Origin of the sequence: Streptomyces sp. CB01635, from assembly GCF_002803065.1 — a bacterium.
Lineage (GTDB): Bacteria > Actinomycetota > Actinomycetes > Streptomycetales > Streptomycetaceae > Streptomyces.
This window is the reverse complement of record NZ_NNBL01000002.1, coordinates 795476-852045: the sequence shown is the minus strand read 5'-3', so window position 1 is coordinate 852045 and position 56570 is coordinate 795476. Positions and strand designations below refer to the sequence as shown.

55 protein-coding genes and 1 riboswitch (1 of these 56 cut by a window edge) are annotated in these 56570 nt (G+C 72.0%); of the genes, 31 read left to right on the top strand and 24 right to left on the bottom strand.

What is annotated here, in order from left to right:
• The 3 genes from CG723_RS07945 to tyrS all read left to right on the top strand — a co-directional run.
• A protein-coding gene (locus CG723_RS07945; protein ID WP_100592520.1) for a TldD/PmbA family protein crosses the window boundary here: on the top strand, positions 1-116 show its 3' portion. 1408 nt of this gene lie to the left of the window's left edge; 116 of the gene's 1524 nt are visible here — the last part of the coding sequence; its start codon lies beyond the left edge, outside the window; the stop codon is at positions 114-116.
• 82 nt (positions 117-198) lie between these two features.
• Positions 199-1593, top strand: coding sequence for a metallopeptidase TldD-related protein (locus CG723_RS07940; RefSeq protein ID WP_100592519.1), 1395 nt, complete (start codon positions 199-201; stop codon positions 1591-1593).
• 52 nt (positions 1594-1645) lie between these two features.
• Positions 1646-2914, top strand: coding sequence for a tyrosine--tRNA ligase (gene tyrS, locus CG723_RS07935; RefSeq protein WP_100592518.1), 1269 nt, complete (start codon positions 1646-1648; stop codon positions 2912-2914).
• Positions 2915-2984: 70 nt separating this feature from the next.
• Here the strand turns inward: tyrS and CG723_RS07930 are convergent, their stop codons facing one another.
• Complete coding sequence (locus CG723_RS07930; RefSeq protein WP_100592517.1) at positions 2985-3260, bottom strand: GlsB/YeaQ/YmgE family stress response membrane protein; 276 nt, start codon at positions 3258-3260, stop codon at positions 2985-2987.
• A gap of 215 nt (positions 3261-3475) precedes the next feature.
• On the opposite strand from CG723_RS07930, the gene CG723_RS07925 reads away from it, so the two are divergent.
• Both CG723_RS07925 and CG723_RS07920 read left to right on the top strand, forming a co-directional pair.
• Positions 3476-3862 (top strand): DUF3099 domain-containing protein, encoded by a 387-nt coding sequence (locus CG723_RS07925; RefSeq protein ID WP_100592516.1) that lies wholly within the window; start codon positions 3476-3478, stop codon positions 3860-3862.
• Positions 3863-4058: 196 nt separating this feature from the next.
• Positions 4059-4280: a hypothetical protein gene (locus CG723_RS07920; protein WP_100592515.1), complete on the top strand. Its 222-nt coding sequence runs from the start codon at positions 4059-4061 to the stop codon at positions 4278-4280.
• Positions 4281-4290: 10 nt separating this feature from the next.
• Here CG723_RS07920 and moaA read toward each other — a convergent pair whose 3' ends face one another.
• The 3 genes from moaA to CG723_RS07905 all read right to left on the bottom strand — a co-directional run bounded on the left by moaA (position 4291) and on the right by CG723_RS07905 (position 7418).
• Positions 4291-5280, bottom strand: a complete 990-nt coding sequence (gene moaA, locus CG723_RS07915; RefSeq protein WP_100592514.1) for a GTP 3',8-cyclase MoaA — start codon at positions 5278-5280, stop codon at positions 4291-4293.
• A 144-nt stretch (positions 5281-5424) separates the two neighbouring features.
• Positions 5425-7053: a solute symporter family protein gene (locus CG723_RS07910; RefSeq protein ID WP_100592513.1), complete on the bottom strand. Its 1629-nt coding sequence runs from the start codon at positions 7051-7053 to the stop codon at positions 5425-5427.
• Complete coding sequence (locus CG723_RS07905) at positions 7050-7418, bottom strand: DUF485 domain-containing protein (protein ID WP_100592512.1); 369 nt, start codon at positions 7416-7418, stop codon at positions 7050-7052. The genes CG723_RS07910 and CG723_RS07905 overlap by 4 nt, the downstream gene beginning before the upstream one ends.
• Before the next feature lie 335 nt (positions 7419-7753).
• On the opposite strand from CG723_RS07905, the gene CG723_RS07900 reads away from it, so the two are divergent.
• The 4 genes from CG723_RS07900 to CG723_RS07885 all read left to right on the top strand — a co-directional run bounded on the left by CG723_RS07900 (position 7754) and on the right by CG723_RS07885 (position 13556).
• The gene (locus CG723_RS07900; RefSeq protein ID WP_100592511.1) at positions 7754-9295 is read left to right on the top strand and encodes a S8 family peptidase; all 1542 of its coding nucleotides are present in this window, start codon (positions 7754-7756) and stop codon (positions 9293-9295) included.
• Between the two features lie 103 nt (positions 9296-9398).
• Entirely contained in the window at positions 9399-10946 is a 1548-nt protein-coding gene (locus CG723_RS07895) for a S8 family serine peptidase (protein WP_100592510.1), read from the top strand.
• A gap of 87 nt (positions 10947-11033) precedes the next feature.
• Positions 11034-12440, top strand: a complete 1407-nt coding sequence (locus CG723_RS07890) for a CoA transferase (RefSeq protein WP_100592509.1) — start codon at positions 11034-11036, stop codon at positions 12438-12440.
• A gap of 84 nt (positions 12441-12524) precedes the next feature.
• On the top strand, positions 12525-13556 hold the full coding sequence (locus CG723_RS07885) for a CopD family protein (protein ID WP_442802529.1): 1032 nt from the start codon (positions 12525-12527) through the stop codon (positions 13554-13556).
• Between the two features lie 18 nt (positions 13557-13574).
• On the opposite strand, the gene CG723_RS07880 is transcribed toward CG723_RS07885, so the two are convergent.
• The 8 genes from CG723_RS07880 to CG723_RS07845 form a co-directional block, all read right to left on the bottom strand.
• The gene (locus CG723_RS07880) at positions 13575-14618 is read right to left on the bottom strand and encodes a zinc-dependent alcohol dehydrogenase family protein (RefSeq protein WP_100592508.1); all 1044 of its coding nucleotides are present in this window, start codon (positions 14616-14618) and stop codon (positions 13575-13577) included.
• Between the two features lie 58 nt (positions 14619-14676).
• On the bottom strand, positions 14677-15402 hold the full coding sequence (locus CG723_RS07875) for a lysoplasmalogenase (RefSeq protein WP_100592507.1): 726 nt from the start codon (positions 15400-15402) through the stop codon (positions 14677-14679).
• Complete coding sequence (locus CG723_RS07870) at positions 15399-16301, bottom strand: sterol desaturase family protein (protein ID WP_100592506.1); 903 nt, start codon at positions 16299-16301, stop codon at positions 15399-15401. The genes CG723_RS07875 and CG723_RS07870 overlap by 4 nt, the downstream gene beginning before the upstream one ends.
• Positions 16302-16425: 124 nt before the next feature.
• The gene (locus tag CG723_RS07865; protein ID WP_199841684.1) at positions 16426-17148 is read right to left on the bottom strand and encodes a VIT1/CCC1 transporter family protein; all 723 of its coding nucleotides are present in this window, start codon (positions 17146-17148) and stop codon (positions 16426-16428) included.
• Positions 17149-17169: 21 nt separating this feature from the next.
• Positions 17170-18396, bottom strand: coding sequence for an amidohydrolase family protein (locus CG723_RS07860; protein ID WP_100592505.1), 1227 nt, complete (start codon positions 18394-18396; stop codon positions 17170-17172).
• Positions 18393-19676 carry an amidohydrolase family protein gene (locus CG723_RS07855; protein ID WP_100592504.1) on the bottom strand — a complete coding sequence of 428 codons (1284 nt, stop codon included), beginning with the start codon at positions 19674-19676 and terminating at the stop codon, positions 18393-18395. Before CG723_RS07855 ends, CG723_RS07860 begins: the two co-directional genes overlap by 4 nt.
• A gap of 10 nt (positions 19677-19686) precedes the next feature.
• Positions 19687-20571 (bottom strand): SDR family NAD(P)-dependent oxidoreductase, encoded by an 885-nt coding sequence (locus tag CG723_RS07850; RefSeq protein ID WP_100592503.1) that lies wholly within the window; start codon positions 20569-20571, stop codon positions 19687-19689.
• Entirely contained in the window at positions 20571-21368 is a 798-nt protein-coding gene (locus CG723_RS07845) for an acetoacetate decarboxylase family protein (protein ID WP_100592502.1), read from the bottom strand. Before CG723_RS07845 ends, CG723_RS07850 begins: the two co-directional genes overlap by 1 nt.
• 83 nt (positions 21369-21451) lie before the next feature.
• On the opposite strand from CG723_RS07845, the gene CG723_RS07840 reads away from it, so the two are divergent.
• From CG723_RS07840 to CG723_RS07815, 6 genes are all read left to right on the top strand, one after another.
• Complete coding sequence (locus tag CG723_RS07840; RefSeq protein WP_234374182.1) at positions 21452-22081, top strand: TetR/AcrR family transcriptional regulator; 630 nt, start codon at positions 21452-21454, stop codon at positions 22079-22081.
• 61 nt (positions 22082-22142) lie between these two features.
• Positions 22143-23138, top strand: a complete 996-nt coding sequence (locus tag CG723_RS07835; protein WP_100592500.1) for a DEDDh family exonuclease — start codon at positions 22143-22145, stop codon at positions 23136-23138.
• 63 nt (positions 23139-23201) lie between these two features.
• The gene (locus CG723_RS07830) at positions 23202-23435 is read left to right on the top strand and encodes a hypothetical protein (protein ID WP_100592621.1); all 234 of its coding nucleotides are present in this window, start codon (positions 23202-23204) and stop codon (positions 23433-23435) included.
• Between the two features lie 55 nt (positions 23436-23490).
• Positions 23491-24285, top strand: a complete 795-nt coding sequence (locus CG723_RS07825; protein WP_100592499.1) for an SURF1 family cytochrome oxidase biogenesis protein — start codon at positions 23491-23493, stop codon at positions 24283-24285.
• An 88-nt stretch (positions 24286-24373) separates the two neighbouring features.
• Positions 24374-26158 (top strand): glycoside hydrolase family 15 protein, encoded by a 1785-nt coding sequence (locus CG723_RS07820; protein ID WP_100592498.1) that lies wholly within the window; start codon positions 24374-24376, stop codon positions 26156-26158.
• A 5-nt stretch (positions 26159-26163) separates the two neighbouring features.
• Positions 26164-26919, top strand: a complete 756-nt coding sequence (locus tag CG723_RS07815; RefSeq protein ID WP_100592497.1) for an SDR family oxidoreductase — start codon at positions 26164-26166, stop codon at positions 26917-26919.
• A gap of 52 nt (positions 26920-26971) precedes the next feature.
• On the opposite strand, the gene amaP is transcribed toward CG723_RS07815, so the two are convergent.
• From amaP to CG723_RS07790, 5 genes are read right to left on the bottom strand one after another with little or no spacing between them, the layout of a single operon-like run.
• Positions 26972-27559: an alkaline shock response membrane anchor protein AmaP gene (amaP, locus tag CG723_RS07810; RefSeq protein WP_100592496.1), complete on the bottom strand. Its 588-nt coding sequence runs from the start codon at positions 27557-27559 to the stop codon at positions 26972-26974.
• Complete coding sequence (locus CG723_RS07805; protein WP_100592495.1) at positions 27556-28218, bottom strand: DUF6286 domain-containing protein; 663 nt, start codon at positions 28216-28218, stop codon at positions 27556-27558. Before CG723_RS07805 ends, amaP begins: the two co-directional genes overlap by 4 nt.
• Positions 28215-28559 (bottom strand): Asp23/Gls24 family envelope stress response protein, encoded by a 345-nt coding sequence (locus CG723_RS07800; RefSeq protein ID WP_100592494.1) that lies wholly within the window; start codon positions 28557-28559, stop codon positions 28215-28217. Before CG723_RS07800 ends, CG723_RS07805 begins: the two co-directional genes overlap by 4 nt.
• A 3-nt stretch (positions 28560-28562) precedes the next feature.
• Positions 28563-28748, bottom strand: a complete 186-nt coding sequence (locus tag CG723_RS07795; protein ID WP_100592493.1) for a hypothetical protein — start codon at positions 28746-28748, stop codon at positions 28563-28565.
• 39 nt (positions 28749-28787) lie between these two features.
• Entirely contained in the window at positions 28788-29249 is a 462-nt protein-coding gene (locus CG723_RS07790; RefSeq protein WP_100592492.1) for an Asp23/Gls24 family envelope stress response protein, read from the bottom strand.
• A gap of 117 nt (positions 29250-29366) precedes the next feature.
• On the opposite strand from CG723_RS07790, the gene CG723_RS07785 reads away from it, so the two are divergent.
• A complete protein-coding gene (locus CG723_RS07785) occupies positions 29367-30101 on the top strand; it encodes an Asp23/Gls24 family envelope stress response protein (RefSeq protein WP_100592491.1) in 735 nt (244 codons plus the stop codon).
• 33 nt (positions 30102-30134) lie between these two features.
• On the opposite strand, the gene CG723_RS07780 is transcribed toward CG723_RS07785, so the two are convergent.
• The 3 genes from CG723_RS07780 to CG723_RS07770 form a co-directional block, all read right to left on the bottom strand.
• Positions 30135-30947 (bottom strand): enoyl-CoA hydratase/isomerase family protein, encoded by an 813-nt coding sequence (locus CG723_RS07780; protein WP_100592490.1) that lies wholly within the window; start codon positions 30945-30947, stop codon positions 30135-30137.
• 129 nt (positions 30948-31076) lie between these two features.
• Complete coding sequence (locus CG723_RS07775) at positions 31077-31301, bottom strand: helix-turn-helix domain-containing protein (RefSeq protein ID WP_189492003.1); 225 nt, start codon at positions 31299-31301, stop codon at positions 31077-31079.
• 406 nt (positions 31302-31707) lie between these two features.
• On the bottom strand, positions 31708-33306 hold the full coding sequence (locus CG723_RS07770) for an ABC-F family ATP-binding cassette domain-containing protein (protein WP_100592489.1): 1599 nt from the start codon (positions 33304-33306) through the stop codon (positions 31708-31710).
• Between the two features lie 223 nt (positions 33307-33529).
• Between CG723_RS07770 and ypfJ the strand changes: the two genes are divergently transcribed.
• Both ypfJ and CG723_RS07760 read left to right on the top strand, forming a co-directional pair.
• Positions 33530-34408, top strand: coding sequence for a KPN_02809 family neutral zinc metallopeptidase (gene ypfJ / locus CG723_RS07765; RefSeq protein WP_100592488.1), 879 nt, complete (start codon positions 33530-33532; stop codon positions 34406-34408).
• A gap of 100 nt (positions 34409-34508) precedes the next feature.
• Entirely contained in the window at positions 34509-34925 is a 417-nt protein-coding gene (locus tag CG723_RS07760) for a VOC family protein (protein ID WP_442802532.1), read from the top strand.
• Between the two features lie 16 nt (positions 34926-34941).
• On the opposite strand, the gene CG723_RS07755 is transcribed toward CG723_RS07760, so the two are convergent.
• From CG723_RS07755 to CG723_RS07745, 3 genes are all read right to left on the bottom strand, one after another.
• Positions 34942-36357, bottom strand: coding sequence for a hypothetical protein (locus tag CG723_RS07755; RefSeq protein WP_199841683.1), 1416 nt, complete (start codon positions 36355-36357; stop codon positions 34942-34944).
• 157 nt (positions 36358-36514) lie between these two features.
• Complete coding sequence (locus CG723_RS07750; RefSeq protein ID WP_100592486.1) at positions 36515-37642, bottom strand: alpha/beta hydrolase; 1128 nt, start codon at positions 37640-37642, stop codon at positions 36515-36517.
• Positions 37643-37711: 69 nt separating this feature from the next.
• Positions 37712-38389, bottom strand: a complete 678-nt coding sequence (locus CG723_RS07745) for a class II aldolase/adducin family protein (RefSeq protein ID WP_100592485.1) — start codon at positions 38387-38389, stop codon at positions 37712-37714.
• A gap of 203 nt (positions 38390-38592) precedes the next feature.
• Here CG723_RS07745 and CG723_RS07740 point away from each other — a divergent pair, with 203 nt between their 5' ends.
• The 10 genes from CG723_RS07740 to cobI all read left to right on the top strand — a co-directional run bounded on the left by CG723_RS07740 (position 38593) and on the right by cobI (position 52467).
• On the top strand, positions 38593-39336 hold the full coding sequence (locus CG723_RS07740; RefSeq protein WP_100592484.1) for a lysozyme: 744 nt from the start codon (positions 38593-38595) through the stop codon (positions 39334-39336).
• Positions 39337-39525: 189 nt separating this feature from the next.
• Positions 39526-40800 (top strand): inorganic phosphate transporter, encoded by a 1275-nt coding sequence (locus CG723_RS07735; protein WP_100592483.1) that lies wholly within the window; start codon positions 39526-39528, stop codon positions 40798-40800.
• 15 nt (positions 40801-40815) lie between these two features.
• Positions 40816-41037: a hypothetical protein gene (locus CG723_RS07730; RefSeq protein ID WP_100592482.1), complete on the top strand. Its 222-nt coding sequence runs from the start codon at positions 40816-40818 to the stop codon at positions 41035-41037.
• Positions 41038-41147: 110 nt separating this feature from the next.
• Positions 41148-41289: riboswitch (cobalamin riboswitch) on the top strand.
• Positions 41290-41400: 111 nt separating this feature from the next.
• Positions 41401-42342: a cobalamin biosynthesis protein gene (locus CG723_RS07725; protein WP_100592481.1), complete on the top strand. Its 942-nt coding sequence runs from the start codon at positions 41401-41403 to the stop codon at positions 42340-42342.
• A complete protein-coding gene (locus CG723_RS07720) occupies positions 42339-43850 on the top strand; it encodes a cobyric acid synthase (protein WP_100592480.1) in 1512 nt (503 codons plus the stop codon). The genes CG723_RS07725 and CG723_RS07720 overlap by 4 nt, the downstream gene beginning before the upstream one ends.
• Positions 43847-47542, top strand: coding sequence for a cobaltochelatase subunit CobN (gene cobN, locus CG723_RS07715; RefSeq protein ID WP_100592479.1), 3696 nt, complete (start codon positions 43847-43849; stop codon positions 47540-47542). Before CG723_RS07720 ends, cobN begins: the two co-directional genes overlap by 4 nt.
• Positions 47539-49605 carry a putative cobaltochelatase gene (locus CG723_RS07710; protein ID WP_100592478.1) on the top strand — a complete coding sequence of 689 codons (2067 nt, stop codon included), beginning with the start codon at positions 47539-47541 and terminating at the stop codon, positions 49603-49605. The genes cobN and CG723_RS07710 overlap by 4 nt, the downstream gene beginning before the upstream one ends.
• Positions 49605-50204, top strand: a complete 600-nt coding sequence (cobO, locus tag CG723_RS07705) for a cob(I)yrinic acid a,c-diamide adenosyltransferase (protein ID WP_100592477.1) — start codon at positions 49605-49607, stop codon at positions 50202-50204. Before CG723_RS07710 ends, cobO begins: the two co-directional genes overlap by 1 nt.
• Positions 50201-51706: a cobyrinate a,c-diamide synthase gene (locus CG723_RS07700; RefSeq protein ID WP_100592618.1), complete on the top strand. Its 1506-nt coding sequence runs from the start codon at positions 50201-50203 to the stop codon at positions 51704-51706. The genes cobO and CG723_RS07700 overlap by 4 nt, the downstream gene beginning before the upstream one ends.
• The gene (cobI, locus tag CG723_RS07695) at positions 51703-52467 is read left to right on the top strand and encodes a precorrin-2 C(20)-methyltransferase (protein ID WP_100592476.1); all 765 of its coding nucleotides are present in this window, start codon (positions 51703-51705) and stop codon (positions 52465-52467) included. The genes CG723_RS07700 and cobI overlap by 4 nt, the downstream gene beginning before the upstream one ends.
• 23 nt (positions 52468-52490) lie before the next feature.
• Here cobI and CG723_RS07690 read toward each other — a convergent pair whose 3' ends face one another.
• Positions 52491-53222, bottom strand: coding sequence for a ZIP family metal transporter (locus CG723_RS07690; protein WP_100592475.1), 732 nt, complete (start codon positions 53220-53222; stop codon positions 52491-52493).
• Positions 53223-53384: 162 nt separating this feature from the next.
• On the opposite strand from CG723_RS07690, the gene cobM reads away from it, so the two are divergent.
• The 3 genes from cobM to CG723_RS47360 all read left to right on the top strand — a co-directional run.
• Complete coding sequence (gene cobM, locus CG723_RS07685; protein ID WP_100592474.1) at positions 53385-54212, top strand: precorrin-4 C(11)-methyltransferase; 828 nt, start codon at positions 53385-53387, stop codon at positions 54210-54212.
• The gene (cbiE, locus tag CG723_RS07680; protein WP_100592473.1) at positions 54209-55486 is read left to right on the top strand and encodes a precorrin-6y C5,15-methyltransferase (decarboxylating) subunit CbiE; all 1278 of its coding nucleotides are present in this window, start codon (positions 54209-54211) and stop codon (positions 55484-55486) included. The genes cobM and cbiE overlap by 4 nt, the downstream gene beginning before the upstream one ends.
• Positions 55487-56570: cobalt-precorrin 5A hydrolase (locus CG723_RS47360; protein ID WP_234374181.1), on the top strand; the 1084-nt coding region annotated here is incomplete at its 3' end. It abuts the gene before it with no gap.

Genomic DNA, 56570 nt, shown 5'->3' with positions numbered 1-56570 from the left:
CGTTCAACTGCGGAAAGGCCCAGCCGGGGCAGGTCGCGGCCGTGTCGCACGGCTGCCCGTCCGCCCTGTTCAAGGGCGTGAACATTCTGAACACCACGCAGGAGGCGGGACGATGACCGGTCACCACGGAGTCTGCCGGGGGTCCGGGGGCCGTCCCCCGGGCGAGCACAGCCTGAACACCACGCAGGAGGCCGGTCGATGAGCCCTCGGACGAACAAGCCGCACGAGATCGTCGAGCGTGCCCTCGCACTGTCCTCGGCGGACGGCTGCGTGGTCATCGCCGACGAGACGTCCACCGCGAATCTGCGCTGGGCGGGCAACGCGCTCACGACGAACGGTGTGACCCGCGGGCGCACCCTCACCGTCATCGCGACGGTCGACGGCAAGGAGGGCACGGCCTCGGGAGTCGTCTCGCGGTCGGGAGTGACCGCGGCCGACCTCGAACCCCTGGTGCGGGCCGCCGAGGCCGCGGCCCGGGGCGCGGCGCCCGCGGAGGACGCCGGGCCGCTGGTGTCCGGAGTACCGCACTCCGGCGACTTCACGGACGCGCCCGCCGAGACCTCGTCGGCCGTCTTCGCGGACTTCGCGCCCGCCCTCGGCGAGTCGTTCGCCCGCGCCCGGGCCGGCAGCCGCGAGTTGTACGGCTTCGCCAACCACGAGCTCGTATCCAGCTATCTCGGTACGTCGACGGGCCTGCGCCTTCGGCACGACCAGCCGAACGGGACGCTGGAGATGAACGCGAAGTCGCCGGACCGGACGCGTTCCGCGTGGGCCGGACGCTCGACGCGCGACTTCAAGGACGTCGACCCGGGCGCGCTGGACGCCGAGCTGGCGCAGCGCCTCGACTGGGCGCGCCGCCGCATCGAGCTGCCCGCCGGCCGCTACGAGACGCTGCTGCCGCCGACCGCGGTCGCCGATCTGCTGATCTACCAGCTGTGGTCGGCCGCGGCCCGGGACGCCGCCGAGGGCCGGACCGTCTTCAGCAAGCCCGGCGGCGGCACGCGCGTCGGCGAGCGGCTGACGGAGCTGCCGCTGACGCTGCGCAGCGACCCGAACGAGCCGGGCCTGGAGTCGGCGCCGTTCGTCCTCGCCCATGCCTCGGGCGACAGCGCCTCCGTCTTCGACAACGGTCTTCCGCTGACGGCGACGGACTGGGTACGCGAGGGCGAGCTGGCCCATCTGACGACGACCCGGCACAGCGCGGGCCTCACCGGCCTCCCGGTCGCGCCGGCGATCGACAACCTGATCCTGGACGGGGGCGAGGACCGCTCCCTGGACGAGATGGTCGCGGCCACCGGGCGCGGGCTGCTCCTGACCTGCCTCTGGTACATCCGCGAGGTCGATCCGGCGACACTTCTCCTGACCGGTCTGACCCGGGACGGTGTGTACCTCGTGGAGGACGGCGAGGTGGTGGGCGAGGTGAACAACTTCCGGTTCAACGAGTCGCCCGTCGATCTGCTGGGGCGCGCGGTGGAGGCCGGGCGGACGGAAAAGACGCTGCCCAGGGAGTGGAGCGACTGGTTCACCAGGGCGGCCATGCCGGCCCTGCGGGTGCCGGACTTCAACATGAGCTCGGTCAGCCAGGGCGTCTGACCCCGTAACCTGGTCGGGCAGCATCCAAGTCATCCAAGGAGATACGAGAACCGTGACGGACATCGTCGACGAACTTCAGTGGCGCGGCCTGCTGGCCCTGTCCACTGACGAGGACGCATTGCGCAAGGCGTTCGCGGACGGTCCCCTCACGTTCTATTGCGGGTTCGACCCGACCGCGCCCAGTCTCCACCTCGGCAACCTGGTCCAGATCCTCACCATGCGCCGCATCCAGCTCGCGGGGAACCTCCCGCTGGGCCTGGTCGGCGGGGCCACCGGCCTGATCGGCGACCCGAAGCCGAATGCCGAGCGGACGCTGAACGCCCCGGAGACGGTGGCGCTGTGGGTCGAGCGGCTGCGCGGGCAGATCGAGCGGTTCCTCGACTTCGAGGGCCCGTACGCCGCCCGCATGGTCAACAACCTGGACTGGACCTCGGGTCTGTCGGCGATCGACTTCCTGCGGGACATCGGCAAGTACTTCCGGGTCAACAAGATGATCGCCAAGGAGGCCGTCTCCCGGCGGCTCAATTCCGACGCGGGCATCAGCTACACCGAGTTCAGCTACCAGATCCTCCAGGGCATGGACTTCATGGAGCTGAACCGTCGATACGGCTGCACGCTGCAGACCGGCGGCAGCGACCAGTGGGGCAACCTCACCGCGGGCACCGACCTGATCCACCGGGTCGAGCCGGAGGCATCGGTGCACGCGCTGGCCACCCCGTTGATCACCAAGGCGGACGGCACCAAGTTCGGCAAGACGGAGTCCGGCACGGTCTGGCTCGACGACGAGCTGACCACCCCGTACGCCTTCTACCAGTTCTGGCTGAACGCCGACGACCGCGATGTGTCCAAGTTCCTGCGGATCTTCAGCTTCAGGTCCCGTGAGGAGATCGAGGACCTGGAGCGACAGACCGAGGAGCGGCCGCAGGCGCGGTCCGCCCAGCGGGCCCTCGCCGAGGAGCTGACGACGCTGGTGCACGGCGCCGACCAGTGCGCCGCCGTCATCGCCGCGTCCAAGGCGCTGTTCGGGCAGGGCGACCTGGGTGAGCTGGACGAGGCGACCCTCGCGGCCGCGCTCTCCGAGCTGCCGCACGCGAAGGTCGACACGCTCGGCCCGGTCGTGGACCTGCTCGCCGAGGTCGGCCTCGTGGCGAGCAAGTCGGCCGCCCGGCGCACGGTGAAGGAGGGCGGCGCGTACGTGAACAACGTGAAGGTCGCCGGCGAGGACGCGGTGCCGACCGCGGACGAGCTGCTGCACCGGCGCTGGCTCGTGCTGCGCCGCGGCAAGAAGAACCTGGCGGCGATCGAGGTCGTCGGCGCCTGAGCGCGCAGGACCGAAATCACAGCCGGAAGGGCGGCCCCGCACCTGGTGCGGGGCCGCCCTTCCGGCTGTGTCAGGCTCGCTGTTTGTTGCCTCGCATGGCCACCCAGGCCATGTCCCCCAGCCACACGATGACCACGGCTCCGGCCAGTTGGAGCAGGTGCCGGGTCCAGTCGATTCCCTTGGTGTCGTTGACGCCGATCCAGGTGGCGACCGAGTTGCCCAAGACGCTGCCGATGATCCCGAAGACCACCGTCAGCCACAGAGGGATCTGCTGCTTGCCCGGAAGGATCGCCTTCGCGATCAGTCCGAGCACCAGACCCACGATGATCGCCCACAACCAGCTCATGTCGTCGCCTCCTCTGTGGCGCTCTGTGCGCATCTGCGCCCAGTCTCGGCTTATCCGCCATACGGCGCATGTCGGGCGCATCCATACGCGGTACGGCGCAGCAAGTACGCGCAGGACGGGCCCGCCCCGGTCTCGAACACGGAGGAAGCCGGGCGTACCGTGGAGGCAGTCCGGACCGGGGAGAGTCCGGCATGGCAGGCAGGCGGTGGAATGTGATGCGGAAGCAGAGCAGCAGTGAGGTCTTCCGGATCACCGGGGCGAGGCAGGGCCTCGCCGACGACGTCCGCGGCAGGCAGCGCCGCTATGTCATCTCGATGTCGGTCCGCACTCTCGCCGTGATCCTCGGCGCGGCCCTGTGGAACGTGGAACGCCCGGTCGCGATCGTGGCCCTGGTGCTCGGTCTGCTGCTCCCCTACGTCGCCGTGGTCATCGCCAACGCGGGCCGGGAGAACGTCCCTTCACTGCCGTCGACGTTCGTCACCGCGCCGATGCGGCCGATGCTCTCGGCGCCCGCCGCCACCGCCCCCGCGGAATCCGTTCCGAAGGAGAACACCGGTGCGCACGACGAGGAGCGGCGTGATCACTTGGGTGACCGCGGCTGACCACCGGCTATCCGCAAAGCTCAAGAAAAGCTCAGATCAATCATGTAGTTCCGGTGCCGGGCGGCCGGTCCCCCGTGACATACTTCGTACGCGCTCCGCATCCCCCGTCGGAGCGACGGACCGACGCCGGGCAGCTCCCCCCGTGGCTGCTCGGCGTCGCCTTTGTTTGGGCGCGTAAGTGTTTGGGGCGGTACCTGTGAGTGACGAAAACCCGATCTGTTCCGCCAAGGGCTGCCGCGTCGACGCGGTCTGGGTGCTCGCCTGGAACAACCCGAAGCTGCACACGCCGGAGCGGCGCAAGACGTGGCTCGCGTGCGACGAACACCGCGAGCACCTCTCCCAGTTCCTCGGTGTGCGCGGCTTCCTGAAGGACGTCGTCGCGCTGAAGGACTGGGAGTCCGGGGACCGCGAGGGCTGAGCGCTCCGGGTCAGCCACCGATCGCGGACATCGGGCGCTCGGGCTGGAGGAACTTCGGGTCGTCCAGGCCGGAGCCGGCCTTCTTGCCCCACATGGCGAGCTTCCATATGCGGGCGATCTCCTCGTCCCCGCTGTCCGAGCGCAGCGCCGCGCGCAGGTCCGTCTCCTCACTGGCGAACAGGCAGGTGCGCACCTGTCCGTCGGCGGTGAGCCGGGTGCGGTCACAGGCCGAGCAGAACGGGCGGGTGACGGAGGCGATGACGCCGACGCGCTGCGGTCCGCCGTCCACGAGCCAGCGCTCTGCGGGGGCGGAACCCCGTTCGTCGGAGCCCTCGGCCGTGAGGTCGAAGCGCGTGCGCAGGGACGCGAGGATGTCACCGGCGGTGATCATGCCGTCGCGCTTCCAGCCGTGCTGGGCGTCCAGCGGCATCTGCTCGATGAAGCGCAGCTCGTAGTCGTGCTCGACGGCCCAGGCGAGGAGGTCGGGTGCCTCGTCGTCGTTCAGCCCCGGCATCAGCACGGAGTTGACCTTGACGGGGGTGAGTCCGGCTTCGCTTGCGGCTTCGAGGCCGGCGATGACGTCCTTGTGGCGGTCACGCCGGGTGAGCGTCTTGAAGACGTCGGGGCGCAGGGTGTCCAGCGAGACGTTGACCCGGTCGAGGCCGGCCTGCTTGAGGGCGGCGGCGGTGCGCTTCAGTCCGATCCCGTTCGTCGTCAGGGACATCTGGGGGCGGGGCTCCAGCTGGGCCACCTGCTCCACGATGCCGACGAGGCCGGGGCGCAGCAGGGGCTCGCCGCCGGTGAATCTGACCTCCGTGATGCCGAGTTGGGTGACGGCGATCCGGATGAGCCGGACGATCTCGTCGTCCGTGAGCAGATCGGGCTTGGCCAGCCACTGAAGGCCCTCTTCGGGCATGCAGTACGTACACCGGAGATTGCACCGGTCGGTCAGCGAGACGCGGAGGTCGGTGGCCACTCGGCCATAAGTGTCGATCAGCACGTGGGCCCCCTCTCCGATACGGATCTGATGGTGCGAGCCTACGTGATGGGCCTGACATCAGCGGGCTCCCGATCCCACGGGAGCGGGACGGCCGCATCGTAGATCCATACGAGGATCTGCGACGCGGCCGTCCGAATCCCGAGGTCAGTGGGCTCCCGTACCGGTGAGGGAGCGGACTTCGAGCTCCGCGTATTTGCCGGCGTCCGCCTTCTCCTTGGACAGGACGGTGCCGAGCCAGCCGAGCAGGAACCCGACCGGGATCGAGATGATGCCCGGGTTCTCCAGCGGGAACCAGTGGAAGTCGACGCCCTTGAACATGGACGTCTTCGGGTTGCCGGAGACGACCGGCGAGAACAGCACCAGGAAGACCGCCGTGAAGAGGCCTCCGTAGATCGACCAGAGCGCGCCCTGCGTGGTGAAGCGCTTCCAGAAGAGGCTGTAGAGGATCGTCGGCAGGTTGGCGGAGGCGGCGACCGCGAAGGCGAGGGCGACCAGGCCGGCCACGTTCAGGTCGCGGGCGAGTGCGCCGAGGCCGATGGAGACGATGCCGATGAAGACGGTCGCCCAGCGGGCCGCCTTCATCTCCTGCTTCTCGGAGGCCTTGCCCTTCTTGATGACGTTCGCGTAGATGTCGTGCGCGAACGAGGAGGACGAGGCGAGGGTCAGGCCCGCGACGACCGCGAGGATCGTGGCGAAGGCAACCGCCGAGATGGTCGCGAGAAGGATCGCGCCCCACGACGAGTCGACCCCGCCGAGGTGCAGCGCGAGCAGCGGCGCCGCGGTGTTGCCCGCCGGGTTGGACGCGATGATCTCGTCCGGCTTGATGAGGGCGGCGGCGCCGAAGCCGAGCGCGATCGTCATCAGGTAGAACGCGCCGATGATGCCGATCGCCCAGTTCACGGACTTACGGGCGGCCTTGGCCGTGGGGACCGTGTAGAAGCGGATCAGGATGTGCGGCAGTCCGGCGGTGCCGAGGACGAGCGCGATGCCGAGCGAGATGAAGTCGATCTTCGACGTCGACGTGGCGCCGTACTTGAGTCCGGGCTCCAGGAACGCGGCGCCCTTTCCGCTGTTGGCGGCCGCCTTGCCGAGCAGGTCGGAGACGTTGAAGTTGAACTTCAGGAGGACCAGGAAGGTGAGCAGTATCGTGCCCGCGATCAGGAGCACCGCCTTGACCATCTGGACCCAGGTGGTGCCCTTCATGCCGCCGATGGTGACGTACACGATCATCAGGACGCCGACGAGGGCGACGATGCCGACCTTGCCCGCGTCGGACGTGATGCCGAGGAGCAGCGAGACCAGGACGCCCGCGCCCGCCATCTGCGCGAGCAGGTAGAAGATCGACACGACGATCGTGGAGGTGCCGGCGGCGGTGCGGACCGGGCGCTGGCGCATCCGGTACGCGAGGACGTCGCCCATCGTGTATCGGCCGGAGTTGCGCAGCGGCTCGGCGACCAGGAGCAGGGCGACGAGCCAGGCGACGAGGAAGCCGATGGAGTAGAGGAATCCGTCGTAGCCGAAGAGGGCGATGGCTCCGGCGATGCCGAGGAACGAGGCCGCGGACATGTAGTCGCCGGAGACGGCGAGTCCGTTCTGGAAGCCGGTGAACTGGCGTCCGCCCGCGTAGAAGTCGGCGGCGTTCCTCGTCTGGCGGCCCGCCCAGACGGTGATCACCAGGGTGGCGAGGACGAAGACCGCGAACAGGGAGATGATCAGCGGCCGGTGCTCGCTCGCCTCACCCGCGGCGATTACCTGCGTGACTGCGGAGCTCATGCGCCGCCCTCCATCCGGGACTTGATCGCCTCGGCCTTGGGGTCGAGCTTGGTGGCGGCGTGGCGGGAGTACCACCAGGCGATGAGGAACGTGGTCAGGAACTGGGCGAGGCCGAGGACCAGCGCGACATTGATGTTGCCGAACAGCTTGGTGCCCATGAAGTCGCCCGCGTAGTTCGACAGCAGTACGTACAGCAGGTACCAGGTGATGAAGGCGACGGTCAGGGGGAAGGCGAACGAGCGGTGCGCGTGGCGCAGTTCGGCGAACTCCGCGCTCGCCTGCTCCGCGATGAACTCCTCCGTGGAGGGCGGTGCGGGTTGGGTGCGGGAGCCGCTTTTCTGCGGTGGCGGTGCATCGGTGGCCACGGAGTCTCCTCGCGGTGCGGGTGCGGCGGGTGAAACGGACATGTGGTTCTCAGACCTCACAGTGATCTGGATCACCTGGGCCGGGAGGCGATGGTAGGGCCACCCGGCGTGATCCGACAGGGGGCGAGGATCGTGCGCATGCCCCCTGCTCAACGTCACGGGGGCACATGCACACCGGTTCAATCGCGTTGCCCAGTCATGCGTTTTCTTTGGGATTTCATTGCTGGCCTGCGAGGACCCGGGATACGTTCACCCGAGCACCACGCGTCATGTACCTGCCCGGGCACCAACTGTGTTCGGGCTTTTCCATATACGACGGATGATGTGGAGATCCCATGGCTCATCTGCGCTCCAGACGCCGGCTGGCGCTCACCCTGCCGCTCGGCCTCGCGCTCACCGCGTCCCTCGGCTTCCTGCCCGGCGCCGCGTCGGCCGCACCCTCCGACTCCCGCGCCGCCACGGCCGGTTCGGCCACCGCCGACGCCGGGGCACTCGCGTACGTCGTGAACAGCAGGACGGACCACCGCACCCTCGCGTCCGTGAAGAGGGCGATCACCGAGGCCGGCGGGACCGTCGTCGCCTCGTACGACCGGATCGGCGTGATCGTCGTCCACGCGTCCGACCCGGACTTCGGCAAGCAGATACGCGCCGTCAAGGGCGTGCAGTCGGCGGGCGCCACGCGTACGTCACCGCTGGTCGCCGCCGGCACCACGGACGAGGGCGGCGTCCAGGTCCTGTCGAAGGCGCAGGCCAAGTCCCTTGCCGCGCACGCCACTTCGGGCACCGAGCCGCTCGAGGCCGACCAGTGGGACCTGCGGGCGATCGGCGCCGACCAGGCCGCGAGGATCAACCCGGGCAGCCGCAACGTCACGGTCGGTGTCATCGACACCGGCGTGGACGACACCCACCCGGACCTCGCCCCCAACTTCTCCGCGTCGCAGTCCGCGAACTGTGTCGGCGGCAAGGCGGACACCTCGCCCGGCGCCTGGCGCCCCTACGACCCGGCCGAGGACTACCACGGCACGCACGTCGCCGGTGAGATAGCAGCGGCCCGCAACGGCATAGGCGTCGCCGGGGTCGCTCCCGGTGTGAAGGTCGCGGGCATCAAGGTCAGCGACCCCAACGACGGCCTGTTCTACCCGGAGAACGTGGTCTGCGCCTTCGTGTTCGCCGCCGACCACGGCGTCGAGGTCACCAACAACAGCTATTACGTGGACCCCTGGCTCTACAACTGCATGGACGACCCGGACCAGAAGGCCATCGTCGACGCGGTCAACCGGGCCCAGCTGTACGCCCAGAAGAAGGGCACGCTCAACCTGGCGTCGGCCGGCAACTCCAACGACGACCTGGACTCGGACGCGCTCGTCGACGACTCCAGCCCCGACGACTCGACGCCGGTCCACCGCACGATCGACCCGCACAAGTGCTTCGACATCCCGACGCAGCTGCCGGGCGTCGTCACCGTCAGCGCTTCGGGCCCGACGGGCGCCAAGTCGTACTACTCCAGCTACGGCAAGGGCGTCATCGACATCGCGGCGCCGGGCGGCGACAAGTTCCAGTTCCCGGACACCCCGTCGAAGAACGGCCGCATCCTCTCGACGATGCCGGGCGGCCAGTACGGCTTCCTCCAGGGCACGTCGATGGCGTCGCCGCACGCCGCCGGTGTCGCCGCGCTGCTCAAGTCGGCCCACCCGAGGGCCACTCCGGCCCAGCTCCAGGCGCTCCTCAAGGCCGAGGCCGACAACCCGGGCTGCCCGTCGAACCCGTACGACGGGGACGGCGACGGTGTCGTCGACGCCACCTGCGAGGGCGGGAAGCGCGTCAACGGCTTCTACGGCTTCGGCATCGTCGACGCACTCGACGCCGTCAAGAAGTGACGGGGACGCGAACCGTCAAGCAGCCCTGCATCAAAGGCACTTGGGGTGGCTACGGCTGCCTGCCGCTCCACGCATCCCGAACGCAACGACCCCAGGAGACACCATGACGGCGCCCCTCGCGCGCTCCCGCTCCATCCGCCGTTCGATAGCCGTCCCGGCCGGGATGGCCATGGCCACGGCTCTCGCGTTCCTGCCGAACGTCACCGCGTCGGCCGCAGGACAGGCTCCGCAGGCCCCTCAGGCGTCGGTCGCCACGGACGGCCCGTCGCTCAGCTATGTCGTCAACGTGCGCTCGGGACACGGCGCTTCGGGCGCCGTCCAGAAGGAGATCACCAAGGCCGGCGGCACCGTCGTCGTCGCGTACGACAAGATCGGTGTCATCGTCGCGCACTCCTCGAACCCGGACTTCGCGAAGACGATCCGCAAGGCCCGCGGGGTCGACTCGGCGGGTGCCACGCGCACCGCTCCGCTGCCCGCCCAGTCCACGGCCGACCTCGGCACCCCGAAGGCGCTGACCGCCGCCCAGCTGGCCGCCACGGCCGGTCAGGCAGCCGCCGGACAGGACCCGCTGGAGCCGTTGCAGTGGGACCTGCCCGCCATCAAGGCGGACAAGGCGCACGAGAAGTCGCTCGGCAGCAGCAAGGTCACCGTCGCCGTGATCGACACCGGTGTCGACGACACCCACCCGGACATCGCGCCGAACTTCGACCGCGGGGCGTCCGCGAACTGTGTGTCGGGCAAGCCGGACACGACAGACGGCTCGTGGCGTCCCAGCGCCTCGGAGAGCCCGCACGGCACACATGTCGCGGGTGAGATCGCGGGCGCCAAGAACGGCCTCGGCATCACGGGTGTCGCGCCCGGCGTGAAGGTCTCGGGCATCAAGGTGGGCAACCCGGACGGCTTCTTCTACACGGAGGCCGTGGTGTGCGGCTTCGTGTTCGCGGCCGAGCACGGCGTGGACGTCACCAACAACAGCTATTACACCGACCCGTGGTACTTCAACTGCACCGACGACCCGGATCAGAAGGCCCTGGTGAAGGCCGTCGCGCGGGCCTCGCAGTACGCGGAGAAGAAGGGCGCCGTGAACGTCGCGGCGGCGGGCAACGAGCGCTACGACCTGGCGTCCGACGAGATCACCGACCCGTCGAGCCCGAACGACACGACGCCGGGCGACCGGGTCGTCGACCCGTCCAAGTGCTTCGACATCCCGACGCAGCTGCCGGGTGTCGTCACGACCGCGGCGACCGGGGCCAAGGGCCTCAAGTCGTCGTTCTCCAACTACGGCCGGGGCATCATCGACATCGCGGCCCCGGGCGGCGACTCGACGGCGTACCAGACGCCGGCGCCGCCCGCCACGAGCGGCCTGATCCTCGGCCCGCTGCCCGGCGGCAAGTGGGGCTACATGGCCGGTACGTCGATGGCGTCCCCGCACGTCGCCGGTGTCGCCGCGCTGATCAAGTCGACGCACCCGCACGCGTCCGCGGCGGCCGTGAAGGCGCTCCTGTACGCGCAGGCCGACGCCACGCCGTGCACCGACCCGTACGACATCGACGGCGACGGCAAGGTCGACGCGGTGTGCGAAGGCGGCAAGAACAAGAACGGCTTCTACGGGCACGGCATCGCCGACGCCCTGGACGCGGTGACCAAGTAACCGCGTAAGCACAGCAGTTCAGGTGGGCCGGGCGACTGCGTCCGGCCCACCTGTCTCGTTCCGCGGACCGTGCGCGATAGTGCCTGCATGACACATGCACCGGTGGGTGAGGGAACGCGGACGGCCTGGGCGGCTCTCGGCGGCGACCCGGCCCTGACCTCGAACATCGCGTCCGTCGTACGCGAAGGGGCACTGCCCGCGAGGCTGCCCGTGATCGACCTGGCGCGCGCGTGCGTGGGCGCGTGCTCGCTGGCCGCAGCCGAGCTGGCCGCGCGGCGCGCCGGACGGCCGCTGCCGCGCGTGGTTCTCGACGACGGGGCACTGGCCACCGCGTTCGTCAGCGAACGGCATCTGCTGATCGACGGGCGCGCGACGGTCAACTTCGCGCCACTGTCCCGGTTCTGGCGCACGGCGGACGGATGGCTGCGCACCCACGCCAACTATCCGCACCACCGCGCGCGCCTGCTGGCCGCCCTCGGGCTCGGCGACGACGCGTCCGTGGAGCGGGTCGCCGCGCTGTTCGCGGAGCGGTCGGCCGCCGAGATCGAGGAGACCGTGTATGCCGCCGGTGGCCTGGCCGTCGCCCTGCGGACCATGGAGGAGTGGGCCGCGCACCCGCAAGGGGAGGCGGTCGCCGGACGGCCGCTGCTCGACCGGGAGCGGCTCGACGACGCGGCGCCGCGGTCGCTGTCCCCGCTCACGGGAGACCCGCTGCTGCCCGCGGACGGGCTGCGCGTCCTCGACCTGACGCGGGTCACCGGCGGTCCCGTCGCCACCCGCACCCTCGCGCTGTTCGGCGCGGACGTGCTGCGCGTCGACGCCCCGCAGCTGCCGGAGGATCCGGAGGCCCACGCGGACACCGGATCCGGGAAGCGGTCCACCCGGCTCGATCTGACGGGCGCGGCGGACCGGCGCGCCTTCGACGACCTCCTCGCGGGCGCGGACGTCGTCGTGACCGGCTACCGGCCCGGCGCGCTCGACCGGTTCGGCCTCGCTCCCGGGGCGCTGGCCTCCCGCAGGCCCGGGCTCGTGGTGGCGCAGCTGTCCGCGTGGGGCGCGTACGGGCCGTGGGGCGAGCGGCGCGGCTTCGACAGCGTGGTGCAGGTGGCCACGGGCATCGCGGCCGTCGAGGGGTCCGGGGAGCGGCCGGGGGCGCTGCCCGCGCAGGCACTGGACCACGGCACGGGCTATCTCCTCGCGGCGGCCGTCCTGCGCGCCGTCACCGAGCAGCTGGACGAGGGCGGCACGCGCGCGTTGCGGCTGGCGCTCGCCCGGACCGCGCACTGGCTGACGCGGGAGCTCCAGCACGGACCCACCGCGGCCACGGAGACGTACGACGCCGAGGACCCGGCGCGCTGGCTCACGGAGACCGACAGTCCCGCGGGGCGGCTGCGCCACGCGCTGCCACCGGCCGGTTTCACCGGAGGGCCCGTCAACTGGGCCCGCCCGTCCGGGCTTTGGGGTACCGACTCGCCCGAGTGGCGCCATGGCTGAAGCCGGCCGCCCAGGCGGAATGCCACTGCGCCAGTTGTTTTCCCGGCCTTGCCCGGATCTGTCACAGCTGGTGAAGATCTCGAAGTGAGTTCCATACGACAGACCACCGAGGCGCCCGCCCCCGGCGGGGACGACACCGCCCCTCACGCCCGACGGCCCGCCACCGGGCGGGCCGTCGCCGCGCTCGTCCTCGTGGCCGCCGCCACGGTGATCCCCCTGCTCGGGCCCTCCGCCGTCCTCGACGGCACGGGTGAGGCGGCGGCGCCCGGGGTCACCGGTGTGGCGCTCCTTCGAACGCTCCTGTTCGCCGCTCTCTGTGTGCAGCTGGGCGAGCTGTTCGCGGCGCGGCTCACCCAGCGGGTGCCCGGGGCGCCGCCCGGGGACGGACCGCGCAGCTGGTCGGCGTACGCGCCCTGGGCGGGGTTCCTGGCCGCGCTGGGACTCGCGTCGATCGTGGCGAACGGCAACCTCGTGCCGCATGCGCTCTCCGACCTGGACATCGCCGGGCTCTACGGGACCAGGGACGGCACCCTCGCCCTCCTTGAGGTCAACGCCTTCGTGGTGGCGGCCCTGTGCGCCCGCTCACGCCACCCGGCGACCGCGCTCGCGCCACTGGCCGCCGTCGTGGTGGGCGAGGCGCTGCGCGTCCACCCGCCGGCCGAGCACACGGCGTACCTGGGCTCGGCCCTGACCCTCGTCCATCTGACGTGTGCCGCGCTGTGGGTGGGCGGTCTGCTGCACGTCCTGCGGACGCTGCGCCGCTGGCGTACGACGGCTCCTGAGGCGGGGGCCGCGCTGCTGGGGCTCTACGCGCGCGTGGCGGCCGTCCTGCTCGCCGCCATCACTGCTACGGGCGTGTGCAGCACGCTGCGGCGGATGCCGGTGAGCACGGTCCTCGACCAGCTGGTGACGACGGCCTACGGGCGCACCCTGCTGGCGAAGGTGATCCTCGTGGCCGTCGTCTCCGTGCTCGCCCTGGTCGCGCGGGGCCGCCAGCGCAATGGCGGCCTGGGGGCCGCGTACGCGCCCGCGCGCGCGGAGGTGGCGGTCCTGGGCGTGGTGGTCGCGGTGTCGGCCGTCCTGACCGCGCTGCCGCTCCCGATCCGCTGGTCGTGAACCCCCGCGCGCGGGGCGTCAGTTGGTGACGAGCACCTTGAGCGCGGTGCGCTGGTCCATCGCCTTGTAGCCGTCCGGGACACCTTCGAGGCCGACGGTCAGGTCGAAGACGGGCGACGGGTCGATCTTGCCGTCGAGAATGTCGGGCAGCAGCTGCGGGATGTACGTGCGCACGGGCGCGACGCCGCCCCGCAGGGCGATGTTCCGGTCGAACATGACGCTGAGGTCGAGACCGGTGCCGCTGCCGTGCGGCACGCCGACGAAGCCGATGGCGCCGCCGTCGCGGGTGATGTTCACGGCCGTGCTCATGGACTGCTCGGTGCCGACGGCCTCGATCACGGCGTGGGCGCCCTGACCGCGGGTCAGCTCACGGACGGCCTCGATCGCCGCGTCCCCGCGCTCGGCGACGACGTCGGTGGCGCCGAAGCGGCGCGCGATGTCGGTACGGACCTGGTGGCGGCCGAGCGCGATGATCCGCTCGGCGCCGAGCCGCTTGGCCGCGAGGACGGCGCACAGGCCGACGGCGCCGTCACCGACGACGGCGACCGTGGCGCCCGCGCGCGCACCGGCGCCGAGCGCGGCGTGGTGGCCGGTGCCCATGACGTCGGAGAGCGTGAGCAGCGCGGTCAGGAGGTGGTCGTCGGAGGCGGCGTCGGCGGGCAGCTGGACGAGGGTGCCGTCGGCGTACGGGACGCGGACCGCTTCGCCCTGGCCGCCGTCGTAACCGACCGCGCCCCAGAAGCCGCCGTGCTCGCAGGAGGTGGTGAGGCCCTCGGTGCAGTAGTCGCAGACACCGTCCGACCACATGAAGGGGGCTACGACCAGGTCGCCGCGCCGGACGCCGGTCACCTCGGAGCCGGTGTCCTCGACGATGCCGAGGAACTCGTGTCCGATGCGCTGGCCGGGCTGGCGCGCCGCCTCGCCACGGTACGCCCACAGATCGCTGCCGCAGATGCAGGCCCGCAGGACCCTGACGACAGCGTCGGTGGGGAGCTGGACGACGGGTTCCGGCACGTCCTCCACGCGCATGTCGAACGGGGCATGGATGGTGGTGGCGCGCATGAGTGGGGGTCCTTCGTGCTGGTCACAGGCGCCGCTGACGGATCGCGTGCGGGGCGCCTCAGGAGGTGGTCGTACGCTTTTCACGGTACGCCGCCGCCGGTGTCGCCCGCGCATCGAGGGGGTGTCCGAGCACGCCGCGCGCCAGCAGGTACTGGGCGGCCACGTAGGTGAGCATCACCCAGAAGTCGGGCCGCGGGAGCTGCGGCCAGTCGGCGACGCCCGTCGCGATGAGCGTGTCCGACAGCAGGAACAGCGCGCCGCCCCACCCCGCCGCGCGGCCCATGCGCGAGGAGCCGTACGCCATGGCGGTCAGGAGCAGGCTGTAACCGGCTACGGGCCCGCGCATGTCGGCCGGCAGGTCGGGCCACAGGAGCGCCACGGTCGTCACGAGCGCGATGCCGTACGCGGCCGCGAGCAGCCCGCCACGCGCGCGTGGCGTGCCCGCGCGCTTGAAGAGCACGAGGTAGCAGACGTGTCCGGCGGCGAAGGACCCCATGCCCGCGAGGAACGCGACATCGGCGTCGAAGAGCAGCAGCAGGTCGCCGCCCCACCCGAACAGCAGGGCGGCGGTCAGGAGCCGCGGGCCGCCGCGCACGACGACGGACGCGGCGAGCAGCGGCATGAGGAGCGGTTTGGCGACGGTGTGTACGAGGTCGGTCCCGGCGAGCAGGGCGATCAGGTCGACGGCCGTCGCCACCGCGAAGGCGGCGAGCAGGAGGCGGGCCGCGCGTTCACGAGCAGGTGCCGGCGCCTCCCCAGGCGCCGGGGCCGGAGTCGGCGTCATGCGGCTCCCTCAGTGGCCTTCTCCGCGGCCTGGCCCGCGGTGGGGGCCAGGGTCGGCACGGTCCCGTCCTTCGGCTGCCACCCCGGCCCGCCGAACACCCTGCCGCCCCGCTCGCGCCAGCTGCCGGCCGCCTTCAGGTCCCTGGCGATGGCCGCGTACTCGTGCGTGGCGACCCGCAGCGGGTTGTACGTGCTGATGTTCTTGGTCAGGCCGAACACCGGGCGCTCGACCTCGGCCACGAACGACCCGAAGAGGCGGTCCCAGACGATCAGGATGCCGCCGAAGTTACGGTCCAGGTAGCCGCCCTGGGAAGCGTGGTGGACGCGGTGGTGGGAGGGCGTGTTGAGGACGAACTCGAAGGCGCGCGGCAGCTTGTCGATGCGCTCGGTGTGGATCCAGAACTGGTAGACGAGGTTCACCGAAGAGCAGAACGCGAGCGCGGCCGGGTGCACGCCGCACGCGATGAGCGGCAGGTAGAACGGCCACACCGTCAGGCTCGTCCACGGCTGGCGGAGCGCGGTCGACAGGTTGAACTTGCGGCTGGAGTGGTGCACGACGTGGCAGGCCCACAGGATGCGGATGACATGGTGTCCGCGGTGCGACCAGTAGTAGAAGAAGTCCTGCGCGAGGAGCATCAGCGGGATCGTCCACCACAGGATCGGCACGCGCAGCGGCGTCAGCTCGTAGACCGCCGTGTAGATCGCGACGATCGGGATCTTCCACAGGAAGTCGAAGACGAGGCTGCCGAGTCCCATGCCGATGCTCGTCGCGGCGTCCTTGGTCTCGTAGCCTGCGGCGTCGTCATCGGGATGGATGCGCACGCTCACGATCTCGACGACGGTGAGCAGCACGAAGGCCGGGATCGACCAGAGCACGACATCGGGCAGGTTCGGCGACATGCCTGCACCGTAGAGCCACGGACGGGCCACGGCTAGACGTTGTTACCGACAAGTATTACTCGTGGTAAGACTCTCGTTGTTGGTGCCTTCCCCCATTGATCTCCGCCGGTTCCCGCGCGTTCGCTCAGACCCCGGCCGCCCCCAGGAGCGACCCCGCCCCGTACGTCACGGCCATCGCGAGCGCCCCGCCCGCCATGTTCCGCCACACCGCGGGCCCCACCGCCGCCGACCCCGTCCGGGCGCTGCTCCAGCCGGTGAGGGCGAGCGCCGCGAGCACGGAGACCACGGTGACGGGCAGCCGCCAGGCGCTGGGCGGCAGGACGATCGCGAGCAGCGGGAGCAGCGCGCCCACGGTGAAGGCGAGGAAGCTCGCCCAGGCGGCGTGCCACGGGTTGGTGAGATCGTCGGGGTCGATGCCGAGCTCCACGCGCGCGTGCGCACGCAGAGCGTCACGCGAGGTGAGCTGCTCCGCGGCCTCCCGCGCCACTTCGGGGCTGAGCCCTCGGTCCTCGAGCAGCCCCGTCAGCTCCACGAGCTCGGCTTCCGGGTACTCGCGCAGCTCCCGCTTCTCCTGCGCGAGCGCCGCCTTCTCCGAGTCGCGCTGCGTGGACACGGAGACGTACTCCCCCGCGGCCATCGACATGGAGCCGGCGAGCAGCCCGGCGAGGCCCGCCGTCAGGAGCGTGCTGCGGTCCTCGGTGGCGCCGGCCACGCCGACGACCAGCCCGGCGGTGGACACCACTCCGTCGTTGGCGCCGAGCACGGCGGCGCGCAGCCAGTTGAGCCGCGCTCCGAGCGCGCCGCCGTGGGACTCCTCGTGCGGTGCATCCTGCACATCGTCAGTCACCCGACGAGCATCGCACCTGGGTCACCAGATCCGGACCGACCCTCCCCGGGCGAACACCGGACTTGTCGCGTCCTTCGGCGCCTCGTCGAGGGGTTCGCCCAGTTCCTGGACGGTCGGTCCGACGCGGGCCGCGATCGGGTCGAGCAGACCGAGGTCGAAGCCGTAGACACGGGCCGTGTTGCCGCCGACCATCGCGGCGATCTCGTCGCGCGGCAGCCCCGCGTACGCGATCCGCAGCCCTTCGCGCGTGTACGGGTACGTGCCCTCGTCGTGCGGGTAGTCGCTGCCCCACATGATCTTGTCGAGGCCGATGCGGTCGCGCAGGGGCACCTCGTGCGGGCGCATGAAGCTGGCCCCCACGTAGCAGTTCTCACGCCACACCTCGGACGGCCCCTTGCCCATCGAATCGGCGAGCCCCGCACCGAACTTGGACTCCGCCGTGTTCGCCCGCGTCGCCGCCGCCACGAGTCGCCCGTGGTAGTAGTCCAGCATGTCCAGGACCCCGGGGATCCAGCCCGAGCCCTGCTCGGTGAGGACCAGCTTCAGGCCGGGATGGCGGCGGAACGCGCCGCCGAACACCAGGTGCCACAGGGCCCGGTGCGAGAACCACGTCGTCTCCACCATGAACACGGCGCGCGCCGCCGGTTCGTCGCCGAGCGGCGGGGACGCCGAGCCCGCGTGGTGGTTGACCGGCACACCGAGCTCGGCGCAGGTGGCCCAGATCGGGTCGTACGCTGCCGAGTACAGCTCGGGAAGGCCCGAGCCCGGCGGTGTGCCGGGCAGCAGCAGGCCGCCCTTGAGCCCGGCGGCAGCAGCCCACCTGATCTCCTTGACGGCCTCGTCGACGTCGTTGAGGAGGATCTGGAAGACGCCCGCCCTGCGCCCCGGAGCGGCGGCGCAGAAGTCGGCGAGCCAGCGGTTGTGGGCACGCAGCCCCGCCCAGCGCCGCGTGAACTCCTCGCGGGTCGGGGCCGGGGCCATCAGGGACGCGGACGGGAAGAACGGCGGGATCGTGTTCGGGAAGACGACCTCCGCGACGATCCCGTCCTGTTCGAGCTCGGCGATGCGCCGGTCCGAGTTCCAGTTGCGGTCGGCGGTGTCCGCGAGCAGGTCGGCGTACGGATTGACGTAGCTCGCCGCCCACGCGTCGAACGCGTCGTGGTGGCGGGACTCCAAGTAGGGCCGGTAGTCGAGGAGATCGGCTCCCGCGTGGCAGTCCGCGGAGATCACGGTGTAGCGCTCGCTCATGAGGTCACCCCCAGGGTGGGGAAGTCGTGGTCGGTCAGCCAGTGGCGGCCCACCTCGCGCGAGCGCGCCCAGGAGGCCTCGACGGCCGACTGGTCGGTGTCCTGGCCGAGTTCGGCGGGGGTCGGGCCGATGCGGGCGGCCAGCGGGGCCAGCTTCCCGGTGTCGAAGCCGAAGACCTCGGCGGCGGCGAGGCCCAGCATGCGCCGGGTCTCCGCCACCGGAATGTCGTGGAAGGTCTTCTTCAGCCACGTGCGCGTGTCGGGCCAGGTGCCCTCGGGGTGCGGGAAGTCGCTGCCCCAGAGGATGTTGTCGACCCCGATCTCGTAGCGCTGGGCGAGTTCGCGGCGCTTGGTGTTGGTGGCGCAGATGAACACCTGGCGGTCCAGGTACTCGTGCGGGGAGCGCTTGAGCTCGGCGAACGGCGAGAGCTTTTTGCCGCCGTGCGCGCCCAGGTAGAGGCGGTCCATGAACCACAGCAGGTTGGGCAGCCACCAGCAGCCCGACTCGGCGACGCCGAACTTCAGGCCCGGGTGGCGCTCGAAGACGCCCGACCAGAGCATGAACCACAGTGGTCGCGCCGGCCACCACGTCACTTCGGAGACATAGATCCCGAGGTGGTCGCCGTACTCGTGGCGGGGCGCCGCCCCGGAGTGCGTGACCACGGGCATCGCACACTCCGCCGCCGCGGCCCACACGGGGTCGTAACGCCGGTCATGGTAGGGCGCCTTGTCGACCCACATGGAGGGAATCATCAGCGCGCCGAGCCCGGACTCCTTGGCGCGGTGGACCTCCGCCACGACGCGCTCGACCTCGCCGGTGATGGGCAACAGGGCGACGCCGCAGTGCCGTTCGGGGTGTTCGGACACGAAGTCGGCGAGCCAGCGGTTGTGCGCCTGAGCGCCCGCCATGCCGAGCTCCGGATCCTGGTCACCCGAGAGCCCGAGCCCGACGCCGAAAGGCGCCGCCGTCCGGCTGTCCACGGCGTCCGCGTCGGGAAAGACGACCTCGGCGGCCACCCCGTCGCCGTCCAGCTCCTTGAGGCGCTGCGCGGAGTCCCAACCGCCGCGCAGGCCTTCCGAGTTGTCGGCGAACCATTTGGCGGCGAACGCGTCGTTGCGGATGCCGAGCCGCGTCGCCTCCTCGCGGCGGGCGCCCCGCTCGCCGAGGAACTCGTCGAAGGCGCGGTGGAAGCGGCTGTCCAGATAGGGCCGGTACTCCTCGGTGGGCAGCCCGGCGTGGCAGTCGGAGGAGATGATCAGGTAGGGGTCCTGGTCGGTCATCACATGCCCTTCAGTCCAGAATGAAGCTCTCCAGGTACGCCGGGTTCGCGCGCTCCAGCATCGAGGCGGACCTGGCCTTGATCTGCCGGTCGCTGTGCTCGCTCTCGGGCAGCAGCCAGAAGCGGCCGGCCGCGATGCCCTCGGCGACGAAGTCCGCGACCTCCTCGACCGGCGTGAACGCCACCTCCTGGCCCGCTTCCTTCATCGCGGACTCCCACTGGCCGAGGCTGCGGTACGGGGTCCTGCGCGGCCTCTCCTTGGCGTACCGCTCGGGCCGGTTGCGGTGCGACTCCCACAGCCCGGTGCGCAGCATGTGGGGTCCGGGGAAGAGCACGGAGGCGCCCACGCGCGCGTGCTCCGCCTTCAGGTGCGCGTACAGGGACTCGGTCATCGTCACGACGGCCGCCTTGGTGACCGCGTACACGGAGGCGGTGGGCAGCGGGGCGATGCCGCCGTCGCCGGAGGACGTGTTGACGACGTGGCCGGGCGCGCCTCCCTCGATCATGCGCGGCACGAAGGCCTGGATGCCGTGGAAGACGCCCCACACGTTGACCTCGAAGGCCCACTTCCAGTCGTTCGGTTCGTGCTCCCACATGCGGCCCTCGGCGCCCGAGCCGACGCCCGCGTTGTTGCACAGGACATGGACGGCGCCGAACCTCTCGTACGCCGCGTCCGCGAGAGCGAAGACCTGGCCGCGGTCCCCGACGTCGACCACGCGCGCGTGCACGGTGGCGCCGTCCTCGCGCAGGCCGGCGGCGGCCTTCTCCAGGGCGGACTCCTCGACGTCCGCGAGCACGACCTTCAGGCCGTCGGCCGCGAACCGCCGTGCCATGGCAAGGCCGATGCCGCTCGCCGCGCCCGTGACGACGGCGACCTGTCCCGCCTCCAGCCGCATCAGACGCTCCCCTCGGGTGGCCCGTCGAGGATCTGCTGCGGGTCGTCGTAGCGCTGGTGGATGTACGGCAGCAGGGCCTGCGCGCTGACGCGTTCGACGACCCGGCCCTTCTGGTCGGTGGTCTTCTCGCCGATGGTGAGCTCGACGAGGGCGCGCACCGGCAGGTCGGCGACCGGGTCGTACATCGACTCCCGCAGGACGACGTCCCCAGCGATCCGCTCCAGCTTGCGGATCTTCTCGTTGCGCTGGCAGTGCACGAGCACCGGCTCGACGTCGAAGCCCGAACCGTCCACCGCGGGAAGGAACTTGAAGTAGAAATCCGTCTTCAGCGCCGGCTCGGGCAACGGCAGCGCGCCACTCACCGCGCCGCGCACCTCCACGAAGGCGATGCCGTGCCGGGCGAGCGCCGCGCGCACCACGAGGCCGTCGCGCTCGACGCTCACCTCGCCGAGCTTCTTGGGCTCGCCGAAGACCTCACGGCCGCCGACCAGGGCGCGCTCGTGCGTCATCGGCATGACGAGCGGATACCAGCCCTCGACGCCGCCGTGCTCGGCGGCGACGGCGACCGAGCCGGCGCCCAGGGGGTAGCCGGGCAGGTCGACCTTGCTGATGTTGGCCCGCACCAGCGGGCGTTCGGTGGGCTTGAGCGGGGGCGGAAGTACCGCAGCGACCGCGTCCGGGTCGCTCTCCCAGACGGCCACCACCCCCGTGGACCAGATGTCGGGGAGCTTCGAGCTCGCGGTGCGCGCGGCGGAGATCTCCGCCTCCGTGCGTGCTCCGTATCGAATGCGTGCCATGTCGTACCACCCTTCGTCGGCGCGGACTTGCGTGGACGGGCGTGCACTTGCGGATGCTCTGTAACACAGTTACAACAGCTTCCGTGAAGGGTAAAGACACGCGCGCACATCTCGACCGGGAACAGGTCCTCGCCGCCGCCTCAAAGCTGGTGAAACAGCAGGGTCCGCAGTCCCTGACGATGCGCAAGCTCGCCGCCGAGCTCGGTACCGCCGTCACCTCCATCTACTGGCACGTCGGCAACCGCGAGTCGCTGCTCGAAGCCCTCGTCGAGCGCACCGTCGCCGACCTCGGCGAGATCCGCCCCCGCGGCGCCACACCGCAGGCGCGCGTCGTCTCCGTCGCCCGTGCCCTGCGCCGGCAGCTGCGCGACCATCCCCACCTCGTCGCGATGGTGCACGAACGCGGCCTGACCGAACGGATGTTCCTGCCTGCGCAACAGGTCCTCGTGCGCGAGGTGCACGCCGCGGGCCTGCGCGGGACCCGCGCCGCCGGAGTCGTGCGGGCGGTGCAGTTCCACGTCGTCGGCCATGTCCTGGTGGAGCGTCAACGCGAGCGCGCGCCCGTGCAGCGGCCCGGCGAGGAGGAGCTGTGGGGCGCACGGACGGCGGAGGGCGACGCCACGCTGGCGCGCGCGCTCAGCCTTCCGGCCGACCCGGAGAAGGTGTTCGACGTCTCCGTCAGGGCTCTGGTGTCAGGCCTGTTGCGGACATAACGGACGCTGCCGCGGGGCCGGGCGACGGAGGTGTCAGTCGTGGCCCGTATCCTCATGGACCATGCTCGAAGACCAGACGACCGCCGCGTCCGCCGCTCCGTGGCCGGCCGCGTATCCGCAGGGATACGCGGTCGTCGACGTGGAGACCACCGGCCTTTCCCGGGACGACCGGATAATCTCCGCAGCCGTCTACCGGCTCGACGCGCGGGGCGAGGTCGAGGACCACTGGTACACGCTGGTCAACCCCGAGCGCGACCCGGGCCCCGTCTGGATCCACGGCCTGACGAACGACACGCTCGAAGGCGCACCCCTCTTCAAGGACATCGCCGAGGAGTTCGCGACCCGGCTCGACGGCCGCGTCCTCGTCGCGCACAACGCGGTCTTCGACTGGTCGATGATCGCCCGCGAGTACGCCCGCGCGGAGAGCACCGCCCCCGTCCGCCAGCGCCTGTGCACCATCGCACTGTCCAAGGAGCTCGGACTCCCCCTGCCCAACCACAAGCTGGAGTCCCTCGCCGCACACTTCGGCGTCGTCCAGCGCAACGCGCACCACGCCCTCGACGACGCGCGCGTGCTCGCCGAGGCGTTCCGGCCGAGCCTGCGGGCCGCCGCGAGCGGCGGCGTGCGTCTGCCCCTGCTCGAGTGCAGGCCGCTCACGGAGTGGACGGACGGCGCGGCACGGATCGGCCGCCAGGGCTCGGCCCCGTCGTCGTCCTCGTACGGGGGCGGCGGGACGTGGCGCCCCTCGCGCAAGCGGCAGCCGTGCCCGTACCCGAACCCCGGACGGTACGAACCGGGCAAACAGCTCAAGCAGGGCATGCGGGTGGCGTTCTCCGGAGACACCTCGGTGGACCGCGAACTCCTGGAGGACCGCGCCGTCGAGGCCGGACTGCACATCGCGACGAGCCTGTCCCGGCTCACCAGCGTCCTCGTCACGAACGACCCCGACTCCTATACGTCGAAGGCCGTCAAGGCGAAGCAGTACGGGACACCGGTCATCGACGAGGCGGCTTTCGGTCAGCTCCTGCGGGACGTGGCCCCGGCGTCAGACGGGTGATTGCGCGGCGACTCGCCCGCCCACCGCTCGCCCCGCGCGACCGCGACGCCCACCCTGTGGCGCATGGCACGTTGTGAGGTCTGCGGAAACGACTACGGAATGTCCTTCGAGGTGCACGCGCAGGGCGCGGTGCACGTCTTCGACTGTTTCTCCTGCGCCATCCACCGCATGGCACCGATCTGCGAGCACTGCCGGTGCCGCATCGTCGGGCAGGGAGTAGAGGTCGACGGGCACTGGTACTGCGGGGCGCACTGCTCCCGCGCGGAGGGGAAGGTGGGGATCGTCGACAAGGTCTGACCCACCGGGCACACCCCCGTGATGTCGCCCCACGACCGAGTTGTACGGTCGTGGGGTGTACCGCTTCCTGTTGTCCCGGCAGTGGGTGATCCTCACCCTCATCACCCTTCTCCTCATCCCCACGATGATCGAGCTGGGCTTCTGGCAGCTGCACCGTCACGAGCACCGCGTCGCGCAGAACGACCAGATCGGTGCCGCGCTCGCCGCGAAGCCGCTGCCCGCCGAGCAGCTCACCTCTCCGGGGAAGCCCGTTCCCAAGGCCGAGATCCACCGCAGGGTCTCCGCGAAGGGGACGTTCGACACCGCGCACGAGGTCGTCGTGCGGCGCCGCACGAACACCGACGACGAGGTCGGCTTCCATGTCCTGACCCCGTTCGTCCTCGACGACGGCAAGGTGCTCCTGGTCAACCGCGGCTGGATCCCGGCCGACGGCGCGCAGACCGCGTTCCCGAAGATCCCGGCGCCCGCGCGCGGCGAGATCACCGTCACCGGCCGCCTCATGGCCGACGAGACGACCGCCGCGAGCGGCATCAAGGACATCAAGGGCCTGCCGGACCGTCAGATCATGCTGATCAGCAGCGGCCAGCAGGCCAAGGCGCTCGGCAAGCAGGTCCTCGGCGGCTTCATCGAGCAGACGACGCCCGAGCCGAGGCACAACACCCCCCAGCTGATTCCGACGCCCAACCACAGCGACATCGGGCCACACATGGCGTACGCCGTCCAGTGGTGGCTGTTCGCCGCGGCCGTGCCCGTCGGCTTCGTCGTCCTTGTCCGGCGCGAGCGCCGCGACCGCGCCGAGGCGGCGACGGCGGAAGAGACCCCGGCGGGCCCCGAGCCCGCCACCGTGTAGGCCCGGGCCACCACCGCACGCGCATTCGCCCTCACCCGCCCGGCCCCCGGTGGGATTGGCGGCCCCGTCCGCCGGGAACCCGGCTCACGTGCACCGACCTCTTGAGGACTACGCGCTCATCGGCGACCAGCAGACGGCCGCCCTCATCTCCCGTGCCGGCTCCGTCGACTGGCTCTGCCTCCCGCGCTTCGACTCGGCGGCGTGTTTCGCGGCGCTCGTGGGCAAGGAGGACAACGGCCACTGGCAGCTCGGCCCGAAGGACGGGGGCGACTGCACGCGCCGCTCCTACCGCCCCGGCACCCTGATCCTCGACTCGGAATGGGACACCGACGAGGGCAGTGTCCGGGTCACCGACCTGATGCCGCAGCGCGACAAGGCCCCCGACCTCGTACGCCTCGTCGAGGGACTCAGAGGCCGCGTCACGATGCGCAGCACGCTGCGTCTGCGCTTCGACTACGGGTCGATCGTGCCGTGGGTGCGCAGGTCCGACGGCCACCACGTGGCCGTCGCGGGGCCCGACTCGATGTGGCTACGCAGCGAACCCCCCGTGCACACCTGGGGCAAGGACCTCACCACGCACTCCGAGTTCACCGTCGAGGAGGGTGAGTCCGTCGCGTTCGTGCTGACCTGGCACCCGTCGCACGAGCCGCGCCCGGGCCTCATCGACCCGTTCGAGTCCCTGCGCCGCTCCCAGGAGGAGTGGGAGGAGTGGTCGGCGCAGTGCCGCTACGAGGGCCCGCACAAGGACGCGGTCCTGCGCTCCCTGCTCACCCTGAAGGCGCTCACGTTCGAGCCGACCGGCGGGGTCGTCGCCGCGCCGACGACATCGCTGCCGGAGGAGCTCGGCGGCGTGCGCAACTGGGACTACCGCTACTGCTGGCTGCGCGACTCGACGCTCACGCTGGGCGCGCTCGTGTCGGCGGGCTATCTGGACGAGGCCGAGGCGTGGCGTGACTGGCTGCTGCGCGCGGTCGCGGGCGATCCTGCGGACCTGCAGATCATGTACGGACTCTCGGGCGAGCGCCGGCTGCCCGAGATCGAACTCCCGTGGCTGGCCGGATACAGCCACTCCGTCCCCGTACGCTCGGGCAACGACGCCGCGCACCAGCTCCAGCTCGACGTGTACGGGGAAGTGATCGACTCGCTCGCCCTGGCGCGGCAGGCGGGCATGCCGTCCGAACCGCACGCATGGCGGCTGCAGCTGGCCCTCGTGGGGTTTCTGAGCACCGCGTGGCGCCAGCCCGACCAGGGGATCTGGGAGGTCCGCGGCCCGCGCCGGCACTTCGTGCACTCCAAGGTGATGGCGTGGGTGGCCGCCGACCGTATCGTCAGCGCCCTGGAGGACGAGCCCGGTCTTTTGGGCGATCTCGACGCCATAAGGCGGCTCCGCGACGACATCCACCGTGACGTGCTGGCGCGCGGATACGACCCGGAACGCAACACGTTCACCCAGTACTACGGCTCGACCGCGCTCGACGCCTCGCTGCTGCTCATTCCCCGCGTCGGCTTCCTGCCGCCCGACGACCCGCGCGTCGTCGGCACCGTCAAGGCGGTCCGCGACGAGCTCTCCCACGACGGCTTCGTGCGCCGCTACAGCGCCGAGGCGAGCGGCCTCGACGGCCTCCCCGGCCGCGAGGGCACGTTCCTCGTCTGCTCGTTCTGGCTCGCCGACGCGCTGCATCTGACGGGCCGTACGCAGGAGGCCCGCGAGCTGTTCGACAAGCTCTGCGGGGTCGGCAACGACCTGGGGCTGCTCGCCGAGGAGTACGACCCCCTGTCGGGGCGCCAGCTCGGGAACTTCCCGCAGGCGTTCAGCCATATCGGCCTGGTGGGGACCGCCCTCACGCTGTTCGGGACCGGCGAGGCAGGATAGGACCCATGGATCTTGGACTGAAGGACCGTGTCTACGTCGTCACCGGAGCCACGCGTGGCCTGGGCAACGCCGCCGCGCGTGAGCTCGTCGCCGACGACGCGAAGGTGATCATCACCGGGCGGGACGAGAAGCGGGTGGCCGAGGCCGCCGAAGCGCTCGGCGAGAACGCCGTGGGCGTCGCCGCCGACAACGCCGACCCCGACGTCGCGCGGCGCCTGATCGAGGCCGCGCGCGAGAACTTCGGCGGCTTCGACGGCGTACTGATCAGCGTCGGCGGGCCGGCCCCCGGCTTCCTGGCGGACAACACCGACGAGCAGTGGGAGTCGGCTTTCGAGTCGGTCTTCCTCGGCGCCGTGCGGCTCGCCCGCTCGGCCGCGGCCGAGCTCGGTGAGGGCGGTGTCATCGGCTTCGTGCTCTCCGGCTCCGTACACGAGCCGATCCCCGGCCTGACCATCTCCAACGGTCTGCGCCCCGGGCTCGCCGGCTTCGCGAAGTCCCTCGCGGACGAGCTGGGTCCGCGCGGCATCCGCGTCGTCGGGCTGCTCCCGGCACGCATCGACACGGACCGGGTCCGCGAGCTCGACGGCCTGTCCGCCGACCCGGAGGCGACCCGCGCCGCCAACGAGGCGCGCATCCCACTGCGCCGCTACGGCCGGCCGGAGGAGTTCGGCCGCGCCGCCGCGTTCTTCCTCTCGCCCGCCGCGTCGTACCTCACAGGCGTGATGCTCCCGGTGGACGGCGGCTCCCGACACGGCTTCTGAACAGTCGGGCTCCGAGTCACGGGGTCTGAGTCACGGGCTCCGAGTCACGGGGTCAGCTCACGCGCTCCGCGCGGTGCTTCACCGCGCGGAGCCGCACCTCGGCCGGCAGGGCGGCGAGCCCGGCGGAGTCCCGCGCGTGCCCCAGGGCCTCCTCGCTGATCTGCTGGAGGGCCGCTCCCGGCTCCGCGTGCGGTTCGAGGAGCAGGCCCATGCGTACCTGGGGTGCGGAGCGCCGCCCGGTCAGGACGACCCCGGCGCGCTCCACGCCGTCGAGCGACTCCGCCTCACTGGCGAGGACCCCTTCGAGCGCGCGCCCGCGCAGCAGCGCGCCCTCGCCGTCCCCGGTGTCGACGAGGACCTCGGTGAGCCGGCGCCGGCGCAACTGGGCGACCAGCCACCACAGGGCGAGCAGCACGCAGACGGCGATCGCGGCGATGACGACCGGCCACCACCAGCCGTCGTCGCGCCACCGGTAGCGGTCCGCCTTGCTCAGCAGCACGTCGTGCCGGCCGTCGTAGATCCACCAGGACGGCGGGGGCGCGCCGAGTCCGACGGCGAGTACGGACCCCCCGATCACGACGAGGATCAGTCCGACGAGGCCGACGACGACCCGGTTCACGGTCCTGAGCACGGGGCTCATCCCTTCTTTCCGGGCCGCGCCACGTGCACGGAGAGGCCGGGCGTGGAGGTGAGACCGAGACCCTTGACGGCCTCGCCGATCACGGTGTCCAAGTCGGCGCGTACGTCGTCGAGTTGACGGAAGTGCGAGAGGGCCCGCACCTCGACCTTGGAGCGCTTCATCCGGACGCGTACGGACTGCACGCCCGCCACCTCCATGGCCCGGTCGCGCAGGACCATGGCGGCCGCGTCGCGGTGCAGTCCGGCGCGTACGTCGGTGTGGGTGCGGCGCATCGGCAGGACGGCGCGAAGGCCGGGCGTCGCGGCGAGCACGATCAGCCACAGCCCGAGCGCGGCGGCCACACCGGCGCCGACCAGCACCCACACGTTGTCCAGGGGCCGCTCGGCGAGTTCACGGGCCAGGGCGCGCCGCCAGTGCATCGCGGAGTGACCGGCGCGCACGGCGGCGATGTCGTACAGCAGAACCCCGGAGGCACCGAGGAGGACGACCGCGACCAGTGCGGCGGGGATGCGGCGCGGCGACCAGAAGCGGCCGTTGCCGTGCCCGCCCTCCGGCGTGGGCAGCGCCTTGTACGTGGCCGCAGACCCCGACTGGCCGAACTGGTCGAGCTCGCCCTGCCCGCGTTCGACGACGGGCAGGGGCTGTGTGGGCTCGCTCATCGGATCCTCCGCTGTGCCGCGCCGCGATCGTGCTCCGAGTGCAGCCGCTCCACCTGGACGGCCACCTCGGGCACCTCCATCCCCGCCAACGCCTTTACCCGCTCGGCGACTTGGCGACGCACGGCACCGCACTGCGTCCCGATGTCGCCGGGGTAGTCCAGCTCGAGACTGATGCGCACATGGGCGATGTCGTGGCGCACGGAGACGGTGGCGTGCGGCGCGCTGCCGCCCGTGGGAACGGCGGGGATCGCCTCACGCGCCGCCTGTGCGGCGATCTTCGCGACGACCCGGTCGGCGATCCGGGTCGCGCCGCGCTCGGCGGGCGCGACCTGCGTCGCCACCGGTCACCGCCGCCGGTCGCCGCGCGTGCGGAAGAAGTCGCCGGGTTCCAGGTCCCCCTCGAGGAACCGGCCGGCGACGAAGCCGACGGCGCCGAGCGCCGCCACCAGCAGGAAGGCCCCGAAGCCGCCGAAGTATCCGGCGAATCCGAGAGCCATTCCGGCGATCATGCCGATCACGGCCAGGTTCATCGAGCGCTCCTCCTCAAGGGCAAGCTCGCGAGCGGATGGTTACTGAAGCCGGGACTCCGGCTCCTCGTCCTCTTCGTCGGGCAGCTTCACATCGCTCACCGCGATGTTGACCTCGACGACCTCGAGGCCGGTCATGCGCTCGACGGCCGCGACCACGTTCTCGCGCACGTCGCGGGCGACGTCGGCGATCGACACCCCGTACTCCACGACGATTTCCAGGTCGAGCGCCGTCTGTACCTCGCCGACCTCGGCCTTCACCCCGCGCGACACGGATTTGGTGCCGCCGGGCACCCGGTCGCGTACGGCTCCGAAGGTGCGGGACAGGCCGCTGCCCATCGCGTGCACGCCCATGACGTCCCGCGCCGCGAGGCCGGCGATCTTCTCCACCACACCGTCGGCGATGGTGGTGCGCCCTCGCGTCCCGGCGGATCCCCCGCCCCGCTTGGTCACACTGGTCCTGCCCCCGGTCGCTTCGCCCGGCTTCTCTACGGTGTCACTCATCGCGGGTCGTCCCTTTCGAAGAGGTTCTCTCAGGCCGTTCTCTGGGAGTCACTGCTCTTTCGCCCACACTAAGTGCGGTTGCCCGGTCGCGCGCCAGGGATACGGCAGGCTGGGGCAATGAGCGCTGACCGATGGACGCAGGCAGTACGGCACCAGCTCGGACTCGGCAGGCTGGTACCGCTCGGAGGGCCGCGAGACGGGTGCTGGCTGGCCGAGTCGGCGGCGCGGTCGGCGTTGCGCCAGGCAGTCCAATCGGTGCACGGGGTGCGGTTGGGAAGCCTGCGCGTCGAGCTCGCCGACCCCGACGGTTCCTACGAGTCCGCGGTGCCCGCGCCGCCGAGTGCCCTGCCGCCGGGGCCGCTGAGGATTGTCGCGGAGTGTGCCGCGGCGCCGGACGAACCGCTGCCCACGGCCGCGTCCCGGCTGCGGGCGGCCCTGAACGGCGCGGCGTCCGACGGGCTCGGGCTCGCGGTGGCGGAGGTGGACCTGCGGGTGACGGCGCTGCTCGACGACGGCCCGGAAACCGAGGCCGCCCCAGGACATTCAGAGCCAGATATCGCGGACGGCGGGCAGGCGAAGGCCGACAGTGACGAGGAACGGGCCGGACAGGCCGCGCTCTCCGTCCCGGGGGTGGCGCGGCTGACCGGTTCGCTGGGCGGCCTGGGGCGCGCGGTGCACATCGGGGAGCGTCCCGAGGGTGCGGCCACGCTGCCGCGCCGCCATGTGCGGATCGAACTGGCCGTGTCGGGCGGGCGGCGGGTGCTCGATGTGGCGCGGGACGTGCGGACGGCGGTCACCGAGGCCCTGGCGGATGATCCGTCAGTGGCCGTTCTGGTGACCGCCGTGAGCTGAGGGCCGTCCGGCCCCGGTCATGCGGGGGTCGCGTCAGTCGCCGAGGCCCGCGAGGTCCCGGAGCCGGCGTCCCTGTGCGGCGCGCTCGGCGGTGCGCTGCTCCTCGTACGAGCGTCCGGAGACGCCCTGGAGCAGGGCCTTGGTCTCGATGACGGCGTCGCGGGGCGCGGCGATGAGTGCGCCGGCGAGGTCGCGCGCGGCGGCGTCGAGCTGGTCGGCGGGCACGACGAGGTTGGCCAGGCCGATGCGGCCGGCCTCGTCGGCGTGGACGTAGCGGCCTGTGACGCAGATCTCCAGGGCTCGCGCGTATCCCACGAGGGAGACGAGGGGGTGCGTGCCGGTGAGGTCGGGCACCAGACCGAGGCTGGTTTCGCGCATGGAGAACTGCACGTCCTCGGCCGCGATCCGCAGATCGCAGGCGAGGGCGAGCTGGAAGCCGGCACCGATCGCGTGTCCCTGCACCGCGGCGACTGTGATGAGGTCGCTGCGCCGCCACCAGGTGAACGCCTCCTGGTACTCGGCGATGGTGTCGTCGAGCACGTCGTCGGAGCCGCGCGCCAGGTCGATGAAGGACGGCTCGCCGTCGAAACCCTCGGGCGTGAACGCCTGACGGTCGAGGCCCGCGGAGAACGAGAGTCCTTCCGCGCGCAGTACGACGACGCGCACGCTGCCCGGCAGGGACTTCCCGGCGTCGGCCAACGCCCGCCACAGAGCGGGACTTTGGGCGTTGCGCTTGTCCGGGTTGGCCAGCGTCACCGTGGCGATGGAGCCGTCGACGGTGAGGCGGACCCCGTCCTTGTCGAGTACCGGCGCGAGCGAGCCGGATCCGCTGTCGGGCGAAGCCATGTGTGCCTCCGATGGTGTGCGCAGTCGGTCGAGGACGTTTCGACGTCCTCGAAACTACTGCACAGTAACCAACCGGCCGGTCGGCGGACCGACCGGGTGGTCACCATCGAAGCCTGTGCACTGCCCGGGTCAGCCGGCCGCGGTCGCCTTCTTGCCGCGTGTAGCCCCGCCGCGACCTCGCAGCGTGACTCCCGACTCACTGAGCATCCGGTGCACGAACCCATACGAGCGGCCGGTTTCCTCGGCCAGCGCTCGGATGCTCGCACCGGAGTCGTACTTCTTCTTCAGGTCTGCCGCGAGCTTGTCGCGCGCGGCGCCGGTTACCCGGCTGCCCTTCTTCAGAGTCTCGGCCACCCGTGCCTCCTCATGGGAAGTGCGCTCTGGACTTCTCATGATCACCCCTCCCGGGCTTCCTGGCCACCCATTCGGCAAGGTCCGTACGACGAGCTTGTGCGGTCGGGAAGCGGCCGACACGAGTGGAACGGAGGGTTCCGGGCGCACCCGGGCGGGGCCTGAAACGGGGTTCCCCGCGAAAGGCCAGGTCAGCGCCTTGCCAGGTGGCACAAGGGCCCCGGCGGGGGTGCGGCGACGGAATGCGTGTAGGACACACCGCGGTACGAGGAGATCTCACTCAGATGATGGATCACGGATCGGCCGAATGATCCATACCGAGTGGATCAGGCTTTCGATCAAGCCGCGCTGACGGCCGACCGTGATCGTGCGCGCCCGGAAGGGGGCGCAGAAGGGGACGCGGGCGGGGTCAGGCGAGGCTGACCAGATCCGCGTAGTCCTGGCCCCAGAGGTCCTCGACGCCGTCGGGCAGCAGGATGATCCGCTCCGGCTGGAGCGCGTCCACGGCGCCCTCGTCGTGGGTGACGAGGACGACGGCGCCCTTGTAGGTGCGCAACGCGCCGAGGATCTCCTCGCGGCTGGCCGGGTCGAGGTTGTTGGTGGGCTCGTCGAGGAGCAGCACGTTCGCGGAGGACACGACGAGCGTCGCGAGCGCGAGGCGGGTCTTCTCGCCGCCGGACAGGACACCGGCCGGCTTGTCGACATCGTCCCCGGAGAACAGGAACGAGCCCAGCGTCTTGCGCACCTCGACCAGGTCCAGGTCGGGGGCGGCGGAGCGCATGTTCTCCAGGACCGTGCGCTCGGGGTCGAGGGTCTCGTGCTCCTGCGCGTAGTAGCCGAGCTTGAGGCCGTGGCCCTCGATGATCTCGCCGGTGTCCGGCTTCTCGGCGCCGCCGAGCAGCTTGAGCAGGGTGGTCTTGCCGGCGCCGTTGAGGCCGAGGATGACGACGCGCGAGCCCTTGTCGATGGCCAGGTCGACGTCGGTGAAGATCTCCAGGGAGCCGTACGACTTCGACAGGCCCTCGGCCATCAGCGGCGTCTTGCCGCACGGTGAGGGCTCGGGGAAGCGCAGCTTGGCGACCTTGTCGGAGACCCGGACCGCGTCGAGCCCGGCGAGCAGCCGGTCGGCGCGCTTGGCCATGTTCTGCGCGGCGACGGTCTTGGTCGCCTTGGCGCGCATCTTGTCGGCCTGGGAGTTGAGGGCCGCGGCCTTCTTCTCGGCGTTCTGGCGCTCGCGCTTGCGGCGCTTCTCGTCGGCCTCGCGCTGCTGCTGGTAGAGCTTCCAGCCCATGTTGTAGACGTCGATCTGGGAGCGGTTCGCGTCCAGGTAGAACACCTTGTTGACGACCGTCTCGACGAGGTCGACGTCGTGGGAGATCACGATGAAGCCGCCGCGGTACGTCCTGAGGTAGTCGCGCAGCCAGACGATGGAGTCGGCGTCGAGGTGGTTCGTGGGCTCGTCGAGGAGCAGGGTGTCGGCGTCCGAGAAGAGGATGCGGGCCAGCTCGATACGGCGGCGCTGACCGCCGGAGAGCGTGTGCAGGGGCTGGCCGAGCACGCGGTCGGGCAGGTTGAGCGCGGCGGCGATGGTGGCGGCCTCGGCCTCGGCGGCGTATCCGCCCTTGGTGAGGAACTCCGTCTCCTGGCGCTCGTACTGCTTGAGGGCCTTCGCGCGCGTGGCGCCCGTGCCGTTGGCGATGCGCTGCTCGTTGTCCCGCATCTTCTGGATCAGGGTGTCCAGGCCGCGCGCGGACAGGATGCGGTCGCGGGCCAGGATGTCGAGGTCGCCGGTGCGGGGGTCCTGCGGGAGGTAGCCGACCTCTCCGGAGCGGGCGATCGTGCCGCCGGCCGGGGTGCCTTCACCGGCGAGGCACTTGGTGAGGGTCGTCTTGCCCGCGCCGTTGCGTCCGACCAGGCCGATGCGGTCGCCCTTGGCGATACGGAAGGTGGCGTTCTCGATGAGGATGCGGGCGCCGGCGCGCAACTCGATGGCCGAAGCGGTGATCACGGACAGACTCCTGAGCAGGGAATGGACGGCGGAAGGGCTACTGAGGGCGATGAGCCGTCTAGTGCGTGCGGAGAATGGCCATGGGCCAAGTCTAACGGGACGATGCAAACAGGATTCCGCCGTGCTGTTCCGGGGCCGAGGGGCAGACCGCCACGAAGTGTCCGATAGTGGGCGTTGGGCGGCGGGCCGCCGCCCCTGACGTGCGGCAGAGGGCGGTGCGGCCATGCAGTTCGACGACGACGCCGACCTGGACACCTCCGAGGTCCAGGACAGGCGCCGGGTCCCCGGCGGCCGGCGGACCATCGGCGGCGGCCTCGCGGGGTTGCTCGCCCTTCTGGTCGGCCTCTTCTTCGGCACCGACGAATTCGGCCTGTCCTCCGGCGGCGGCGAACCCGACGCCACCGTCTCGTCCGCGGCCCAGGTCAGCCAGGACTGCCGTACGGGCCAGGACGCGAACAGCAAGGAGGACTGCCGCATCGTGGCGGTCGTCAACAGCGTCCAGGACTACTGGCGTCAGGAGTTCCGCGACCGCAGGGGCACCTACTCCCCCGCGCAGACCGTGTTCTTCACCGGCCAGGTCCAGACGGCGTGCGGCACGGCGACCTCGGCGGTCGGGCCGTTCTACTGCCCGGGCGACCGCAAGGTCTATCTGGACCTGGGCTTCTTCAACGACCTGCGCACCAAGTTCGGCTCCAGCGGCGGGCCCTTCGCGCAGGCGTACGTGGTGGCGCACGAGTACGGACACCACGTCCAGAACCTGATGGGGACGCTCCAGCGCTCCCAGGACGGGCGTACGGGCCAGAACAGCAACGCGGTGCGGGTCGAGCTCCAGGCGGACTGCTACGCCGGGGTGTGGGCGCACCACGCGACGACGACGCCCGACGACAAGACGGGCAAGCCGCTGATCACGAACCTCACCGACGCGGACATCCGCGACGGCCTGGGCGCGGCGGCCGCCGTCGGCGACGACCGGATCCAGGAGAAGTTCCAGGGCCGGGTGACGCCCGAGTCCTGGACGCACGGCTCGGCCCAGCAGCGCCAGGAGTGGTTCTACGAGGGCTACCGCACCGGCGACATGGCGCGGTGCAACACGTTCCGGTGAGCGCGGCCGGCTCGCCGGGCGGATTGTCAGTGCCGGGTGCCAGTCTGGATTCGGCAGCACAGTCCCGACCGGCGAAGAAGGTGACGAACGAGTGAGCACAGTGAGCGGTACGAAGGGGGAGGGGCCCGCGAGTTTCTACCCGTCCTTGCTGTACGCCGACGCGAAGGCCGCGATCGACCAGCTGACCTCGGCGTTCGGCTTCACCGCCACGGCCGTGCACGAGGGCGAGGGCGGCTCGGTGATGCACGCCGAGCTGACGTACGGGAACGGCGCGGTGATGCTCGGCTCGAAGGGCCGCGGCGGCCGCTTCGACGAGGCCATGAAGGGCGCGGGCCCGACCGGCATCTATGTCGTCGTGGACGACGTCGACGCCCATCACCGCCGGGCCGTCGAGCACGGCGTGGAGATCCTGATGCCCCCGACGGACCAGGACTACGGCTCCCGGGACTACATGGCCAAGGACGCCGAGGGCAACGTGTGGAGCTTCGGGACGTACGCGCCGCAGATACCGGCCTGATCGCAGGGGCGCGGCGTCACACGCCTCCGGTGTGCACCTGGAAGGCGGCCCGGCGGACGGCCTTGGCGAGCGCCGGGTCCGGGTGCGCTGCGGCCAGCGCGACGAGGACCTGGACAGTGCGCGGGTGCCCGGCCGCCCGGACCTCGTCGAGGAGGGCCGGCACGGTGGGCTGCACGGCGGACTCCAGGTGGCGTACGAGGAGCTGGGCCTCGCCGTGGTCCGCGACGGCCGCCGCGGTGTCCACCCACAGCCAGGTCGTCTCCTCACGGGTCAGCACCATGTGGACGTCCTCGGGATCGGCTCCCTCGTACTCGGCGAGCCACAGCAGCGCGTAGGGGCGCAGTGGCGGCTCGTCGGCGACGGACCGGACGACGGGCTCGGCGGGGGCTCCGACGACGCGCAGGGCCTCGAATGCGAGCCCGCGCAGCAGGGCGTCCTCGCCGCGGGCGGCGGCGATCAGCTCGGTGACGGCGCTGCCGACGGGGCGGGCGGCGAGCCAGGCGCGGTATTCGGCGCGGGCCGCGTTCGGGCGCAGCCGTGCGCAGCCTCTGAGCATGGCATCGGCGGACTGCTCGATGTTGCCCGCCGGGGACTGGGCGGCCACGCAGATCTGCTCCAGCTTGACCCAGACCGCCCAGCTGCCGAGCGGCGTGAGGGTGGCCTGGCTGTCGGCGTAGGTGAGGGCACCGACGGCGGCGAGGCCGTGCAGGGCCCAGTCGAGGAGCGGGGGGAGGGTGGTGCCGGTGGTGGCGGTCGCGGTGTCGGTGGGCTCGGGCTGCGGGCCGTAGGGGATCTCGCAGCGTTCCGTGCGCAGTTCCTCGACGCGCTGGCCGAGCAGATCGAGGAGCTGCGGTACGGGGACCGGGCCGGCCGAGAGCTGGAGGAGGGAGAGCACCTGGGGCATCGCCTCGACGACCTCGGCGACCGCGGCGGCCTCCAGGCTCTTGTTGGCGGGGTGGGCCAGGGACCAGGCGTCGAAGAGCGCGACCCAGCCGCGCAGCACGGCGGTGTCGTCACGGTCCCAGGCGCGCAGGCGCCAGCCGGGGCGCGCGCTGTCGCCGTGCACCTCGACGAGGCCCGCGAGGCGTGCGGTGTCCCAGTCCGCGCGGACCTGCCGCGGGGTCAGGTCCAGGTCGGCCGCCGCGCGTTCGGCGGTGGGTGGGGACAGGGCGCCCCTGCCGTCGGGGGTGCCGTGGCCGCTGCCGGGGCTGAGGACGGCGTCGGCCCAGCGGGCCACGCGGACGGCGTCGGCGAGGCCGCGGCGGGCCATGCGGGCCAGTTCCGCCGGGGGTGGGGTGCCCTCCGGCGGGCGGGGCGCCGGGCGGGGCGGGCGTGCCTGGGTCACCACTCCGTCGGTCCGCACGGGGGCGGCGGCAAGGGTGCGCGGGCGGACGAGTCGGAGCCTGGAGTCGCGCGGGATACGGGACGTCACGGGGGCAGTCTTCCGGTTGACGGTCCGAAAACCCAAACGGAATCGTTTCGGGGCTCTTTGCGGGCGCCGCGGGAGGGTTCGCGGACCGGCGTGCGCCGGGGGTCTACGCGGGCCTTCCTGCACATCTGTCCCGTGCGTATGACGGAACCGTGAGGAGCTACATGAGGGGGGTGAGGAAGCGGCGGAGCGTCTCCTCGTACGTCTGCGGGTCGGCGTTCCACATGGCTCCGTGCGGGGCGTTGTCCACCGTGTGGAGCGAGACCAAGTCGGGGCGCCGGGCCGCCAGTTCGCGGGACAGGCCCCAGGGGGCGATCTCGTCGTCGGGGCCGTGCATCAGGAGCGTGGGCACCTTGAGCGCCTCGGGGTGGGCGGCGGTGTCGAGGCGGTCGCCGTGCAGCCCCGTGCGGCCCTGGGCGGCGCGGACCGCGAGGGGGAGCAGGGGCCTGGGGACACGGCGGGCCTCGGCGAGGGCACGCAGCGTCACGTCCCAGGCGAGGACGGGTGAGTCGAGGACGAGCCCGGAGATACGGTCCCGCAAAGCGGAATGGGCCGCCGCGTGCAGGGCCATGGCGGCGCCGGTCGACCAGCCGTGCACGATGACGCGTTGCGCTCCGTAGCGCACGGCATAGCGGATCGCGGCGTCCAGGTCGCGCCACTCCGTCTCGCCGAGGTGGCCGAGGCCGTCCGGGGAGCGGGGGGCGCCGAGGTCGCCGCGGTAGGCGAGGTCCAGCACGGGGAAGCGGTGGCGGTGCAGGAAGTCCATGAGGACCATGGGGTGCTCGCGTGTGGTGCCCAGGCCGTGGACGGTGATGACCCAGGTGTCGCGGGCGCCGGGGACGAACCAGGCGGGGAGCCCGCCCAGTTCGCCGGGGATGTCGATGTCGGCGTGGTCGAGGCCGAGTGCCGCCTTGGGGTCGCCGATGTGGACCTGGGGGGTGAGCCATGCCTTGGCGCCGGGTTCGAGGGAGCCGTGGGTGACGCGCTCCAGGCGGCGTACGACGGCGTCCGCCGCGTGCGGGGCGGACTCGAGTACGGGCCCGACCACGGCGTGGAATCCGTCGCCGCTCAGGCCGTACGTGCCCGGGCGCAGGGAGGCCAGGTCGCGGGTGAGCGTGATCTGGCCCGCGGCGGTGGCGTGGACGGTCAGGCGTGGCTCGGTGGGCAGGGGCCGGCCCGCGGGCGCCTTGAGGGCGGCATCGCTGGCGAACCGGCCGGCCGCGATCGCGGCCGCGCCGGCACCGATGACTGCGGTGACGGCAGCGGCCGTCGCTCTGGCGGTGCGCACCGTCCCAGTGTCCGCGCCCGGGCTCCGACCGGCCAGTGGGGCGAGGCCGGGGGGCCGTCGGGTGCCGGTTCAGCCCGGCTGCCCGTACCCCCGCAGCTTCTCCTCCACCTCGCGCACCTGGTCGCGGGTGAGGAGCGTCGGCGTGTGGTGGGGATGGGCGCTCGCGGTGAGCCAGACGCGGCACAGCCATTCGAGCTGGGCCGTGCGGTCGTAGGCGGCGGCGAGGGTGTCGCCGTAGGTGAGGGTGCCGTGGTTCTGGAGCAGGCAGCCTGTCCGCCCCTTGAGAGCGTCGAGCACGTTCTCGGCCAACCGCTCGGTGCCGTACGTCGCATACGGGGCAACCCGGACAGGTCCGCCGAGGGTCGCGGCCATGTAGTGGATGAGCGGGAGCTCGGGCACGAGGGTGGAGACGGCGGTGGCGTGGACCGCGTGGGTGTGGACGACGGCACGGGCGGGCGTCGCGCGGTAGACCGCCAGATGCATCGGGAGTTCGCTGGTCGGGGTCAGGGTTCCGGCGCGCTGCCCGCCGTCGAGGCCGACGGCGACGAGGTCGTCCGGGGTGAGCTCGTCGTAGGGGACCCCGCTGGGCGTGACGAGGACGGTGTCGCCGATGCGCACCGAGACGTTTCCCGAGGTCCCGACGACGAGGCCGTCGGTGACGGTGCGCCGGGCCGTCGCCACGAGCGCGCTCCATGCCTGCGCGAGTCCGTCCGCGCCCTGCCCTGCCTCGCCCGGTTCCTGCGCCATGCCCGCATCCTGCCAGCCGCCCGGCGGGCCCGCGTGGATCGTGGCGCCCGGGCACTTTAATGCGGATCCGAGGAGTCCGGAAGCGCACGAATGGGCATGAATGCCCGCCTGGAAACGATTGGCTGGAGACCGACGGGCTCAGCGGGATCTTCCGGTAGCCTCCGGTGGGATTTGTCATGCACGTCGCCATTCCGGGGGGAAATATGGCTCGTGGTCACAAGCCGTCCCGTCGCCGCGCGCAGATCGCGGCCGCGACATCACTCGCCGCCCTGACGTTCGGGGGAACCGCTCTCGCACAGGCTCCGGCGTCCGCGGCGGGCGGCACCAAGGGGCACGACGTCTCGTCGCACCAGACGAACGTCGACTGGCAGAAGGCCAAGAGCAAGGGTGCACGGTTCGTCTACGTCAAGGCGACCGAGTCCACCACCTACCGCAATCCCTACTTCAGCCGGCAGTACAACGGAGCGCGCAGCGCCGGCATCATCCGCGGCGCGTACCACTTCGCGCTCCCGAACAAGTCGTCCGGCCGGACGCAGGCCTCGTACTTCGTGCGCAACGGGGGCGGGTGGCGGGCGGACGGCTGGACGCTGCCGCCGGCGCTCGACATCGAGTACAACCCGTACAGCTCGAAGAAGTGCTACGGCCTGAGCAAGGGGAAGATGATCTCCTGGATCAGGTCGTTCAGCGACGAGGTGCGGCGCAGGACGGGCCGCCGGCCGGTGATCTACACCAATTACCGCTGGTGGAAGAACTGCACGGGCAACAGCGCGGCCTTCGCGGGGAACCACGCGCTATGGCTCGCCCGCTACGACGAGTCCGCCGGGGCGCTGCCGTCGGGCTGGTCGTACTGGACGTTCTGGCAGTACGACAACAGCGGCGGACTGCCGGGTGACCAGAATCTCTTCAACGGTTCACAGGCGCAGTTGCGGAGGTTCGCCCGCGGCTAGCGGAAGGCTTACTTCCGCTTGATTGAGCCACCGTTCCGCTTCGCGAACGACCCCGTGCCGCCGCCCCGTTTCCAACGGAGTGGCGGCACTCCGCTTCGAGTCACCGCACCGCCCGCCTCAGTTCATCTTCCGTTCACTCAGATTGCCTACGGTCGCCGAGCCACTGACGTCCAACAGAAGCCTGGGTAAATGGAACACATCACGCTTCTCCTCGGGATCGTGATCGTTACCGCTCTCGTGTTCGACTTCACGAACGGTTTCCACGACACAGCCAACGCGATGGCCACCACCATCTCGACCGGCGCTCTCAAGCCCAAGACGGCGGTGGCCATGTCCGCCGTGCTGAACCTCGTCGGAGCCTTCCTCTCCGTGGAGGTCGCCAAGACGATCTCCGGCGGCATCATCAACGAGGACGGACTCAAGACCGAGGTCATCTTCGCGGCGCTGGTGGGCGCCATCCTCTGGAATCTCCTGACCTGGCTGGTGGGCCTCCCCTCCAGCTCGTCCCACGCGCTCTTCGGCGGCCTCATCGGTGCCGCCGTGATGTCGATGGGCTGGTCGTCGATCAACGGCGGCACCGTCGTCACCAAGATCCTGCTCCCGGCCGTCGCCGCGCCGCTCGTGGCGGGCATCGCCGCGACGCTGGCCACCCGGCTCACGTACCGGATAGGCAGCAAGACCGACCAGAAGGCGACCGCCAAGGGCTACCGCGCCGGGCAGATCGCCTCCGCGGGCCTGGTCTCGCTGGCGCACGGCACGAACGACGCGCAGAAGACGATGGGCATCATCACGCTCGCCCTGATCACGGGCGGCGTCCTCAGCCCCGGCGCCAACCCCCCGATGTGGGTCATCGTCTCGGCCGGTGCGGCCATCGCGCTCGGCACCTACCTCGGCGGCTGGCGCATCATCCGCACCATGGGCAAGGGCCTCACGGACCTCGCGCCGCAGCAGGGCTTCGCCGCCCAGACCAGCGCCGCGACCGCGATCCTCGCCTCCTCGCACATCGGCTTCTCGCTCTCCACGACGCAGGTCTGCTCCGGCGCCGTCATGGGCTCGGGCCTCGGCCGCAAGGGCGGCGTCGTCCGCTGGTCGACCGCGACCCGCATGTTCATCGCCTGGGGCCTGACCCTGCCGGCCGCCGGTCTGGTCGGCGCGGGCGCCGAGTTCCTCACCAAGCAGGGCTCGTGGGGCGTCGCCGTCACCGCGCTGCTCCTGATCGCCGGCGCGGGCATCATCTGGGCTCTGTCCCGGCGCAACTCGATCGACCACACGAACGTCACGGACGACGACATCGATGGCGTCGACGTCCCGGACGAGCCCGCCGGCGTCGTGACCACCGCGATCGCGGCCGTCACCCCGCCGCCCGCCGGCACGGTCGCGGACCTGGACACCGACGTGAAGACCACCATCCCCGCCTCGCCCGCCCCGCCTTCGGCGGAGCCCGTGCGCCCGGCCACGGTCTAAGGAAACAGCAGCGCTATGCACATCGACTGGGCAGCACTCGGCTCCGTGTTCGGAGTCAGCCTCGTGATCACGGTGGCCCTCGTGGGCCTGTTCACCCTCGGCATCGTCGGCCTCACCAAGCGGGAGTCGGCGGCGGCCCAGGGCAACTCGGCGGCGCTGGCCGTCTCCGGCGCGTACGCCTGCTTCGCCCTGTGCGCGGCGGCCGTCGGGTACGGGATCTTCCTGATCGTCGCCTGACCGGAGGTAACCGGCAGGAGTGCGGGGTGCGGGACGCGAAGGCGTTCCGCACCCCGCTTCGTGTGGGCCTCAGCACACTCTCCCTTCGCAGGTCAACGGCAAGTTGACGGGCGTTCGCGGGGCGTGGTGGACTTCCGGGGCCATCTACGGCAGCAGGAGAGGAAGCCGGTGCGAATCCGGCGCGGTCCCGCCACTGTCACCGGGGAGTGATCCCCGCGAGCCAGGAACTCTCGCCGCCGGTCTCTTCCAACCAGGGCGTGGACACCCTGAGTGAGGACATATCGCCATGCGCGGCTGCCAGTTGCGGGTGCTCCCGCCGAGAACGAGTACAAGGGTTCCCCTCGCCGTAGCGGCGGGCTGACCGTGCGGGCCGAGCGCGTCTTCGCGTACGGCAGCGCCGCCGGACTCCTCGGTGACCTCCTGATCGGCGATCCGCGCCGCGGGCATCCGGTCGCCGCGTTCGGGCGGGCCGCGGGCGCCGTCGAGCGCGTGCTGTGGCGTGACCACCGCGGGTGGGGCGCCGTGCACACCGCCGTGTGCGCCGGGGGCGCCGCCGTCGCCGGTGGCCTCGCCGCGCGCGCCGTGCGCCACTCCCCCGCCGTCTCCATCGCGCTGACCGCCGCCGCCACCTGGGCGGTCGTCGGCGGTACGTCGCTGGGGCGCGAGGCGCGCGCCATCGGGGGCGCGCTGACCGCCGGTGACGTGGACGCGGCGCGCGAGCGGCTGCCGCATCTGTGCGGGCGTGACCCGCAGGCCCTGGACGCGGACGGGATCGCGCGGGCCGTCGTCGAGTCCGTCGCCGAGAACACCTCCGACGCCGTCGTGGGCGCGCTCGTGTGGGGCGCCGTCGCCGGCATCCCCGGGCTCGTCGCGTTCCGCGCCGTGAACACGCTGGACGCCATGGTCGGCCACAAGTCGGCCAGGTACCGCCGCTACGGCTGGGCCTCCGCGCGCCTCGACGACGTGGCGGGCTGGCCGGGGGCGCGGCTGACCGGCGTGCTCGCCGCGGTCGCGGGCGGCCGTCCGCGCGGCGCGCTCACGGCGTGGCGCGCGGACGCGCGGCTGCACCCGAGCCCCAACGCCGGTGTCGTCGAGGCCTCGTTCGCGGGGGCGCTCGGAGTGCGGCTCGGGGGCACGTTGTCGTACGGCGGGCGGGTCGAGCACCGGCCCGTACTGAACGCGTCGGGCCGGGCCGTGGAGACCGCCGACGTCGAGCGGGCGGCGCGGCTCTCGCGGCGCGTGAGCTGGCTGGCCCTCGGCGTGTGTGTCGCGGGGCGGGCACTGTTGCAAAGGGGGAAGTCGTGAGTGGTGGCGGACTGCTGGTGGCAGGGACCACGTCCGATGCCGGGAAGAGCGTCGTCACCGCGGGGATCTGCCGGTGGCTGGTGCGGCAGGGGGTGAAGGTCGCGCCGTTCAAGGGGCAGAACATGTCCCTCAACTCCTTCGTGACGCGCGAGGGCGCCGAGATCGGGCGGGCGCAGGCCATGCAGGCGCAGGCCGCCCGCGTCGAGCCGAGCGCCCTGATGAACCCCGTGCTGCTGAAGCCGGGCAGTGACCGGAGCAGCCAGGTGGTGCTCATGGGCAAGCCGGTCGGCGAGTTGAGTGCCCGGGGCTACCACGGGGGACGGCAGGCGGCACTTCTGGACACCGTCGTGGGATGCCTGGAGGAACTCCGGGGCAGCTATGACGCCGTGATCTGTGAAGGGGCGGGCTCTCCCGCCGAGATCAACCTGCGCCGCACCGACATCGTCAACATGGGGATCGCCCGGGCCGCGCGGCTGCCCGTGCTCGTGGTCGGCGACATCGACCGCGGCGGCGTCTTCGCGTCGTTCTTCGGCACGACGGCACTGCTCGCCCCCGAGGACCAGGAGCTGCTGGCCGGCTATCTGGTCAACAAGTTCCGCGGGGACGTCTCGCTCCTCGAGCCCGGCCTCGACATGCTCAAGGACCTGACCGGGCGCCCCACGTACGGGGTCCTCCCCTTCCAGCACGGCCTCGGCATCGACGAGGAGGACGGGCTGCGCGTGTCGCTGCGCGGTTCCGTGCGCGAGTCGCAGACCGCGGCCCCGGTCGGCGAGGACGTGTTGCGCGTCGCCGTCTGCGCCGTCCCGCTGATGTCGAACTTCACCGACGTGGACGCCCTGGCCGCGGAGCCGGGCGTCGTCGTGCGGTTCGTCGACCGCGCCGAGGAGCTCGTCGACGCGGACCTGGTCGTCGTGCCGGGAACGCGCGGCACCGTCAAGGCACTTCAGTGGCTGCGTGAGCGCGGCCTCGCCGACGCCCTGGCGCGCCGGGCCGCCGAGGGCCGGCCGGTCCTCGGGATCTGCGGCGGCTTCCAGGTGCTCGGCGAGCGCATCGAGGACGACGTCGAGTCGCGCCTGGGCGCCGTGGACGGGCTCGGACTGCTGCCCGTACGGGTGCGGTTCGAGCGCGAGAAGACCCTCGCCCGGCCCGTCGGCGAGGCGCTCGGCGAGCGCGTCGAGGGTTACGAGATTCATCACGGGGTCGCCGAGGTCACCGGCGGAGAAGCCTTCTTGGACGGATGCCGCGTCGGCTCCGTCTGGGGCACGCACTGGCACGGCTCGCTGGAGGCGGACGGCTTCCGCCGGGCGTTCCTGCGCGAGGTCGCGGCCGCCGCGGGCCGCCGTTTCGTACCAGCGCCCGACACGTCGTTCGGCGCGCTGCGCGAGGAGCAGCTCGACCGGCTCGGCGATCTGATCGAAGAACACGCGGACACGGACGCGCTGTGGCGGCTCATCGAGTCCGGCGCTCCGTCAGGACTGCCTTTCATTCCACCGGGAGCGCCCGCATGAGCACAGTGTTGTTGTTGTCGACCGCAGACACCGATCTGCTGGCGGCCCGGGCCTCCGGCGCCCCCTACCGGATCGGGAACCCGACCCGCGTGGACGTGCAGAGCGAGTTGCCGGAACTGCTCGACGGCGTGGACATCGCCGTCGTACGGCTCCTCGGCGGCAAGCGCGCCTGGGAGGACGGGCTCGCGGCGCTGAAGGCGTCCGGCGTGCCGACGGTCCTGCTCGGCGGCGAGAGCGTCCCGGACGCGGAGCTGATGGCCGAGTCGACCGTGCACGCGGGCGCCGTGGCCGAGGCGCTGCGCTATCTCGTCGAGGGCGGCCCGGGCAACCTCGTCGAGCTGGCCCGCTTCCTCGTCCAGGACGTGCTGCGGGGCGGGCAAGGCCGGGCCGGGAGCACGCAGGAGCGGCACAGCGCCGAGCCGCAGAAGATGCCCGAGTACGGGGTGCTCGGCCGCCGTGCCCGCGTCGAGGGCCGTCCGACGGTCGGCGTGCTCTTCTACCGCGCCCACGAGCTGTCCGGGAACACCGCGTTCGTGGACACGCTGTGCGACGCGATCGAGGCGCGCGGCGTCAACGCCCTTCCGGTGTACTGCGGTTCGCTGCGCGGCGCCGACCCCGGCCTGTACGAGCTGCTCGGTGAGGCCGACACCCTCGTGGCGACCGTACTCGCGGCGGGCGGCACGCACGCCTCGCAGGCGTCCGCGGGCGGCGACGAGGAGGCCTGGGACATCGGCGCGCTCGCCGACCTCGACATCCCTGTCCTGCAGGGTCTTTGTCTCACGTCGTCGAAGGCGGCCTGGGAGGCGTCGGACGCCGCGCTGTCGCCGATGGACGCGGCGATGCAGGTCGCGATCCCCGAGTTCGACGGCCGGATCGTGACCGTGCCGTTCTCCTTCAAGGAGGAGGGCCCCGACGGCGTCCCCGTGTACGCGGCCGACCCCGAGCGGGCCGCGCGCGTCGCCGGAATCGCCGTACGCCACGCGCGTCTCGGCCACAAGCCGAACGGCGAGAAGAAGCTCGCCGTCGTCTTCACGGCCTACCCGACCAAGCACTCGCGGGTCGGCAACGCGGTGGGCCTCGACACGCCCGCCTCCGCCGTCCGCGTCCTGGACGCGCTGCGCGAGGCCGGTTACGGCGTCCACGGCTACCCCGACAACGGTGACGAGCTGATCCACCGGCTCATCGAGGCGGGCGGCCACGACGTCGAGTGGCTCACCGAGGACCAGTTGGCGTCGGCGCCCGCGCGCGTGCCGCTCGCCGACTACCGCGCCTGGTTCGACAAGCTGGCGCCCGAACTGCGCGACAAGATGCTGGAGGCGTGGGGCGAGCCGCCGGGCTCCCTCTACGTCGACGGCGACGACATCGTGCTCGCGTCGCTCCAGTTCGGCAACGTCGTCGTGATGATCCAGCCGCCGCGCGGCTTCGGCGAGAACCCGATCGCGATCTACCACGACCCGGACATGCCGCCGTCGCACCACTACATGGCCGCGTACCGCTGGCTGGAGACTGTGACATCGGAAGGCGGCTTCGGCGCGGACGCCGTCATCCACATGGGCAAGCACGGCACCATGGAGTGGCTGCCGGGCAAGGGCCTTGGCCTGAGCGGGAGTTGTGCGCCCGACGCGGTCCTCGGCGAGCTGCCGCTGATCTACCCGTTCATCGTGAACGACCCGGGCGAGGGCACGCAGGCCAAGCGCCGCGGGCACGCCACGGTCGTCGACCACCTGGTGCCGCCGATGGCGCGCGCCGACACGTACGGCGATCTCGCGAAGCTGGAGCAGCTCCTCGACGAGTACGCGCTCGTCTCCGACCTGGACCCGACGAAGGCCCCGGCCGTGCGCGCCCAGATCTGGACGCTGGTGAAGGCCGCCGAGCTCCACCACGACCTGCATGTCGACGAGCAGCCGGACGACGGCGACTTCGACGAGTTCGTGATGCACATCGACGGCTATCTGTGCGAGATCAAGGACGTGCAGATCCGCGACGGTCTGCACATCCTGGGCGGCGGCCCGGTCGGCGAGCCGCGCGTGAACCTCGTACTCGCCGTGCTGCGCGCCTCGCAGGTGTGGGGCGGCACCGCGAACGCGCTGCCCGGCCTGCGCGCCTGCCTGGCCGAGCACTTCGGCCTGGCCGAGAAGGAGCTGCTCGGCGAGCCCGGCGCCCCCGTGAAGGTGCCGGCCGAACTGACGGACCTCGTCAGTGGTCCCGCCCGCAGCGCCGCCGACGCGATCGACCTCCTGGAGCAGCTGTGCCGGCGCTCGGCCGAGGGCATGGAGGAGCGCGGCTGGGACGCCGCTGCCGTCCCCGCGCTCGTCCGCGACGTCGTCGGGACCGAACTCCCGGACGCCGTGGCGGTGCTGGAGTTCGCGTGCCGTGAGCTCGTGCCGCGGCTCGCCCGTACGACGGACGAGATCGGGCACATCCTGCGCGCGCTCGACGGCGGATACGTGCCCGCGGGACCGTCCGGGTCGCCGACGCGCGGCCTGGTCAACGTGCTGCCGACGGGCCGCAACTTCTACTCCGTCGACCCGAAGGCGATCCCCTCGCGGCTGAGCTGGGAGGTCGGGCAGGCGCTCGCCGACTCGCTCGTCGCGCGCTATCTGGCCGACACCGGCGAGTACCCCAAGTCCGTGGGCCTGACGGTGTGGGGCACTTCGGCGATGCGTACGCAGGGCGACGACATCGCGGAGATCCTCGCGCTGCTCGGCTGCCGCCCCGTGTGGGACGACGCCTCGCGCCGTGTCACCGGCTTCGAGATCGTGCCCGCCGCCGAACTCGGGCGCCCGCGCATCGATGTGACGGTCCGTATCTCCGGCTTCTTCCGCGACGCGTTCCCGCACGTCGTGGGCCTGATCGACGACGCCGTGCAGGCCGTCGCCGCGCTCGACGAGACCGCCGAGCAGAACCACGTACGCGCCCATGTCGAACAGGACACCGTCGAGCACGGCGACCGGCGGCGGGCCACGGCCCGCATCTTCGGGTCGAAGCCGGGCGCGTACGGCGCCGGGCTGCTGCCGCTGATCGACGCCCGCAACTGGCAGTCCGACGCGGACCTCGCCGAGGTGTACGCGGTGTGGGGCGGCTACGCGTACGGGCGCGGGCTCGACGGGCGGGCGGCGCGCGGCGACATGGAGACGGCGTTCCGCCGCATCAACGTGGCGGCGAAGAACGTCGACACCCGCGAGCACGACCTCGTCGACGCCGACGACTACTTCCAGTACCACGGCGGCATGGTCGCCATGGTGCGGCATCTGACGGGGGCCTCCCCCGAGGCGTACGTCGGCGACTCCGCCGTGCCCGACCAGGTGAAGACCCGCACGCTCGGCGAGGAGACCCACCGGGTGTTCCGCGCCCGTGTGGTCAACCCGCGCTGGATGGCCGCGATGCGCCGCCACGGCTACAAGGGCGCCTTCGAGATGGCCGCCACCGTCGACTACCTCTTCGGGTACGACGCGACGGCCGGCGTGGTCGACGACTGGATGTACGAGAAGCTGTCGGCCGAGTACGTCTTCGACGCGGAGAACCAGGACTTCATGAAGAAGTCCAACCCGTGGGCCCTGCGGGGCATCACCGAGCGGCTGCTCGAGGCGGCCGAGCGCGGCCTGTGGGCCGAGCCGGACGCGCAGACGCTGGAGCGGCTGCGGGCCACGTATCTGGAACTTGAGGGCGACTTGGAGGGCGACGACCAGTGAGTACCCCCTATCCGTTCACCGCGCTCGTCGGGCAGGACGACCTGCGGCTCGCGCTGCTGCTGAACGCGGTCAGCCCTGCCGTCGGCGGGGTGCTCGTGCGCGGCGAGAAGGGCACGGCCAAGTCCACGGCCGTACGCGCCCTCTCGGCCCTCATTCCCGAGGTCGAGGTCGTCGCCGGGTGCCGCTTCTCGTGTGCGCCCGGCGCCCCGGACCCGGCGTGCCCGGACGGCCCGCACGAGACCGGACCCGGCACCTCACGTGCCGCCCGCATGGTCGAGCTGCCCGTCGGCGCGTCCGAGGACCGGCTCGTCGGCGCGCTCGACATCGAGCGGGCGCTCGCCGAGGGCGTGAAGGCCTTCGAGCCGGGGCTCCTCGCCGACGCGCACCGCGGGATCCTGTACGTCGACGAAGTGAACCTGCTGCACGACCACTTGGTGGACCTGCTGCTGGACGCCGCCGCGATGGGCGCCTCGTACGTGGAGCGCGAGGGCGTGTCCGTGCGGCATGCCGCGCGCTTCCTGCTCGTCGGCACCATGAACCCCGAAGAGGGCGAGCTGCGGCCGCAGTTGCTCGACCGGTTCGGCCTCACCGTGGAGGTCGCCGCCTCCCGCGAGCCCGACCAGCGCGTCGAGGTCGTCAAGCGGCGCCTCGCCTACGACGACGACCCCGAGGGCTTCGCCGGGAAGTGGGAGCAGGAGGAGTCCGCCGTACGGGCGCGGATCGTCGCGGCCCGTGACCTGCTGCCTTCGGTGCGGCTCGGCGACGCCGCGCTGCGGCAGATCGCCGCGACGTGCGCCGCGTTCGAGGTCGACGGGATGCGCGCGGACATCGTGATGGCGCGTACGGCGACGGCGCTCGCCGCGTGGGCGGGCCGCACGGACGTGCTGGCCGAGGACGTGCGGCAGGCCGCGCTCCTCGCGCTGCCGCACCGCAGGCGCCGCAACCCGTTCGACGCGCCGGGGCTCGACGAGGACAAGCTCGACGACACTCTTGAGGAGTTCGGCGGGCAGGACGACGAGCCCGACCCTGACGGTGACGGCGGCGGGGACGGTGACGGGGACGGCCCCGGTGGAGGGGGCGGGCAGCCGCCCCAGGACGCGCCCGAGGGCAGCGGCCCCGACACGGGTGGCGACCAGGCCGCCGACATCCCGGCGCAGGGCGAGCCCTCCGAGAGCGGCGAGCAGAAGGCTCCCGCGGGCGGCGGCGAGCAGGCGGCCGCCCGGGCCGGTGAGCCCTTCCGTACGAAGATGCTGAGCGTGCCCGGACTCGGTGAGGGTGCCGCGGGGCGGCGCTCGCGGGCCCGCACGGAGCACGGGCGTACGACGGGTGCGCGGCGCCCGCGTGGCGCGCTCACCAAGCTGCACCTCGCGGCGACCGTGCAGGCCGCCGCCCCGCACCAGCGGGCGCGCGGGCGTTCCGGCCCCGGGCTCGTGGTGCGGCGTGACGATCTGCGGCAGGCGACCAGGGAGGGCCGCGAGGGCAACCTCGTGCTCTTCGTGGTCGACGCCTCCGGGTCGATGGCGGCGCGGCAGCGGATGAGCGCCGTGAAGGGCGCTGTCCTGTCGCTGCTCCTCGACGCGTACCAGCGGCGGGACAAGGTGGGGCTCGTGACGTTCCGCGGGTCCTCGGCCGATGTGGCACTGCCGCCGACGTCCTCCGTGGACGCGGCCGCCGTACGGCTCGAGTCGCTGCCCACCGGTGGGCGTACGCCGCTGTCCGCCGGGCTCCTGAAGGCGCACGACGTGCTGCGCGTGGAGCGACTGCGGGACCCGGCGCGCCGGCCGCTCCTCGTCGTGGTGACCGACGGGCGCGCGACGGGCGGTCCCGAGCCGGTGGCGCTCGCGGGGCGTGCGGCGCGGCTGCTCGCCGCCGAGGGAACGGCGTCGGTCGTCGTGGACTGCGAGTCGGGCCCTGTGCGGCTCGGGCTCGCCGGTCAGCTGGCGGGCGAGCTGGGCGGGACGGCGGTGACGCTCGACGAGCTGCGGGCCGATTCCATCGCCGGGCTCGTGAAGGAGGTCCGACAGATGCAGGGTCTGCAGTCGAACAGCAGGAGGGCCGCGTAATGCCTCAGGGACAGCCGAGCGTCGTGCCGGACGACGGGCTCACGACGCGGCAGCGGCGCAACCGGCCGCTCGTCGTCGTCCACACCGGCATCGGCAAGGGCAAGTCGACGGCGGCTTTCGGGCTCGCCCTGCGCGCCTGGAACCAGGGCTGGCCGATCGGGGTGTTCCAGTTCGTCAAGTCGGCGAAGTGGAAGGTCGGCGAGGAGAACGCGCTGCGCGTCCTCGGCGCGAGCGGCGAGGGCGGGAGCGTCGACTGGCACAAGATGGGCGAGGGCTGGTCCTGGGTCCAGCGCGACGCGCAGATGGACAACGAGGAGAAGGCCCGCGAGGGCTGGGAGCAGGTCAAGCGTGACCTCGCCGCCGAGACGTACCAGCTGTACGTGCTCGACGAGTTCGCCTACCCGATGCACTGGGGCTGGATCGACACGGACGAGGTCATCTCCGTGCTGCGGGACCGGCCCGGGACCCAGCACGTCGTGATCACCGGGCGCAACGCCCCCGAGAAGCTGCTGGACTTCGCCGACCTGGTCACCGACATGTCCAAGGTCAAGCACCCGATGGACGCGGGCCAGAAGGGCCAGAGGGGCATCGAGTGGTGAGTTCGTCCCTGCCACGGCTCGTCATTGCCGCGCCCTCGTCGGGCAGCGGCAAGACGACCGTCGCGACGGGTCTGATGGCGGCGTTCGCCGGACGCGGGCTCGCCGTGTCGCCGCACAAGGTCGGGCCCGACTACATCGACCCCGGGTACCACGCGCTCGCCACGGGGCGCGCCGGGCGCAACCTCGACGCGTACATGTGCGGGCCCGAGCTCGTGGCGCCGCTCTTCGCGCACGGGGCGCGGGGGTGCGATCTCGCCGTCGTCGAGGGCGTGATGGGGCTTTTCGACGGGGCCTCCGGTCAGGGCGAGCTGGCGTCGACCGCGCATGTCGCGAAGCTGCTTCGGGCGCCGGTCGTGCTCGTTGTCGACGCGTCGTCCCAGGCGCGGTCCGTGGCCGCGCTCGTGCATGGCTTTGCGTCGTTCGATCCTGAGGTGCGGCTCGCCGGGGTGATCCTCAACAAGGTCGGCTCCGACCGGCACGAGGCGATCCTGCGCGAGGCGCTGGACGAGTCGGGGGTGCCGGTGTTCGGCGCTTTGCGCCGGGGTGGGGAAGTGGTGACTCCCTCGCGCCACCTGGGGCTTGTACCGGTGGCCGAGCGGGGGGCGGAGGCGGTTGCGGCTGTTGCCGCGATGGCCGAGTTGGTGCGGGTCGGGTGTGACCTGGACGCGCTCCATGCGGTGGCTCGTGGTGCCGGGCCGTTGGACTGTGCGGCTTGGGATGCGGCTGAGGTTTTGGGGTCTCTCCCCCGGCCCGCCCCTTCCCGGCCGTATCAATATGCGGCTCCGCCGCGGGGGGGCTCTGCCCCGGACCCCGGTCCTCAAACGCAGGACGGGCCGGACGCACCGGAGTTGCCGGACCGCAAGGGGGGCAAGCCTCGCGTCGCCGTGGCCGGTGGCGCCGCCTTCACCTTCTCCTATGCCGAGCACAGTGAGCTGCTTGCCGCCGCCGGGGCCGACGTCGTGTCCTTCGACCCTCTTCGGGACGAGCAACTCCCGGACGGGACACAGGCGTTGGTCATCGGTGGGGGTTTTCCGGAGGTGTACGCCTCCGAGCTGTCCGCCAATGAACCGCTGCGCAAGGCCGTCGGGGAGCTCGCGCGGTCCGGGGCTCCCGTCGTCGCCGAGTGTGCGGGGCTGCTGTATCTGGCGCGGTCCCTGGACGGGCGGCCCATGTGCGGGGTTCTGGACATCGACGCGCGGATGTCGGAGCGGCTGACGCTCGGGTACCGGGACGCCGTCGCTGTGTCCGACAGCGTGCTGGCCGCGAACGGGACACGGGTGCGCGGTCACGAGTTCCATCGCACCGTCGTCGAACCCGGGGCCGGCGCCTCCCCCGCGTGGGGCATCACGCGTCCCGGGCGGCGCGTCGAAGGGTTTGTGCAGGGCGGGGTGCATGCCTCGTATCTGCATGTGCACTGGGCCGCCGTGCCCCAGGCGGCGCGGCGCATCGTCGCGCAGGCAACCGAAGTCGCGCGGGCAACCGAAGGAGTCACCCCGTCATGACCAGCAACACCACGCACCGGCTGACCGGCGTCGGCGTGGGTCCCGGTGACCCCGAGCTCGTGACCGTGAAGGGCGTGAACGCCCTGCGCGAGGCCGCCGTCGTCGTCGTACCGGTGATGGCCGCGGCCGACGGGACCGATGGCGGTGAGCCCGGCCGCGCCGAGGCGACCGTCCTGCACTACGTGCCCGCCGTCAAAGTCGTCCGCGTCGTCTTCGCGCTCAACGAGCGCTCGGACCGGGCCCGGCGCGAGGCCGCCTGGGACGCGGCCGGTGAGCGCGTCGCGGCGCTCCTGCGGGAGCACGGCTCCGTCGCGTTCGCGACGATCGGCGACCCGAACGTGTACTCCACGTTCACGTATCTCGCCCTGACCGTCGAGGAGCTGGTGCCGGGGACCGTCGTCGCGACCGTGCCGGGCATCACCGCCATGCAGGACCTCGCCGCGCGGTCCGGCGCCGTGCTCACCGAGGGCACCGAGCCGCTGACGCTCGTGCCGGTGACCGCCGGTTCGGCCGTGCTCAAGGAGGCGCTCGCGGGGCCCGGCACCGTCGTCGCGTACAAGTTCGGGCGGCTCGCGGGCGAGGTCGCCGCGGCGCTGCGCGAGACCGGGCGGACGCAGGACGCCGTGTGGGGGTCCGCGCTCGGGCTGCCCGAGGAGTCCATCAGGCCCGCCGCCGAACTGGAGACCGACGCCGCGCTGCCGTACCTGTCGACGCTGATCGCGCCCGCTCGGCGCGACGGCGGACGGGGCGGGAAACTGTGACCCGCCGGGGGGCGGAACAGGCCCTAGTCCCCCGACGCGCCGATCACCAGCCACATCAGGGCGGCGCCCGCGATCGTGCACAGGAGCGTGGAGCGCGCCGGGTGGTGGTGGCTGGCCTCCGGCAGGATCTCCGCGGCCGCGATGTACAGCAGAATGCCGCCGAAGAACCCGAGGTAGCAGGCGAGGGCCTGCGCCGGGATGGTGAACAGCAGCGTCGACGCGGCGCCCACCACCGGGGCGAGCGCGTCCGCGCCGACCATCGCGAGTGCCTTGCGGCGGGCGTTCCCGTAGGCGCGCGTGATCGTGTACGTGTTGAAGCCGTCGGCGAAGTCGTGCGTGATCACGGCGAGCGCGACGGTGTACCCCATGGTGCTGCTCACCTGGAACGAGGCGCCGATCGCGACGCCGTCCGCGACGCTGTGCCCGACCATCGCGGAGGCGGCGCCGAGGCCGACCTGGGGCACCTGTTCCTCGCCCTCCTGCGCCCCGTGTGCGGCCTGGCGCATCGCGAGCAGCCGCTCGACGATGTGCGCGGCGAGGAAGCCCGCGACGAACAGGAGCAGCGCGGCCGGCACTTGGTAGATCTCGTTGCCCGCGCCGTGCAGGGCCTCCGGAAGCAGGTCGAAGCCGACCACGCCGAGCATCAGGCCGCCGGCGAATCCGAGCACCAAGTGGCGCCGGTCGGTGACGTGGTGGGCGGTCCAGCCGCCGACGAGTGTCATCACGAACGAGCCAAGGGCGACGAGGACGGCCATGGTCCTTTGCTAGCGGATCGGTACTGTCCGCGCACGCCCGGGACCGGCTGAACCGCACCTTCCGACCCGTCCGATACCGCTCCCGTACCTCCGTACGACCGAACCGTGTACGACCGCGTGATCCTCACGCGTACGACGTCCATCCCCGAGAGGACCCCAGTCATGCCCGAAGCAACCACCGGCAAGGTGACCTTCGTCGGTGCCGGGCCCGGCGCCGCCGATCTGCTCACGTTCCGCGCCGCGCGCGCCATCGCGGACGCCGATGTCGTCATCTGGGCGGCCAGCCTGGTGCAGGAGGAGGTCCTCGACCACGCGCGCGAGGGCGCGGAGATCCTGGACTCGGCGACGATGTCGCTGGAGGACGTCGTCGCCGTGTACGAGCGGGCGCACCGCGACGGGCTGCGGGTCGCGCGCATCCATTCCGGGGACCCGGCGCTGTGGGGCGGCACGCAGGAGCAGGTCGACCGGTGCGCGCGGCTCGGTATCGCGACGGAGGTGATCCCGGGTGTCTCGTCGTTCTCGGCGGTGGCCGCGCTCGTGCAGCGCGAGCTGACGATCCCCGAGGTCGCGCAGTCCGTGGTCCTGACGCGGCTCGGCGGCGGCAAGACGCCGATGCCTCCGGGCGAGGAGGTGCGGGAGTTCGCGCGGCACGGCACGACGATGGCGCTGTTCCTGTCGGCCGCGCGCAGCGGGCAGTTGGTGCGTGAGCTCCTGGAGGGCGGCTACCCGACGTCGACGCCGGTCGTCGTCGCGTACCAGGCGACCTGGCCGGAGGAGCTGATCGTGAAGTGCACGATCGGCACGCTGGAGGAGACCGTGAAGCAGCACAAGCTGTGGAAGCACACGCTGTTCCTGGTCGGTCCGGCCCTGGACGCGGAGGGCACGCGTTCGCACCTCTACCACCCGGGCCACTTCCACGGTTTCCGCAAGGCCGACCCCGAGGCGCGGGCTGCGCTGCGGGCCGGGAAATCCGCACAGGCCCAGTCGTGATCACGGTCTTCGGTACGGGGACGGGGGCGCCGCTGTCCCCGGATCCGGCCCTGTCGTCCGCCGCTCTCGTCGTCGGCGGGCGGCGTCATCTCGACGCGGCCGGGGCGCTGCTGGCTCCCGGGGCGGAGCGGGTCGTGCTCGGGCCGCTGGCCCCTGCGCTGGACGCGGTCGAGCGGTACATCGAGAAGGGGCAGGGCGTCGCGGTGCTGGCGTCCGGCGATCCCGGGTTCTTCGGGATCGTGCGGGCGCTCGCCGAGCGGTTCGGGTCCGCGGCGCTCGACGTGCGGCCGGGGGTGTCGTCGGTGGCGACGGCGTTCGCGCGCGTCGGCCTTCCGTGGGACGACGCGGCGGTGGTCAGCGCGCACGGCCGTGACCTGCGGACCGCGGTCAACGTGTGCCGCGCGTACCCGAAGGCCGCCGTGCTGACGGGTCCTGGCGCGGGCCCTGCCGAGCTGGGCGCCGAACTCGCGCACCGCGGCGCCGACCGCGTGCTCGTCGTCGCGTCCCGCCTCGGCGACCCCGAGCACGAGAGCCTTGAACGCGTCACGCCGTCGGAGGCCGCCGCCCGTGACTGGGGCGACGCGGTGAGCGTGGTGCTCTGCCTGGACGAGAAGCGGGTGCTCGCACCGGTGCGCACCCTCGCGGGTCCCGGTCGCCCCCCGTCCCGATGGGCCCTGGACGAGGGCGAGTTCGAGCATCGTGACTCGATGATCACCAAGTTCGAGGTGCGGGCGCTCGCGCTCGCGCGGCTCGGGCCGCGCCCGGGCGACCTGGTGTGGGACATCGGGGCCGGTTCCGGCTCGGTCGCCGTGGAGTGTGCGCGGTTCGGTGCCGCGGCCGTGGCCGTCGAGAAGACCGTGGACGGCGTGGCCCGGATCCGGGACAACGCCGCCGCCCACGGTGTCGACGTACGCGTCGTGCACGGCGCGGCGCCCACCGTCCTGTCCGATCTCTCCGACCCCGACGCCGTGTTCATCGGCGGGGGCGGGCGTGAGCTGACCGCGATCGTGACGGCGTGCGCCCGACGCACGCGACGGTCCGTGGTGGTCGCCGTGGCGGCGGTGGACCGGGTGGGCGCGGTGCGGGACGCACTGGGCGCTGCCGGGTTCGTCACCGACGGGGTGCTGCTCCAGTCGTCCCGGCTCGCGCCCCTGCCGGGCGACGTCTCCCGGCTCGCCGCGGCCAATCCGGTGTTCCTGGTGTGGGGCGTACGGCCCGATGCAGATGCGCAGAGCGCCACTTCCGTGGACTTCCTTGAACGAAGGAGTAGTTGAGTGATCGGCCTGATTTCCGCCACGGCGGCCGGGGCGGTGTCCCGCGACCGGCTCGCGTCGGCATGGCCGTCGCGTACGCGCGTGTACGAGGGTTCTGTGGGGGACGCCGTGCGGCGCGCGTTCACGGAGTGCGAGCAGGTGGTGTGCTTCCTGGCGACGGGGGCCGTGGTCCGGCTCGTCGCGCCCCTGCTGCGGGACAAGCACGTGGACCCGGGCGTGGTGTGCGTCGACGAGGCGGGGCGGTTCGCGGTGTCGCTGCTCGGCGGGCACGAGGGCGGGGCGAACGCGCTCGCGCGTGAGGTGGCCGCCGTCCTGGAGGCCGAGCCGGTGGTGACCACGGCGACGGACGCCGTGGACGTGCCGGGGCTCGACACGCTCGGCCTGCCCGTCGAGGGTGACGTCGCCGGGGTCACCCGGGCGGTCCTCGACGGTGAACCGGTCGCCCTGCACGCCGAGTCGGCCCACCGGCTGCCCGCGCTGCCGGGAAATGTCGCGCCGGACCAGGTGGCCGCGCACACGATCCGCGTCACCGACCGCGCCGTGGAGCCCGCCGACCGCGAGGTCGTCCTGCGGCCCCCGTCGCTCGTCGTGGGCGTCGGCGCCAGCAAGGGCGCGCCGGTCGACGAGGTGCTCGGGCTCGTGCGCGAGACACTGCGGGACGCGGGGCTCTCGCCGCTGTCCGTGGCGCGGCTCGCGACCGTCGACGCCAAGGCCGGTGAGCCGGGCATCGTCGAGGCCGCCGAGCAGTTGGGCGTGCCCGTCGTGACCTACGGCGCCGAGACACTCGCCGCAGTCGCCGTGCCGAACCCGTCCGACGCGCCGCTCGACGCCGTCGGCACGCCCTCCGTGGCGGAGGCCGCCGCGCTGGTCGCCGGCGGTGAACTCCTCGTACCGAAGCGGAAGTCGGTGCGCGCCGACGGGAAGCCCGCGATGGCGACGTGCGCCGTCGTGCGCACCGCGCCGCGCGGCCGGCTCGCCGTCGTCGGGCTCGGCCCCGGCGCCCGTGACCTGGTGACGCCGCGCGCCCGCGACGAGCTGCGCGCCGCGTCCGTACTCGTCGGCCTCGACCAGTACGTCGACCAGA

What these genes read in the sequence shown, in the direction of transcription:
- CG723_RS07940 (WP_100592519.1), top strand. Translation starts at nt 199, where the DNA reads ATGAGCCCTCGGACGAACAAGCCGCACGAGATCGTCGAGCGTGCCCTC.
- CG723_RS07930 (WP_100592517.1), bottom strand. Translation starts at nt 3,260, where the DNA reads ATGAGCTGGTTGTGGGCGATCATCGTGGGTCTGGTGCTCGGACTGATC.
- CG723_RS07925 (WP_100592516.1), top strand. Translation starts at nt 3,476, where the DNA reads ATGCGGAAGCAGAGCAGCAGTGAGGTCTTCCGGATCACCGGGGCGAGG.
- CG723_RS07910 (WP_100592513.1), bottom strand. Translation starts at nt 7,053, where the DNA reads ATGAGCTCCGCAGTCACGCAGGTAATCGCCGCGGGTGAGGCGAGCGAG.
- CG723_RS07900 (WP_100592511.1), top strand. Translation starts at nt 7,754, where the DNA reads ATGGCTCATCTGCGCTCCAGACGCCGGCTGGCGCTCACCCTGCCGCTC.
- CG723_RS07895 (WP_100592510.1), top strand. Translation starts at nt 9,399, where the DNA reads ATGACGGCGCCCCTCGCGCGCTCCCGCTCCATCCGCCGTTCGATAGCC.
- CG723_RS07890 (WP_100592509.1), top strand. Translation starts at nt 11,034, where the DNA reads ATGACACATGCACCGGTGGGTGAGGGAACGCGGACGGCCTGGGCGGCT.
- CG723_RS07880 (WP_100592508.1), bottom strand. Translation starts at nt 14,618, where the DNA reads ATGCGCGCCACCACCATCCATGCCCCGTTCGACATGCGCGTGGAGGAC.
- CG723_RS07875 (WP_100592507.1), bottom strand. Translation starts at nt 15,402, where the DNA reads ATGACGCCGACTCCGGCCCCGGCGCCTGGGGAGGCGCCGGCACCTGCT.
- CG723_RS07870 (WP_100592506.1), bottom strand. Translation starts at nt 16,301, where the DNA reads ATGTCGCCGAACCTGCCCGATGTCGTGCTCTGGTCGATCCCGGCCTTC.
- CG723_RS07860 (WP_100592505.1), bottom strand. Translation starts at nt 18,396, where the DNA reads ATGAGCGAGCGCTACACCGTGATCTCCGCGGACTGCCACGCGGGAGCC.
- CG723_RS07855 (WP_100592504.1), bottom strand. Translation starts at nt 19,676, where the DNA reads ATGACCGACCAGGACCCCTACCTGATCATCTCCTCCGACTGCCACGCC.
- CG723_RS07850 (WP_100592503.1), bottom strand. Translation starts at nt 20,571, where the DNA reads ATGCGGCTGGAGGCGGGACAGGTCGCCGTCGTCACGGGCGCGGCGAGC.
- CG723_RS07845 (WP_100592502.1), bottom strand. Translation starts at nt 21,368, where the DNA reads ATGGCACGCATTCGATACGGAGCACGCACGGAGGCGGAGATCTCCGCC.
- CG723_RS07835 (WP_100592500.1), top strand. Translation starts at nt 22,143, where the DNA reads ATGCTCGAAGACCAGACGACCGCCGCGTCCGCCGCTCCGTGGCCGGCC.
- CG723_RS07830 (WP_100592621.1), top strand. Translation starts at nt 23,202, where the DNA reads ATGGCACGTTGTGAGGTCTGCGGAAACGACTACGGAATGTCCTTCGAG.
- CG723_RS07815 (WP_100592497.1), top strand. Translation starts at nt 26,164, where the DNA reads ATGGATCTTGGACTGAAGGACCGTGTCTACGTCGTCACCGGAGCCACG.
- amaP (WP_100592496.1), bottom strand. Translation starts at nt 27,559, where the DNA reads ATGAGCCCCGTGCTCAGGACCGTGAACCGGGTCGTCGTCGGCCTCGTC.
- CG723_RS07805 (WP_100592495.1), bottom strand. Translation starts at nt 28,218, where the DNA reads ATGAGCGAGCCCACACAGCCCCTGCCCGTCGTCGAACGCGGGCAGGGC.
- CG723_RS07795 (WP_100592493.1), bottom strand. Translation starts at nt 28,748, where the DNA reads ATGAACCTGGCCGTGATCGGCATGATCGCCGGAATGGCTCTCGGATTC.
- CG723_RS07790 (WP_100592492.1), bottom strand. Translation starts at nt 29,249, where the DNA reads ATGAGTGACACCGTAGAGAAGCCGGGCGAAGCGACCGGGGGCAGGACC.
- CG723_RS07785 (WP_100592491.1), top strand. Translation starts at nt 29,367, where the DNA reads ATGAGCGCTGACCGATGGACGCAGGCAGTACGGCACCAGCTCGGACTC.
- CG723_RS07780 (WP_100592490.1), bottom strand. Translation starts at nt 30,947, where the DNA reads ATGGCTTCGCCCGACAGCGGATCCGGCTCGCTCGCGCCGGTACTCGAC.
- ypfJ (WP_100592488.1), top strand. Translation starts at nt 33,530, where the DNA reads ATGCAGTTCGACGACGACGCCGACCTGGACACCTCCGAGGTCCAGGAC.
- CG723_RS07745 (WP_100592485.1), bottom strand. Translation starts at nt 38,389, where the DNA reads ATGGCGCAGGAACCGGGCGAGGCAGGGCAGGGCGCGGACGGACTCGCG.
- CG723_RS07740 (WP_100592484.1), top strand. Translation starts at nt 38,593, where the DNA reads ATGGCTCGTGGTCACAAGCCGTCCCGTCGCCGCGCGCAGATCGCGGCC.
- CG723_RS07735 (WP_100592483.1), top strand. Translation starts at nt 39,526, where the DNA reads ATGGAACACATCACGCTTCTCCTCGGGATCGTGATCGTTACCGCTCTC.
- CG723_RS07730 (WP_100592482.1), top strand. Translation starts at nt 40,816, where the DNA reads ATGCACATCGACTGGGCAGCACTCGGCTCCGTGTTCGGAGTCAGCCTC.
- cobN (WP_100592479.1), top strand. Translation starts at nt 43,847, where the DNA reads ATGAGCACAGTGTTGTTGTTGTCGACCGCAGACACCGATCTGCTGGCG.
- cobO (WP_100592477.1), top strand. Translation starts at nt 49,605, where the DNA reads ATGCCTCAGGGACAGCCGAGCGTCGTGCCGGACGACGGGCTCACGACG.
- cobI (WP_100592476.1), top strand. Translation starts at nt 51,703, where the DNA reads ATGACCAGCAACACCACGCACCGGCTGACCGGCGTCGGCGTGGGTCCC.
- CG723_RS07690 (WP_100592475.1), bottom strand. Translation starts at nt 53,222, where the DNA reads ATGGCCGTCCTCGTCGCCCTTGGCTCGTTCGTGATGACACTCGTCGGC.
- cobM (WP_100592474.1), top strand. Translation starts at nt 53,385, where the DNA reads ATGCCCGAAGCAACCACCGGCAAGGTGACCTTCGTCGGTGCCGGGCCC.